At 39.6% G+C, this 57,671-nt stretch carries 53 protein-coding genes (2 of these 53 running past the window's edge); 36 read left to right on the forward strand and 17 right to left on the reverse strand.

The window, feature by feature from the left end; all coding sequences use genetic code 11:
• The 5 genes from IL355_RS03540 to IL355_RS03560 all read right to left on the reverse strand — a co-directional run.
• Nucleotides 1–3,139: the start of a fibronectin type III domain-containing protein gene (locus tag IL355_RS03540; protein WP_192460807.1), read on the reverse strand. Its footprint begins 3,305 nt before the window's first position; the window shows 3,139 of its 6,444 coding nt (coding positions 1–3,139); the start codon lies at nt 3,137–3,139; its stop codon lies beyond the left edge, outside the window.
• Nucleotides 3,136–3,498, reverse strand: a complete 363-nt coding sequence (locus IL355_RS03545) for a four helix bundle protein (protein WP_192460808.1) — start codon at nt 3,496–3,498, stop codon at nt 3,136–3,138. Before IL355_RS03545 ends, IL355_RS03540 begins: the two co-directional genes overlap by 4 nt.
• Before the next feature lie 30 nt (nt 3,499–3,528).
• On the reverse strand, nt 3,529–5,988 hold the full coding sequence (locus IL355_RS03550) for a TonB-dependent receptor (protein ID WP_192460809.1): 2,460 nt from the start codon (nt 5,986–5,988) through the stop codon (nt 3,529–3,531).
• Between the two features lie 262 nt (nt 5,989–6,250).
• Nucleotides 6,251–7,600 carry a GAF domain-containing sensor histidine kinase gene (locus IL355_RS03555; RefSeq protein ID WP_192460810.1) on the reverse strand — a complete coding sequence of 450 codons (1,350 nt, stop codon included), beginning with the start codon at nt 7,598–7,600 and terminating at the stop codon, nt 6,251–6,253.
• A 229-nt stretch (nt 7,601–7,829) separates the two neighbouring features.
• Nucleotides 7,830–8,261: a GNAT family N-acetyltransferase gene (locus IL355_RS03560; protein WP_225621099.1), complete on the reverse strand. Its 432-nt coding sequence runs from the start codon at nt 8,259–8,261 to the stop codon at nt 7,830–7,832.
• Between the two features lie 348 nt (nt 8,262–8,609).
• Between IL355_RS03560 and IL355_RS03565 the strand changes: the two genes are divergently transcribed.
• The 10 genes from IL355_RS03565 to IL355_RS03610 all read left to right on the forward strand — a co-directional run bounded on the left by IL355_RS03565 (nt 8,610) and on the right by IL355_RS03610 (nt 19,750).
• Nucleotides 8,610–11,174, forward strand: coding sequence for a toxin-antitoxin system YwqK family antitoxin (locus IL355_RS03565; RefSeq protein ID WP_192460811.1), 2,565 nt, complete (start codon nt 8,610–8,612; stop codon nt 11,172–11,174).
• Between the two features lie 162 nt (nt 11,175–11,336).
• Entirely contained in the window at nt 11,337–12,434 is a 1,098-nt protein-coding gene (locus tag IL355_RS03570; protein WP_225621100.1) for an aminotransferase class I/II-fold pyridoxal phosphate-dependent enzyme, read from the forward strand.
• Between the two features lie 3 nt (nt 12,435–12,437).
• Nucleotides 12,438–12,815 (forward strand): putative signal transducing protein, encoded by a 378-nt coding sequence (locus IL355_RS03575; protein ID WP_192460813.1) that lies wholly within the window; start codon nt 12,438–12,440, stop codon nt 12,813–12,815.
• Nucleotides 12,816–12,824: 9 nt separating this feature from the next.
• A complete protein-coding gene (gene bioD, locus IL355_RS03580) occupies nt 12,825–13,442 on the forward strand; it encodes a dethiobiotin synthase (RefSeq protein ID WP_192460814.1) in 618 nt (205 codons plus the stop codon).
• A gap of 84 nt (nt 13,443–13,526) precedes the next feature.
• The gene (bioA, locus tag IL355_RS03585; RefSeq protein WP_192460815.1) at nt 13,527–14,810 is read left to right on the forward strand and encodes an adenosylmethionine--8-amino-7-oxononanoate transaminase; all 1,284 of its coding nucleotides are present in this window, start codon (nt 13,527–13,529) and stop codon (nt 14,808–14,810) included.
• Nucleotides 14,811–14,824: 14 nt separating this feature from the next.
• A complete protein-coding gene (locus tag IL355_RS03590) occupies nt 14,825–15,991 on the forward strand; it encodes a beta-ketoacyl synthase N-terminal-like domain-containing protein (RefSeq protein WP_192460816.1) in 1,167 nt (388 codons plus the stop codon).
• A gap of 40 nt (nt 15,992–16,031) precedes the next feature.
• Nucleotides 16,032–17,117, forward strand: a complete 1,086-nt coding sequence (locus IL355_RS03595) for an AbiH family protein (RefSeq protein ID WP_192460817.1) — start codon at nt 16,032–16,034, stop codon at nt 17,115–17,117.
• A gap of 80 nt (nt 17,118–17,197) precedes the next feature.
• On the forward strand, nt 17,198–18,289 hold the full coding sequence (bioB, locus tag IL355_RS03600; protein ID WP_192460818.1) for a biotin synthase BioB: 1,092 nt from the start codon (nt 17,198–17,200) through the stop codon (nt 18,287–18,289).
• An 81-nt stretch (nt 18,290–18,370) separates the two neighbouring features.
• Nucleotides 18,371–19,231, forward strand: coding sequence for a cupin-like domain-containing protein (locus IL355_RS03605; RefSeq protein ID WP_225621101.1), 861 nt, complete (start codon nt 18,371–18,373; stop codon nt 19,229–19,231).
• A gap of 18 nt (nt 19,232–19,249) precedes the next feature.
• Nucleotides 19,250–19,750 carry a DUF6646 family protein gene (locus tag IL355_RS03610; protein ID WP_192460819.1) on the forward strand — a complete coding sequence of 167 codons (501 nt, stop codon included), beginning with the start codon at nt 19,250–19,252 and terminating at the stop codon, nt 19,748–19,750.
• A 6-nt stretch (nt 19,751–19,756) separates the two neighbouring features.
• Here IL355_RS03610 and IL355_RS03615 read toward each other — a convergent pair whose 3' ends face one another.
• The 3 genes from IL355_RS03615 to IL355_RS03625 all read right to left on the reverse strand — a co-directional run bounded on the left by IL355_RS03615 (nt 19,757) and on the right by IL355_RS03625 (nt 22,464).
• A complete protein-coding gene (locus tag IL355_RS03615; RefSeq protein WP_192461339.1) occupies nt 19,757–20,224 on the reverse strand; it encodes a regulatory protein RecX in 468 nt (155 codons plus the stop codon).
• A 99-nt stretch (nt 20,225–20,323) separates the two neighbouring features.
• Nucleotides 20,324–21,871: an Rne/Rng family ribonuclease gene (locus tag IL355_RS03620; RefSeq protein WP_187456617.1), complete on the reverse strand. Its 1,548-nt coding sequence runs from the start codon at nt 21,869–21,871 to the stop codon at nt 20,324–20,326.
• A gap of 302 nt (nt 21,872–22,173) precedes the next feature.
• Nucleotides 22,174–22,464, reverse strand: a complete 291-nt coding sequence (locus IL355_RS03625) for an HU family DNA-binding protein (RefSeq protein ID WP_013992739.1) — start codon at nt 22,462–22,464, stop codon at nt 22,174–22,176.
• Nucleotides 22,465–22,638: 174 nt separating this feature from the next.
• Here IL355_RS03625 and mutY point away from each other — a divergent pair, with 174 nt between their 5' ends.
• From mutY to gldD, 4 genes are all read left to right on the forward strand, one after another.
• Nucleotides 22,639–23,685, forward strand: coding sequence for an A/G-specific adenine glycosylase (mutY, locus tag IL355_RS03630; RefSeq protein WP_192460820.1), 1,047 nt, complete (start codon nt 22,639–22,641; stop codon nt 23,683–23,685).
• A 20-nt stretch (nt 23,686–23,705) separates the two neighbouring features.
• The gene (locus IL355_RS03635; RefSeq protein ID WP_192460821.1) at nt 23,706–24,176 is read left to right on the forward strand and encodes a single-stranded DNA-binding protein; all 471 of its coding nucleotides are present in this window, start codon (nt 23,706–23,708) and stop codon (nt 24,174–24,176) included.
• Nucleotides 24,177–24,300: 124 nt separating this feature from the next.
• On the forward strand, nt 24,301–25,623 hold the full coding sequence (locus IL355_RS03640; RefSeq protein WP_192460822.1) for a gliding motility-associated protein GldE: 1,323 nt from the start codon (nt 24,301–24,303) through the stop codon (nt 25,621–25,623).
• 86 nt (nt 25,624–25,709) lie between these two features.
• Nucleotides 25,710–26,231, forward strand: a complete 522-nt coding sequence (gene gldD, locus IL355_RS03645; protein ID WP_192461340.1) for a gliding motility lipoprotein GldD — start codon at nt 25,710–25,712, stop codon at nt 26,229–26,231.
• A 4-nt stretch (nt 26,232–26,235) separates the two neighbouring features.
• Here gldD and IL355_RS03650 read toward each other — a convergent pair whose 3' ends face one another.
• From IL355_RS03650 to IL355_RS03665, 4 genes are all read right to left on the reverse strand, one after another.
• Nucleotides 26,236–26,664 (reverse strand): hypothetical protein, encoded by a 429-nt coding sequence (locus IL355_RS03650; protein ID WP_192460823.1) that lies wholly within the window; start codon nt 26,662–26,664, stop codon nt 26,236–26,238.
• Between the two features lie 98 nt (nt 26,665–26,762).
• Nucleotides 26,763–27,179, reverse strand: a complete 417-nt coding sequence (locus IL355_RS03655) for a hypothetical protein (RefSeq protein ID WP_192460824.1) — start codon at nt 27,177–27,179, stop codon at nt 26,763–26,765.
• A 114-nt stretch (nt 27,180–27,293) separates the two neighbouring features.
• Nucleotides 27,294–29,366 carry a M16 family metallopeptidase gene (locus IL355_RS03660; RefSeq protein ID WP_192460825.1) on the reverse strand — a complete coding sequence of 691 codons (2,073 nt, stop codon included), beginning with the start codon at nt 29,364–29,366 and terminating at the stop codon, nt 27,294–27,296.
• 29 nt (nt 29,367–29,395) lie between these two features.
• Nucleotides 29,396–30,712 (reverse strand): M16 family metallopeptidase, encoded by a 1,317-nt coding sequence (locus IL355_RS03665; protein WP_192460826.1) that lies wholly within the window; start codon nt 30,710–30,712, stop codon nt 29,396–29,398.
• Nucleotides 30,713–30,882: 170 nt separating this feature from the next.
• On the opposite strand from IL355_RS03665, the gene IL355_RS03670 reads away from it, so the two are divergent.
• From IL355_RS03670 to IL355_RS03705, 8 genes are all read left to right on the forward strand, one after another.
• On the forward strand, nt 30,883–31,353 hold the full coding sequence (locus IL355_RS03670; RefSeq protein WP_192460827.1) for a DUF4199 domain-containing protein: 471 nt from the start codon (nt 30,883–30,885) through the stop codon (nt 31,351–31,353).
• 186 nt (nt 31,354–31,539) lie between these two features.
• The gene (rplU, locus tag IL355_RS03675) at nt 31,540–32,226 is read left to right on the forward strand and encodes a 50S ribosomal protein L21 (RefSeq protein WP_192460828.1); all 687 of its coding nucleotides are present in this window, start codon (nt 31,540–31,542) and stop codon (nt 32,224–32,226) included.
• Nucleotides 32,227–32,293: 67 nt separating this feature from the next.
• Complete coding sequence (gene rpmA, locus IL355_RS03680) at nt 32,294–32,554, forward strand: 50S ribosomal protein L27 (RefSeq protein ID WP_192460829.1); 261 nt, start codon at nt 32,294–32,296, stop codon at nt 32,552–32,554.
• Nucleotides 32,555–32,721: 167 nt separating this feature from the next.
• The gene (locus tag IL355_RS03685) at nt 32,722–34,260 is read left to right on the forward strand and encodes a tetratricopeptide repeat protein (RefSeq protein WP_192460830.1); all 1,539 of its coding nucleotides are present in this window, start codon (nt 32,722–32,724) and stop codon (nt 34,258–34,260) included.
• Between the two features lie 156 nt (nt 34,261–34,416).
• Nucleotides 34,417–37,314, forward strand: coding sequence for a TonB-dependent receptor (locus IL355_RS03690; RefSeq protein ID WP_192460831.1), 2,898 nt, complete (start codon nt 34,417–34,419; stop codon nt 37,312–37,314).
• Between the two features lie 64 nt (nt 37,315–37,378).
• On the forward strand, nt 37,379–38,404 hold the full coding sequence (locus tag IL355_RS03695) for a phytase (protein ID WP_192460832.1): 1,026 nt from the start codon (nt 37,379–37,381) through the stop codon (nt 38,402–38,404).
• A gap of 194 nt (nt 38,405–38,598) precedes the next feature.
• Nucleotides 38,599–38,766 carry a hypothetical protein gene (locus tag IL355_RS03700; protein ID WP_192460833.1) on the forward strand — a complete coding sequence of 56 codons (168 nt, stop codon included), beginning with the start codon at nt 38,599–38,601 and terminating at the stop codon, nt 38,764–38,766.
• Nucleotides 38,767–38,858: 92 nt separating this feature from the next.
• Nucleotides 38,859–39,335, forward strand: a complete 477-nt coding sequence (locus IL355_RS03705; RefSeq protein WP_192460834.1) for a GAF domain-containing protein — start codon at nt 38,859–38,861, stop codon at nt 39,333–39,335.
• Between the two features lie 75 nt (nt 39,336–39,410).
• Here IL355_RS03705 and ahcY read toward each other — a convergent pair whose 3' ends face one another.
• A complete protein-coding gene (gene ahcY, locus IL355_RS03710; protein ID WP_192460835.1) occupies nt 39,411–40,727 on the reverse strand; it encodes an adenosylhomocysteinase in 1,317 nt (438 codons plus the stop codon).
• A gap of 84 nt (nt 40,728–40,811) precedes the next feature.
• Here ahcY and IL355_RS03715 point away from each other — a divergent pair, with 84 nt between their 5' ends.
• The 9 genes from IL355_RS03715 to IL355_RS03755 all read left to right on the forward strand — a co-directional run bounded on the left by IL355_RS03715 (nt 40,812) and on the right by IL355_RS03755 (nt 47,882).
• Nucleotides 40,812–41,444, forward strand: coding sequence for a 4'-phosphopantetheinyl transferase family protein (locus IL355_RS03715; RefSeq protein ID WP_192460836.1), 633 nt, complete (start codon nt 40,812–40,814; stop codon nt 41,442–41,444).
• Between the two features lie 37 nt (nt 41,445–41,481).
• The gene (locus IL355_RS03720) at nt 41,482–41,742 is read left to right on the forward strand and encodes a thiamine-binding protein (protein WP_192460837.1); all 261 of its coding nucleotides are present in this window, start codon (nt 41,482–41,484) and stop codon (nt 41,740–41,742) included.
• The gene (gene pnuC / locus IL355_RS03725; protein WP_192460838.1) at nt 41,726–42,364 is read left to right on the forward strand and encodes a nicotinamide riboside transporter PnuC; all 639 of its coding nucleotides are present in this window, start codon (nt 41,726–41,728) and stop codon (nt 42,362–42,364) included. The genes IL355_RS03720 and pnuC overlap by 17 nt, the downstream gene beginning before the upstream one ends.
• Nucleotides 42,319–42,882, forward strand: a complete 564-nt coding sequence (locus tag IL355_RS03730) for an AAA family ATPase (RefSeq protein ID WP_192460839.1) — start codon at nt 42,319–42,321, stop codon at nt 42,880–42,882. Before pnuC ends, IL355_RS03730 begins: the two co-directional genes overlap by 46 nt.
• Nucleotides 42,882–44,423, forward strand: coding sequence for a DUF4301 family protein (locus tag IL355_RS03735; RefSeq protein ID WP_192460840.1), 1,542 nt, complete (start codon nt 42,882–42,884; stop codon nt 44,421–44,423). Before IL355_RS03730 ends, IL355_RS03735 begins: the two co-directional genes overlap by 1 nt.
• A gap of 222 nt (nt 44,424–44,645) precedes the next feature.
• Nucleotides 44,646–44,954, forward strand: coding sequence for a hypothetical protein (locus IL355_RS03740; RefSeq protein WP_192460841.1), 309 nt, complete (start codon nt 44,646–44,648; stop codon nt 44,952–44,954).
• A gap of 288 nt (nt 44,955–45,242) precedes the next feature.
• Nucleotides 45,243–45,545, forward strand: coding sequence for an RPC34 RNA polymerase subunit family protein (locus IL355_RS03745; protein WP_192460842.1), 303 nt, complete (start codon nt 45,243–45,245; stop codon nt 45,543–45,545).
• A 470-nt stretch (nt 45,546–46,015) separates the two neighbouring features.
• A complete protein-coding gene (locus IL355_RS03750; RefSeq protein WP_192460843.1) occupies nt 46,016–46,321 on the forward strand; it encodes a hypothetical protein in 306 nt (101 codons plus the stop codon).
• A 178-nt stretch (nt 46,322–46,499) separates the two neighbouring features.
• Nucleotides 46,500–47,882: a sigma-54-dependent transcriptional regulator gene (locus IL355_RS03755; RefSeq protein ID WP_192460844.1), complete on the forward strand. Its 1,383-nt coding sequence runs from the start codon at nt 46,500–46,502 to the stop codon at nt 47,880–47,882.
• On the opposite strand, the gene IL355_RS03760 is transcribed toward IL355_RS03755, so the two are convergent.
• Nucleotides 47,857–50,358, reverse strand: coding sequence for a hybrid sensor histidine kinase/response regulator (locus IL355_RS03760; RefSeq protein ID WP_192460845.1), 2,502 nt, complete (start codon nt 50,356–50,358; stop codon nt 47,857–47,859). The two genes, IL355_RS03755 and IL355_RS03760, sit on opposite strands and share 26 nt — an antisense overlap.
• Nucleotides 50,359–50,742: 384 nt before the next feature.
• On the opposite strand from IL355_RS03760, the gene IL355_RS03765 reads away from it, so the two are divergent.
• Together IL355_RS03765 and IL355_RS03770 are read left to right on the forward strand one after the other, a co-directional pair.
• On the forward strand, nt 50,743–52,998 hold the full coding sequence (locus IL355_RS03765) for a TonB-dependent receptor (protein WP_192460846.1): 2,256 nt from the start codon (nt 50,743–50,745) through the stop codon (nt 52,996–52,998).
• A 159-nt stretch (nt 52,999–53,157) separates the two neighbouring features.
• Nucleotides 53,158–54,144: a Gfo/Idh/MocA family protein gene (locus tag IL355_RS03770; protein ID WP_192460847.1), complete on the forward strand. Its 987-nt coding sequence runs from the start codon at nt 53,158–53,160 to the stop codon at nt 54,142–54,144.
• Here the strand turns inward: IL355_RS03770 and IL355_RS03775 are convergent.
• The gene (locus tag IL355_RS03775; protein ID WP_225621103.1) at nt 54,141–54,551 is read right to left on the reverse strand and encodes a Rieske (2Fe-2S) protein; all 411 of its coding nucleotides are present in this window, start codon (nt 54,549–54,551) and stop codon (nt 54,141–54,143) included. The two genes, IL355_RS03770 and IL355_RS03775, sit on opposite strands and share 4 nt — an antisense overlap.
• A 352-nt stretch (nt 54,552–54,903) precedes the next feature.
• Between IL355_RS03775 and greA the strand changes: the two genes are divergently transcribed.
• Nucleotides 54,904–55,380 carry a transcription elongation factor GreA gene (gene greA / locus IL355_RS03780; protein WP_192460849.1) on the forward strand — a complete coding sequence of 159 codons (477 nt, stop codon included), beginning with the start codon at nt 54,904–54,906 and terminating at the stop codon, nt 55,378–55,380.
• Nucleotides 55,381–55,400: 20 nt separating this feature from the next.
• Nucleotides 55,401–55,802 (forward strand): HIT family protein, encoded by a 402-nt coding sequence (locus IL355_RS03785; protein ID WP_192460850.1) that lies wholly within the window; start codon nt 55,401–55,403, stop codon nt 55,800–55,802.
• On the opposite strand, the gene IL355_RS03790 is transcribed toward IL355_RS03785, so the two are convergent.
• Both IL355_RS03790 and IL355_RS03795 read right to left on the reverse strand, forming a co-directional pair.
• A complete protein-coding gene (locus IL355_RS03790; RefSeq protein WP_187456584.1) occupies nt 55,795–56,148 on the reverse strand; it encodes a hypothetical protein in 354 nt (117 codons plus the stop codon). The genes IL355_RS03785 and IL355_RS03790 overlap by 8 nt on opposite strands.
• 34 nt (nt 56,149–56,182) lie before the next feature.
• On the reverse strand, nt 56,183–57,334 hold the full coding sequence (locus IL355_RS03795) for a sensor histidine kinase (RefSeq protein WP_192460851.1): 1,152 nt from the start codon (nt 57,332–57,334) through the stop codon (nt 56,183–56,185).
• 150 nt (nt 57,335–57,484) lie between these two features.
• On the opposite strand from IL355_RS03795, the gene IL355_RS03800 reads away from it, so the two are divergent.
• On the forward strand, nt 57,485–57,671 hold the beginning of the coding sequence (locus tag IL355_RS03800) for a flavin reductase family protein (protein ID WP_192461341.1). The gene runs 692 nt beyond the window's last position; 187 of the gene's 879 nt are visible here — the first part of the coding sequence; its start codon is at nt 57,485–57,487; its stop codon lies beyond the right edge, outside the window.

Raw genomic sequence — 57,671 nt, forward strand, 5'->3', positions numbered from 1 at the left:
CTAAATCTTTGTATTCAACCGAATAATAAGGGTCATTGCATTCTGGAGAGTTATCAAAAAGGAAAACCCTTTTCTCTTTTTTAATATCTTGAATACTAACATATGGCAGAGGAACTTTTTGTCCATTGGGGGTTTGAGATGATACATACCCCACAAACTTACCATTGTCATAAGTGGCGTAGTAGGTTATATCTCCTAATTTAAAACCAGGAATTGTACCTTTTGGCTCTTTCATAGAGCCATTAGAGGCTATAGTTCTGCTAATCTCTTTAGAATATGAAAAAGGCTTCCAATCTGGGGTAAACCAAATTTTTCCGGCAATTTCTCCCTCTTCTTCCTCTTGGAACAAATAAAACTTTAAAGAGGGATCATGAATCTGGGCCCAATGGGTATGGGGCAGTTGGTCTCCGCTACCATAGTCCATGAGCCAATCGGTTTGTTGATTCGTTCCAAATTCGGAAAAAGGATGCTGTAGGGCAAAAATACCGTGCCCTATTTCATGGGCCAGTGTTTTACTTTTGTCACCACCTTTATCTTCTTCCTCAGGTTTACCTCCAAATACAAAGCCCATTTGGCGCTGTAAGGGCATAAAACCACCAATAGGGCGTGAAGGTTCAATGTCATTAAAGACCAAAATGTAATAGGTGTTGGCATTATAACCTTCTAACTGCTTTACCCTATTGACGAGCATTTTTTGCTCCTCATTATAGGCGGCGGCCCAGGCGCTTTCGCCAAAATCCAAAGTTTGGTTACTACCTAGTTCAGACTTTTTAACAGAAAGACTTAAGCTTTTGCCAAACTGTATATTCGCTACCGCTTTTTCAAAAATTTTGGAGACATTACTTTCTATATTCCCCAGCGAAGCACCATTTACCGAGACCAAGGCAACATTTATACTTCTCTCCGTAAGGTGCCATAGGGTGAAAGCCCCTGCGGTGAGCTGTTTGCTATTGTCCTCTTTGCTGGGGACAGTGGCATATATCACCTCATTTTCAAAGGAATATCTTCCAGTGAGGGTCAAGGTCGCTGTAGAACCGTTAAAAGTTGTGGGAATGGAATCCCCTTGTTTGGTCTTAAAGCTTACATCGTCTGCTTTGTAGTCGCCATTTTTTAGGTCAATAGTTGCCTTAATTTTGGTGGTAGCCCCTTTTTTAACGGCATGATGGGTCAACGGATAGTCCTTGCCATCGGCATCTTTAATGACCGTATATTCTTGGGCGAGTGTGCCTATGTTCCCTGTGGGCATGATATCCATTCCGTAGGTGCCCTCCTCATTAAAGGTTACTTGTATTCCTCGGGCAGTAAGGGATTCCAGTCGGCCGTTATTGGAAACCCCTTCTACGTTATTGCCGGTAATGGCTCCGTTTTGGTCTATGGTACCACCTTCGGTAATTTCGCCTTCGGCATCCACATAATATGTTTTTCCCTCGCTATCGGTAATGACCATGTCATCTCCCAAGGGTTCTGATTTGGTCACTCCATTTTGTGGGTTGGTAATGACCACCTTTCCGTCCTCAATTTTTATATCGTCTTTATCAATGGCCCAATTGACCTTGATTTCATCCAAATCATTATCGCCCTCAACAAATTCCCCTACCGCATCCACCGCATCGGTAACGGTATCGATTGCCTCATCTATGTCCAGAATATTCCGCATGCTAGGGTCGTACACTGTCACTACCGATCCTTCTACCAACTGATTATCCGTATTTACTAACACATTGGTAAATGCTACCCCCACGCGTATGCTGTTGAGATAGGGAATGGTTACATAGCCCTTACCGGTAAAACGACCATTACTGCCGCTGGTTTCCAAAACCTTAATGGGGAAATCGCCCGCCTTAAAGGCATCCCCGGCATAGAGATTGGGAAGGGGCTCCTTATTGCTTAGGTTAAAATTGGGGGTGATGTTGCAATCGTAAACGGCCGCCTCTTCATCAGCAATAAAAGTGGTAAACTGCTTGGTAACACTCCAATCACTGCCCGTTACCGTACATTGTTTTTGAACCTGATATTCATAGACCGTACCTGGCTTAAGGTCCCACAGGGTGGTTTGGTTGCCACTAGTCTTATTGGGGAACCACTCGGCCCCCTCCACGTTTTTTTGCCGGTAACGTACCGTGTATTCAGGTACTTCGGTAGAGAAATCGTCCCAAAAAATATTGGCATTGGTACTCCCCTTAACCTCATGGTTAATGCCCAAAGGCAAATCGCAACTGCCGGCATAACTAAAGGAGTAAATCTCGCTATAGCCTTGGTTTTCAAAAAGGCCCACTTCTTCCAACCCTTGTTTTGCCTTTGCCTGCACCCGCCAAGCATAATTTTTTCCGGATAGGAAGAGCGGATCGGCCGGTCCGTATACATAGGTAGTAGCATTGGTAACGGTTTGAAAAACGGGAGGCGAGCTTAAAAAGGCCTGTTGCGGGTCCACTTGGGTGTCCCAAATTTCTACAATGCTAAGCTCGTATTCTACATTGCTAACATTTACGTGTCTTGGTGTCCACTGAAATACAATGTTCTGCGGATTGATTTCTTCTACATTGGTCTTGTTTCTGGGGGATACCAAGAAAGGTGGTTCGTTCTGAAAGACCACACTAATGGCACACGATTTTTGTGACAGGCGACTGCCGGTAAGCACATCGAACACCTCAAAACAGAAGTTATAGGCCCCTTCGGGGATGGCATTGCCATACACGTTACCCGAAATACCGTTGAGGTTTTCATACCTAAAATAGGATGCCAGCTCTACGTTGGTAAGTACCAGGGGAACACCTCCTTCTAAAAATAGGGGCGAAGCGCCGGTAACTAGGTCTTTACTTTGAAAACTGATACCGCTACCCTCAAAGGAAACTCTTAGGCGGACTTCCCGATTGACAATCTCAAAATCGTTTAAAATCAATTGAACGCGCAACGGACTGTTTACGGTATTCTCGTTGGCGTATTCTGAAAAATAAATGGGCGGCGGCGGCGTCACTTGCGGAATTACCTGTACAGGAAAGGATTGTGCGGTGGCGGTGGTTAGGTTGAAGGTTAAAAAGAGTAGGCAGAGTGCGGTATGCAGTAGGCAGTAGGCAGTAGGCAGTATGCAGTATGCAGTATGCAGTTTTTGGATGATATGTTTTAGGGTTTTGAATATCATTTACTGCTGAATTTTTTAGGGTTGTTGATCATATAGCCAAGCAATTTTCCTACTTCAACGGTTTTATTGTACAGTTCTATTTTGGTCTCTTCTTGAATGTACTGGCAAGCTAATGAAAACTCTAACCAAACTTGGGTTTCGGTGTTTTCCATATCGGCATCCGTAAGTTTGGCAACAAAATGTTTTACATACCTCCTTTTTCGGTAACCTTCAGCAATATTGGCACAAACCGAACGGGAACTTCTCCTAATCTGATCCGTAAGGGAATAGCGCTCTTCCTTAGGAAATTTTTTGGTCATTTCAAAAACGTCCATAGCTAGGGAAAATGCTGTTTTATATGCTGTCAGCTGCTTATACATTCTTTTCTCGATTTGCCTATTGCCTACTGTTTAATTCTTATTAATATACTTTAGCTCAAAAAACTCCGGATTCACCAAGTTCAACGATTTTTTATAATAGAAATCAATGATCTCATTTTCCAGATAGGTTTCCAGTTGGTTTACGTTTTCTGTTTTTTCAAACATTTCAAAGGACTTTAATGCATAGTCTTTTTTAAATTCTTTTAAAAATCCAGTTCCCTTTTCAATGTCCGCCATACTGGTAAATTCTGCGAATTGGGTTTCCATCCAACGGTGGCCCACCAGTTTTTCCAGTCGGGTTTGTTGTTCTGCCACTAAGGCCTGATATCGAGGAGCCAAAGCCTTATCCCTTTGGGAATAGTCCTCCTCCTTTTTATTGTGCAACGGGTGCTCGTCTACTTCCAGTTTCTTGGCTACGAACAGGTTCTCCAAGGCCATATCAATTTTTTTCATATCGTCCTGAATACTTGAAATAACGCTGTGCAAAGCTTCTTCATACACTTTCTCAAAGTCGCCAAAGGCATAAAGTTCCGCTAAGAACGTAAGTGCGCTTTCTTTGTACCTGTCTTCTCTTTTTTGCTCTTTAACGGTCGCCAATAGAATTTTAAGTTCGTCCTTTTTAAATTGCGGAATATTGCTAAACGGAGCACTTGTATATACATTGGTGAGCTGCTCATTTAAGCTAGGAATGGTGCCGCTGTAGGTTGCGTTTCTATAGCGAAAGCTTAAAGTATTTTCCTTATTTCTTGGGTCCCGTTCGTTAGGTGATCTGCTACCCGGGTCAATGTCCAACTTAAAATTATCAAAGGCGTAGCTGTACCCAAAGGTGATGGTTAGGTCACGACCGGTATTGAGCTCCGAGTTTCTGAACAACATTAAAAAGTTGAGGTTCAGATTGTGTTTTTTGTATAGGGTATAATTGCTTCCCAACCTAAAGTTGAGCACGTTGTTCTGCTGTTCGCCATTGGCAAAAGAACTGTTGTAGGAACTCGAAAAATTACTCCGCAGTTTTTTATCAAAAAACTGTTTTCCAATGGCCAGTGTGGGGCCTAAAATAAGATTGTTGTCTTCGGCTACTGTATTGTAAGAAACGTTTCCGGCCAAGGAAACATTTAGTGCCTGTTGTGGAAACCCCAATGTATAGGAAGCCACCCCGTTATAAAAAGAATTTTCACCGCCTTCAATGGTCTCGCCCTCTTGTTGATTGGTACTATTTTGATATACCAGGTTGAGGTTGGTACTGTGCTGTTTTGTTTCGGTCTTTTTAAGAATGTAGTTGATTCCCAAATTGGCATTCTGGGAAATCTGCCGGTAATTAAGGGTGTCTACATTATCATAGGCCCCCACTTGGTTGATGTAATCAAACTGGTCCCTGATATTGGTGTACGACTGAAAATTGGAGTAGCTAGCGTTGATGCCCAAACGTTCAGAGGCCGTATAATTGGCGTTGATGGCACTTACTACGCGTTGCTGGTCTGAAGACTTGGCATTGTTAAGGTTGTCGCGCTGCAAACCGGCATTCACGTTAAGATTCAATTTGTTCTCAAAAATGGACTGGCTAGCGTTTACCGTAATGTTCTCCAGGTCATTATTGAAATAATAGGCACCGAGAGTTTTGTAATCGGGGTCGATTCGTTCGTAGCCTACCCCCAAACTTCCGTTTCCGGCCGGGTAGTCAAAAGAAGCGTTCAGCGCATTGTAGTATTGGGTGCTGATATTCTCCTTTAACAAAAAGGAAAGCATACCGGCAGTAGGTCTGTTTTCGGTAAGGCGGGTATCTTCTGTTACCCCAGAAATGGCGTACTCGAAATGAATTCGGGCCTTGTCGAATAGCCTGAATTCGGATTCAAACGATACCACGGCGTTGTCCTTGGGAGAAAGCCCCAACTCAATTGGGAAGGGATTTATCAGAGAATTCTCTTCATCGTTCGCTTTAAAAAGAATAACGCCCAATTTCATAAAATCGAAATCGTAGGCCGTTTTTAGTCCGTAGCCCATTCTCTTAAAAGCCGTAAGGGCTTCTGGATGTTCTTCATCGTACTCCGTTGCCTTTAAAAATCGCCCGTACATGGCACTTATCTGAAATTTTCCTTCGGGATTAAGGTCAAAACCACCACCGGTAAATTGATGCCCTGCTAGCGTGTATGGAGAAAAGGTCATGCTCACATCGCCAATATGCGCAGTGGCCCATTTGTATGAAGGATGCAGGCTCAGTCTATTGAAATTAAATGGATTCGGAAAATCGAACTCTTGGTTGGAATAAGTAAATGATAAGGGAATGCTGTACAGCCCGGCAATATTAAAATTAAGGCTACCTGTTAAATAATAGGTAAATGCCTGTCTGTTGGCGGTGCCATCATAGTACACGGAATTGGCAGCGATGCCTCCATTATAGCGGAGCCATTTCTCCTTGCCCAACTGGTCAAAGTTGATGTTTTGAGAAAATCCTAGCGTACAGCACATCATAAGGGGAACTAAAAACCGGCTCAAATGTGGGTTGTTATGAACGTTAAATATAAGTTAATGCCGACGGGAAAATATAATTTTTTCGATGAAGAACCACCTTGATTTTCAATTTAATGTACCACAACTTGATACCGAAATTTCCTGAGACAGGAAGTTTGTTGGGCTGAAAGGGATTTCTTTAATTGAAAATAAATGCAAAAAAAAATGTGGGTAAAATCCGTCTAAAATGACCAAAACTATTAAAATTGGTATTGAGCCTACTATCCAAAAAAGTTTCTTAAGGTATTTATGGGGTAGGTAGGGAACGTTGTGTTTTCTGATATCTAGGAATCACGATTTTAAAAGTAACCCCTTCGCCTAACTGACCCTTGGCCGTTATATAGCCTTGGTGGTTTTGCACAATTTTTTTTACGATGGCCAGACCAATGCCCGTGCCTTCATATTCTTTACGGTTATGTAGCCTATGAAATATCTTGAAGATTTGCTCTGCATATTTCTGGTCAAAACCAACACCGTTGTCTTTAAACAGTATTCTACAGTACTCCGTGTCCTTTCTTAGGGGAAATTCTTTGATTTGCGTATGATCAATGGTAGCTATATCAACGGAAATTATTGAAGGGACCTTCTTTTTGGCGAATTTGAGGGAGTTTACGATGAGATTGGCAAAAAGCTGTTTAAACTGTGATGGAATCAGTTCTGCGCTGCAATTGCCCTTAATGGTTAAAGTTGCTTTTTTATGTTCAAGCTCTTCAAGAAGGTTGTCCTTTATCTCTTCGGTGATTTCCTGAAAAGAGGTTTCTTCGAATATTTGATTGGATTTCTCCGCTTTGGAATACGAAAGTAAATCTTGGATCAAGGTCTGCATGCGGTTGGCCGCTAACTGCATTCGGTTAAAGCGATAAATTCCTTTTTCGGAAAGATTGGCGCTCTCCGTTGCCAGTATTTGAGAGACGAACGTTTGTATTTTACGCAGGGGTTCCTGCATATCGTGACTGGAAATGTAGGCAAAGGACTGGAGTTCCGAATTCATTTTTTCCAGTTCCCGGTTTTGCAAGGCAAGTTCCTGGGTACGTTGTTCTACCTTAACTTCCAATTCATCGGAAAGGTTTTTTAAATCGCGATTTTTATTCTCAAGCTCCAATTTATTTTTTCGGAGTTCCAATAGGTTCATGACCTGATCGGCCAAAATATTTAAAGCCTCCTTTTGGCTTTGGCTAAGCTCGTGGGGCTGATGGTCTATTACACAGAGAGTGCCAAGAGGTAGTCCGGAAGAATTTTTTAGGGGCACGCCTGCATAAAATACCACTCTGGGCTCTCCCGTCACCAACGGATTGTCAAAAAAGCGGGCATCTTCCCGAGAATCCTTGACCGTAAAAATCTTTTCGTGGGTATGAATGGCATGGGCGCAGAACGCTTGGTCTTTTGGGGTTTCCCTAATATTTAGACCGTGGTGGGATTTGAACCATTGCCTATGGTCGTCCAACAGCGTAATCAGGGAAATGGGGGTTTGGCAGATTTCAGCGGCCAGTTTGGTTAAATTATCATAATCCTCCTCTGGCAACGTATCTAAAATGGAATAGGAGTCTAGAAGCTTGAGCCTTTCCTCTTCCTTTTCATGGTCTTCTGCTGTCTTCATGTTCCCAAAGTTAAGCAAGTGGATTATTTATCAAAATTATCTGTGGAGTTGTTATGCATAATTTTTGCGGAAGTATTGTATTGGCAATACCTTTTTCATGGTAATAGTTCTTATTTTAGTTGGATTATGTTCCAGTGAACATCATCTACAATATAATCTGATAAAACTTCAAAACCAATCTTTTTATGGGCAGCCATAGACCGTTGGTTGGTAGCATCCACTTCGGTGATTATAGAAGAAAATTTGGGATTACATACCTCTTCATGGTTTTATACAGTTCTCTAAATACGCCTTTTTTTCTGTGGGCCTTATCCACACAAATTTGACCCATGGCCATGTAATTCTCGATCTTGGGTTCCAGATTTTCCATTTCGGCAAACATGGGCTTAAGAACTTCAATACGGTCTGCAAATTTAGGGTGCATGCATAGTGCGTAGGCAATCACTTTACCATGGTATTTGGCAATGATATGGGCACAGGTTTCGTTCATCTCCTTTAAAATTTCAAAGGAGTGTACGACGGTTACAAAGCCTTCTTTCAATTTTTCATCTTCAGAAAGCGAAACCGCAAGATTTCTTCGTTGCAAGTCTAGAATTTGCAGAAGTTCACTATCGGTGTTACATCTGGTAAATTCAATTTCGGTCAATGCGTCTATTGCCATAAGGTTTAGAGAAGTTTAATTTAACCTCCAATATAGTATTTAAAAGCAACCTTTTGTAGCTTGCTGAATTCAGATAATGTACAATTCAGCTTTTGGAAAGATAACTAGGGCGATATTACGATCTGCTCAAAAAAATCTAATTTCTTTTTCACTACCAGATATTCAGAATGAATTTTCTAAACAGAGTACAGTTGGTTATTCTAACTTCAGGTAGTATGTAATTTATCTCTCTTCATTTAGGCAATAAAAACAACAGTATTTTGGTTTAAAAAAAACCCCTGAAAAAAGGGAGTAATAAAAAATGAACACCCCCTAAATTTGTTCCCATATTACTTTAAGCTTTTAATCATGTCTTTTACTTTTAAAAATTTCCTTTTTCTTGTAGTCTATATTTTCGGACTTCATGTCCTTAACGCACAAAATGACACTATCTACTATAACAGTAAGTGGAAAGTTGTTCAAGAAAAGGATAGTGCTTTGTTCTATAGGCTGCCCATAACCAAACAGGGAGACCTTTACCAATTTCAGGATTACTACATTTCCCGGGCCAAACAAATGGTTGGATATTCCTTATTGCCCAACAAGGAAAAATGGCAAGGTACGGTCACTTGGTATAAGGAAGATGGTTCCATCTATCAGCAAGGCAACTACGATCAAGGATACCTACATGGTAATTTTATTACCTATTTAAATGGTAAAAAACTTACTGCCAACTACGAGCGGGGTGTTTATATTTCGGGGAAGAGAAATACCGTCTACGGAGACCAAATGATGTATACGGAGAAGGAGGGTGATACCATTAGGGAAGTAATACATCAAAATAATATCAACGGTATTAGATTGGAACGTGTGGGTACACCTGACACCTACGAAGTCTACACCAATTACTATGGTAAGGACGGAAAATTAATAGGCCGAAAAACCAAAAATTCCAGAGGGGATATAAAAGGGGAAGAGGTCTTTTATTATTACAACCCTATGCGGGTACAATCAATTAAATACTACAGTAGGAATCAGGTTTTTGGCCAAACAGACTATTACCCCAATGAACAGGTCAGGGCCTTATTTCAAAAAGAACCCAAATTACAACACACGTATTTTACTCCGGAAGGGAAGCAAATGGGAGTAGTGGAATATAGGGTGGATCGGTATGGGAAACGCCCTGAAAATGGAACAAGCTATTTATTTGGTTATGGGCAGATGAAGAATGACTATGCCGGTGATTATGAAATTCAAAGAAAGACGGTTTACAAGGATGGTAAAATTAATGAGGAAGCCATTTACTACTCCAACGGAAAACTAAAAAGCCTTACGAGCTATAGCGAAGGGTACAAAAACCTTCAAATTAGTTATTACGAGAGCGGGAAAGAGATGGCTCGAATGGAATACAAGAATTATTCACCTTTTAATGGTACAGAATTCTATAATGGTGGAAAACGAACTTTTAAGGAAGGGGTATTGATTAAGGAAATTGTATATCACCCTAAAACTGAAAAAACCCAAATTGAGAAAACTAATGAAAAAGAGGTTTTTTATGATATGGATGGGAATCTTTTGGGGGAGCTCCTTCTAAGTAATACTGGTTCCTATCCAAAACCGGACAGTGGTCAAAGGTTTTCTTTTGATTACTACACTTCAAAAGTCAATGGCATAGAGGAGTATAAAGAAGGTAACTTAATTAGAAAAACCTCATGGAGAAATAGAAAAATTACCGAAGATACTACCCATACCTTTAAAAGAATTGAAGAATATGAAGAAGATGGTTTTAATAAAGTTAGGGAGGTTACTTTTTATAGCAATGGGGAAAAACAAAGTGAAACCGATTTTAAAAAGTACAATCCAGTAAAAGGCGTTTTCTATGATAAAAATGGTAAGATACTAGGAAGCTTCGATTTTGAAAAAAAGGAGGGAACTAGATATAAATTCTTTAATGATTCCGATTGGGTAAACGAGTACGAAGTCATAAAAAACGGACAACAGCTGGCTTATAGAAAGTATGATTACGGTTATAGTTCTGCCTACGGCAATATAGACCCTGTTTTGGTTGAGGATATAGATATTAACTGTTGTGCTTCCTTTTATGATCGCGAAGGTAGTTTAATTGCTAAAGTGGAGTTCAAAGATCAGAAGCCATGGGCAGGTACCTATTATGACACGGCAACTAGGGAGCTTTATGAAATTAAGGAAGGGAAGAAATCCGGAGTGTATCAAAAACTGGACTATAATAAAAATGTACTGGAAGAAGGTACCTATACAAAAGGTTTAAAGGAAGGGGTGTTCAAAAAATTCACCTATAACGGAGTGCTAACTGCCAAAGAAATATATAAGGAGGATCAACTAGATGGAATAGCTACTTATTACAATAATGATGGGGAGAAAATAGCCCAAATGGAGTATATAAACGGTGCACCATTTGATGGTGTTAGGAGCATAAAAACCAATTATAATAAAGAAAATAGCCTGGAAACCTATAGGGATGGTGCTCTGGTGAAAGAAGAAACCATATCAAAACAAGGGCGATTGGTAAAGAATTTTAAGAATGCAAATGAATCAAATTGTGAATGGTATTATCCAAATAGCGAAAAATTAAAATATAGCTTTCAACTTAAGGATGGTTATTTGGACGGTTCGGTTGTTAAATATGGATTAGATGGTGACATAATAGCCAAGGCCAATTTGGATAAGGGCAAGCTGCTAAGTGGTATTATTTTCTTGCAGAAACCTTACAATGCCAAAAACATCAAATACTATTCCCTTAAGATGGAAAAGGACTATCTGTACATGGATCTTTACGGAGAAGAAGATGAGGTTCTTTATGCCGCCAAAGAAAAACTCTATTTGGGTGAGCAGGCTTATTTTGCGCAAAATCTTGGTTTTGATATGTCCTATTTCAAAGAAACCCATTTATATTAAAATTTAGTGTTAGTGAGAAGTCCCTATGGTTGTATCTTTTGACCGGAAGGACTTTTTTTGTTGTTTGTTGGAATCAGGGAACCGGTAAACCCCTAATTTTGCTAAATGGTGTCTTTTCCTTCTAAATTACTGAAAAAGCTAGAGCAAAGAAAAATTGAGAATATGCTCAGGAAACTTCCAGAGAAGAACAATGCTCTTATCGATTTTTCTTCGAACGATTATTTGGGTTTGGCGAGAAATCCAAAAGTTTCAGAGGTCGGCGCTCGTATTCTTGAGAACGAAGATAGTGCTGAAAATGGGGCTACCGGTTCTCGCTTGATTACCGGTAACCATGGGCTCTATACCAAAACCGAGAAAATGTTAGCCGATTTTCATCATTGCGCTTCTGCTTTGGTTTTTAATTCTGGTTACGATGCCAACTTAGGTTTTTTTGCTTCCGTACCACAACGTGGGGATGTGGTTTTCTATGACGAATTGATTCATGCCAGTATCCGGGATGGTATTTCCCTCGGAAATGCCCAAAAGCAGAAATTCCTCCATAATAATCTTAAGAATTTAGAAGAGAAAATTCGAAAAGAGAAAAGCAAGCTGCTGCCTGATGCCGAAATTTATGTGGTTACGGAATCTGTATTTTCCATGGATGGTGATTCCCCCAATTTATTAAAGATGGCTGCTATTTGTAAGGAATACCAATGTAACCTAGTTGTGGATGAAGCGCACAGCGTGGGAGTTCTTGGAAAAACGGGTAAGGGTCTGGTGCCACATTTGGGTATTGAAAAGGAAGTTTTTGCGAGAATCGTCACTTTTGGCAAGGCCATTGGCTGCCATGGGGCCGCCATTCTTGGAAGTGAATATTTAAAGGAATACTTGACAAACTTTGCCCGTAGCTTCATTTATACCACAGGCTTGCCGCCACACTCCTTGGCCAATATTCAGGCGGCACATCAGCAGATGGCAAATTCAGATAGTGTGATAAGACTTCAAGAAAATATCGGTTTTTTTAAGTCGGAAATTAAAAGAATGGGCTTGGGGCATCGGTTTATAGATAGCCAATCTGCCATTCATTGTCTGAAAATGGGAAATGTTGAAGTGGCCAAAAATGCATCCGCAAAATTAAAGGAAGCACATTTTGATGTCAGGGCCATATTATCCCCAACTGTTCCTTTGGGAGAAGAAGGACTGCGGATATGTCTCCACAGTTTTAATACCAAGGCACAAATGGAAGATTTGCTAATTTTATTGAAAGGATTATCTGAATAGTGAATGACAGGCAAATTCTATACGTTGGCTTCTTTTGAATATCCTGCTGATGTTCAAATTGTAAAAAGTAAGTTGGAATCTGAAGGTATTTCGGTCTTTCTTCGAGATGAGAATACGTTGAATTCAGACCCCATTATAAGCAACGCTATTGGTGGTGTAAAACTTCAGGTTTATACTGAAGATAAGGACAAGGCCATATCCATTTATGATGAGATTAGGGCATATGCTTTGGATGAGGAGGGAAATGTACGGGTGTGTCCCAATTGTAGGGCCCAACGCTCCGAGGTTTTCTATAAAAGACAGGGTCTTTTGCATAAACTTTTTCCGTTTTTGGAGAAAAGAAAATACAAATGCCTAAATTGTGGCATGATCACTAATTAAAATTACCCTATGACACAATTTTTCGTAACAGGAATTTCTACGGAAGTAGGAAAAACCATTGCTTCGGCCATAATTGCAGAGGCTATGGAGGCAGACTATTGGAAACCGGTTCAAGCCGGAGAACTTGACCATACAGATAGTGATAAGGTGAAGGCCTTATTGTCTAACACAAAGTCTAAGATCCATGATAGCAGTTACGAATTAAAAGACCCTATGAGTCCCCATGCGGCAGCCGAGAATGAAGGCGTTTATATTGATCGTGAACATATTAAGGAGCCACAAACTAACAATCATTTGGTGATTGAAGGCTGTGGCGGTATCCTCGTTCCTTTTAATGATAGTGATACCGTATTGGATATCATTATGCCTACTCATAAGGTAGTGGTGGTTTCAAGGCATTATTTGGGAAGTATTAACCACAGTCTACTGACCATTAATTGGTTAATGCAAAAAGGCTACGATGTTTCCGTACTTTTCAGTGGAAACGCGAATCCTCAGACCGAAAATATTATTCTTCACAAAACTGGGGTTTCCATGATAGGCCGTATTGAAGAGGAGGATACTTTTGATAAGGCTGTTATTAAAAAATATGCTGATAAATTCAAGCCTATTTTAGAGACTTTATAATAAGCACTCGCTTATTGAACGTTCAAATTCTATAGAAAGAAGTCCATTTTTCCCCATCTTTGCATGATGGAAAATGAACGTGACATGACGGTATTGGAATCCGAAAGTATTTCCAAAAGGGACCAAAAACACATTTGGCACCCCTTGACCCAACACAAATTGCATCCAAAAATGTTGGGTATTAAAAGGGCCAAGGGAGCCCTTTTATATGACGAGAATGGTAAGGATTATATAGACGGAATCTCTTCATGGTATACCAGTGTTTATGGGCATTGCAATGACTATATATTGGAAAAGGTGCAAGCGCAAATGCAGCAATTGGACCAAGTAGTCTTTAGTGGTTTCACCCATGAGCCTGCAGTAAAATTGTCTGAGGCGCTAATTAAGGTTCTGCCTAATAACCATCAAAAGCTTTTCTTTTCCGATAATGGTTCCACGGCTACCGAAATTGGAATTAAAATGGCGTTGCAATACCATTTTAATAAAGGGGAAAAGAGGCCTGTTTTATTAGCATTTGAAGAGGGTTTTCATGGCGATACCTTTGGGGCCATGTCCGTTTCGGGCCTGTCGGTCTACAACGGTCCGTTTGAAGATTTCTTTATCCAGGTAGAGCGGATACCTGTTCCCACCAAAGAAAATATAGGTGAGGTATTAAAGCAGCTGGAAGGTCGGTTGCAGAAAAATGATATTGCCGGCTTTATCTATGAACCCCTCGTACAAGGTGCAGCAGCCATGAAAATGCATGCCCCAGAAGATCTGAACCAGGTTTTAGAGCTGATCAAAAAACATGGGGTTTTGGCCATTGCCGATGAGGTAATGACCGGCTTTGGAAAAACAGGTAAAAATTTTGCTTCGGAATATTTGCAGACCCCGCCTGATATCATTTGCATGAGTAAAGCCCTTACGGCAGGTCTGCTTCCTATGGCGGTAACGAGCTGCACTCAAGAGGTGTACGATGCCTTTTATAGCGATGATATTGCTAAAGGTTTGTTCCATGGCCATACCTACACAGCTAATCCGTTGGCCTGTACGGCTGCCCTTGCCGGATTACAATTGCTACAGTCCGAAGAAATTCAAGAAAACATCCAACGGATTATCCGTAGTCATCAAGAGTTTGACGAAAAGCTGAACAACCATCCAAAAGTGGCCTCCACGCGCCAATGCGGAATTATTTATGCGCTCGACTTAAATGTAAAAATGGAACGCTATGGGAATCTAAGAGACCGTTTGTTCAAGCATTTTATGGATAACGGCGTATTTTTGAGGCCTCTAGGAAATACCATATATATTTCTGCTCCCTACATCATTTCCGAAACACAGTTACAAAAAATTTACGATACCATTATCGAGGTTTTGGATATCGTTTAAGACGACTTTTAGTAGTGAAACAACCCATATCAATTACGTCAGTATCCTCTATTTCCCCATTAGGTAGTGATTTGGAATCTACCTGGGAAGCTTATTTAAACGGCCAACATTATTTGACTAAAAAGCGTTTTGGAGACCAAAAGGAATGGGTTTCGGCCATTCAACAAGAAGACATTCAGAAAATTAATGAAATCAAAAATGCCGATCCAAAATACAGGAGTTTGGATAAAACCGTTCTATATGCACTTTTCGCGGCTAGAAAAGCTGTTTCCATGGCTGGATGGCAATTAGGGGATGATTTTGGAATCAATATCGGCTCTTCAAGAGGGGCAACCGAGCTTTTTGAAACCTACCATGAAGAATTTTTGGCCAACGGAAAAAATTCTACCCTCTCATCGCCTACCACTACTTTGGGAAATATCTCTTCGTGGTTGGCACACGACCTAAAGACCCATGGCCCTGAAATATCCCATTCCATCACCTGTTCAACAGGCCTCCATGCCGTTTTAAATGGGGTTGCTTGGCTGCAAAGTGGTATGGCCCATAAATTTCTGGTAGGTGGTAGCGAGGCACCTTTAACGCCCTTTACCATTTCCCAAATGAAAGCCTTAAAGGTGTACTCAAGACGTGGTTTACACGAAGAGGTGAATTTTCCTTGTTTGGCCTTGGAGATGGAAAAAAAGGAGAATACCATGGTGCTAGGTGAGGGAGCCTCGGTTGCTTGTTTAGAGGTCGGGGAAAAGAAGAATGCCTTGGCTCAAATTGTTGGTGTGGGGTATGCCACAGAACCCTTAAAACACAATATTTCCATTTCAACCGATGCCCTTTGTTTCCAGCGTTCGATGAAGATGGCCTTGGGCGATATTTCACCCAGTGAGGTAGACGTAGTGGTTATGCATGCCCCTGGAACGATAAAAGGCGATTCCTCAGAAATAAAGGCTATCAAGAAGATTTTCGGGGGTAATTTGCCGCTGATGACCACCAATAAGTGGAAATTAGGGCACACCTTTGCCAGCTCTGGTGTTTTAAGTCTTGAATTGGCTGTTCTAATGCTTCAAGAGCAGTGTTTAATTTCGACTCCGTTTCAAACTATTAGCGATGTTAAAAAGCTAAAAAGAATAATGGTGAATGCCGTAGGTTTTGGTGGGAATGCAGTGAGCGTTTTGATTGATAAGCCATAATTATTAAAATTATCTGTTTTTAAAGTTTATTTTAGTAAGCATGAATAGACTTGTTTTAATTGGAAATGGTTTTGATTTGGCTCATGGCTTCAAGACAAGTTATAGTGACTTCATTTTAGACTATTTTCAAAACGCCATAGGTGAATTTTTCAAGGAGGATGTATATTCTGATGATTTGTTTGAGTTGAGTTATGGAGATTCTTTTTATAGATTTGATAAGAGTAAATTAGATACACCAACTACACTTCAGGAGGTTAGAGATATTATCGAAGGTTTTATTTCGTCATCCTCAGGCCATTATGTTAAGGTTAAGGTCAAGTTTGGTTCTAAATTCTTTAAGGAGATTTTCGACAACTTTTGCAATCTACGCTGGGTTGATATCGAAAATTTATATTTTGATCATCTGTGTAAACTAAAGAATGAAGCTGAGATCATTCATTTAAATGAACAGTTTGCTTGTTTAACCGAAATATTGGAGAAGTATTTGGTTAAGCTAAGGTTAGATAAAAAGGATTTTGTTCCTTCGAGTTATTCTAGGATTTTTACTAGTGCAATTAGAAAAGAAGATGTTTTAGTAAAGGGAATAGGTTCAGATTTAGTTCCTGAAAATCTGGTTGTTTTAAATTTTAATTACACTGCCACTGTTTGGAATTACCTTAACCATGTTGGAGGTAAAATTGAAAATGTAGACCATATTTATATTCACGGAGAGTTGGAAGATGATGAAAACCCTATAGTACTCGGATTTGGTGATGAGATGGACGAGGAATACAGAAAGTTTGAGAAATTAAGGAATAATGACCTGTTTAAACATATCAAGTCTTTTAAATATTCTCAGACCTCTAATTATTGGAGTTTAATAAGATTTGTTCAGTCAGATGAATTTCAAGTTGTTGTTGCCGGTCACTCTTGTGGTTTATCGGATAGAACAATGTTAAAAGAAATATTTGAGCATGAAAATTGTCTTTCAATTAAAGTTTATTTTTATAAAAGGGAAGACGGTAGCGATGACTATACCGATAAGAGTTATGAGATTTCAAGACATTTTGAAGATAAGGGTTTGATGAGAAAAAAATTAGTACCTAAAGGGCAGTCCGAACCGTTACCAAAACCTAGATGTAGATAGAAAATATTAAAACAACACTGCTGGTAATAAGAAGAAAGACAAAAGCATTTCCTATTTTTGACCCAGATTTAGATAAGACTATGAGCGAACAAAAGCACGATTGGACCAAAGAGGAAATTCTTGAAATCTACAACAAACCGCTAATGGAACTGCTTTATGAAGCGGCCACGGTACATAGAAAATTTCATGATCCCAATACGGTTCAGGTCTCAACTCTGTTATCTATAAAAACGGGTGGTTGCCCAGAAGACTGTGGTTATTGCCCGCAAGCGGCGCGCTACCACACAGATATTGAGGGCAATGATTTAATGCAGGTTTCCCATGTAAAGGCCCAAGCCTTACGCGCTAAAGCTTCAGGTAGTTCAAGGGTTTGTATGGGGGCTGCTTGGAGAAATGTAAAGGACGGTCCAGAATTCGATCAAGTCTTGGAAATGGTGCGTACCATTAACAAATTGGATATGGAGGTTTGCTGTACCTTGGGTATGTTGACCGAAAACCAGGCAAAAAGATTGGCGGAAGCCGGTCTATATGCCTACAACCATAATTTAGATACTTCCGAAGATTATTATAAAGACGTGATTTCTACCCGTGCTTTTGAAGACCGTTTGGAAACTATAGACAACGTTCGTAAGAGCAATGTTACCGTTTGTAGCGGGGGTATCATTGGTATGGGAGAAGCAATAGAGGATCGTGCCGGCATGTTGGTGGCATTGGCTACTCTAAATCCGCAACCGGAATCTGTACCAATTAATGCCCTTGTGGCCGTGGAAGGCACGCCAATGGAAGATATGGAGCCAGTTTCCATTTGGGAAATGGTGCGTATGGTGGCCACTACGAGAATTGTAATGCCGGAAACGCAAGTGAGGTTGTCCGCAGGGCGTACCCAAATGAGCAGGGAAGGGCAGGCCATGTGTTTCTTCGCTGGAGCCAACTCCATTTTTGCCGGAGATAAATTGTTGACCACTCCTAATCCTGATGTAAACGAGGATATGGAAATGTTCAAGTTGTTGGGCCTCAATCCTCAAAAACCTTTTACGAAGGTAAGTCAGCCACAAAGCGTAGAGGCGGAGGACTCCCAACACCAGCCTTTGGGAGAAAAGCCCAAATGGAGCAGACCGGGTCATACCATTACCAGAAATGAGGAGGCAAAAGCCAAGACCAAATTGGTATAGTAAAATAGCATGAGGTTAATTTTAAGAAAATCTTTACAAAAGGTTAATTAAATTTGTCTCGGAAAACGCAATCGTATACTATTGAAGTTAGAAGCTATTCCACGGGTAAGTTCCATTACTAAGGAAGATTTTATCAAGCACTATTTCAAGCCTCAGAAACCGGTAGTTCTAGAAAATTCTGTAGAACACTGGCCAGCCATAAAAAAATGGAGTTTGGGCTATATGAAAGATGTGGCGGGAGATATAACGGTGCCTCTTTATGATGATAGACCTGTAAATCATGAAGATGGTTTTAACGAGCCGCATGCCCAGATGAAAATGGCAGATTATATAGATTTGCTAAAAAAGGAGCCTACCCGTTACAGGATTTTTCTATGGAACATTTTAAAGGAGGTGCCAGCACTTCAGCAGGACTATGATTTTCCGGATTTTGGATTAAAATTGAAAAGGAAATTGCCCATGCTTTTCTTTGGAGGACGGGACTCCTACACGTTTATGCACTATGATATTGATTTGGCCAATATCTTTCATTTTCATTTTGAGGGAGCCAAGGAATGTATCTTATTCCCGCCTGAGGAAACCAAGTACCTGTACAAGGTTCCACACTCTTTGATTACGCATGAAAGTATAGATTTCTCTAAGCCTGATTTTGAAAAATGGCCGGGATTAAAAAAAGCTTCCGGATATAGAACGGAATTAAAACATGGAGAGGTACTCTACATGCCTGAGGGCTATTGGCATTATATGAAATATAAAACTCCAGGGTTTAGTATGAGCTTAAGGGCATGGCCCAAAAACCCCTTCAATTTTGCCAAAGGGGTCTATAATATTTTCATAATGCGTAGTTTTGATATCGCTATGCGAAAAATAAAAGGTCAGAAATGGATCGATTATAAAAACAGCAGAGCTGTTGAACGTACCAACCGTATTCTATCGGGCTAAAATTTATTAAAGTAGTTTATGAAGAAGTTAGTTATATCATCAATAGTTACATTTTTTACAATTGTTATCGTTTCTGCTCAGGCATACGAAGGCCGTGGGGATCAAAAGTTCCAAGTAGGTGCCAACTTGCAAAATAACGGAACGGGAATTGTTGCCTCTTATGACTATGGTTTGGGCGAGAACATATCTGTGGGCGCCGTATCTTCCTATTTGTTGGGAATAGCAGAAGGAATAGATGATGATACTAGAGAGCGTTTTGATGCTAAAGTGCGCTTTAGTGCGCATTTGGGGCCAATTATTGACGTTACTCCCGCCTTTGATCTGTACCCCGGTTTGGATTTAGGGCTCAAGAATTTTGGGTTTCATACAGGGGCACGCTATTTCTTTTCAGAAGGTCTAGGTGTTTATACGGAATTAGGTTTTCCAATTGCCAAGTATCAAACAGAAGATCTTACCCTATCCGATAAATTTCACAATCAATTTAATGTGAATATTGGGGTTTCTTTCAACTTCCTATAATAGAAACTAAGGGATAAGTTCGTAAATTTTATCGTAGACCAGTTGGTGCTCCCAGCCCCTATATAAAAGGTAGTCGGCTAATTTTTTTCGTTTTTTCTGCGGATTCTTTTCTGAAATCTGAGCAAGCCTTTTTTGGGACAGTTCGTTAAAAGTTTTTAAATAGTCAGTGTCTTCAATTTCTTTTAGGGCCGTTTTAATGTTGTAGGGGGAGATGTGCCTAGCTTTTAGCTCGTGCATAATCCTGTTTTTGCCCCACTTTTTGATGTTGAACTTCCCCCGTGCAAAACTCTGGGCAAACCGCTCTTCATTAAGGTAATTCTGATCGATCAAGTGCACGATTATTTGGTCAATGGCTTGGGGTATCATACGCATTCCCCTTAATTTTTCTTCCACCTCTTTGTGGCAACGTTCCTGGTAGGCACAGAATTGTTCCAACTTATGTGTAGCTTCTTGTACGGTGTAGCCTTTTATCATTTCTATGGTACTTCTAGGGCTAAGTTCTACCAAAGGTAGTTCACTATTGGGTACAAAAAAAGCGGCTTCCATCATATGGAAGCCGCTTGCAATAATTCTTTAATATATGGTTTTACCGTCTTTATCCTTAAAACGGTATTCTAGATACGTATACGCATCCCTAGGTTGTATTTTGATCCATTTTTTATGTTCCAAGAACCATTTGGAACGTATGGACGGAAAACCTTTGGTAATATAGGCTGCAATGAAAGGGTGGATATTTAATGTAATACCATTGTCCTTTTTGGGTCCCTTTAAAAGCTTTTCCAAATCGGCATTGATCTTATCGATCAAAACAATAGGAGCTTCTATCTCCTTGCCGCTGCCGTTAGGGTTTTCCTCGGTTGTTTTTATATTCATTTCGGGTCTTACCCGCTGTCTGGTAATCTGTACAAGTCCAAATTTACTGGGCGGAAGTATTTTATGCTTTGCCCTATCGTCTTTCATTTCATCTCTAAGATGGTCATATAGCTTTCTGCGGTTGGGGGCCTTTACCATGTCTATAAAATCTACCACGATAATACCGCCCATATCCCTAAGCCTTAACTGTCTTGCAATTTCGGACGCCGCCAAAAGGTTCACCTCCAATGCAGTTTCCTCTTGGTTTTTAGCTTTATTGGATCGGTTACCACTGTTCACGTCTATTACGTGAAGGGCTTCCGTATGCTCTATGATTAGGTATGCGCCCTTGCTCATGCTCGCAGTACGGCCAAAAGAAGTCTTAATTTGGCGCTCTATACCATACTTTTCGAATATAGGAACGTTGGAATTGTAAAGTTTAACGATTGATTCTTTTCCAGGAGCTATTTCTTGAACGTAGTCCTGAATTTTGTCATAAAGCCCTTCGTCATCTACGTGAATACCCGTAAAGGTATCGTTAAAGATGTCCCTAAGAATGGAAGAAGCTCTATTAAGCTCTACCAATACTTTGGAAGGTGTAGGTGCTTTATACATTTTTTTACACATTGTTGACCATTTGGCCAACAGGTTTTCTAGATCTTTGTCAAGTTCCGCTACTTTTTTACCTTCTGCAACTGTTCTTATAATTACCCCGAATCCCTTTGGTTTAATGCTTTTTACTAATCTTTTTAACCGGTCTTTCTCTTCGTTACTCGCAATTTTTTGCGACACGGAAACACGGTCTGAAAAAGGCACCATAACCAAATAGCGCCCAGCAATGGAAAGTTCTGAACTTATTCTTGGTCCTTTGGTGGAAATGGGTTCTTTTACGATTTGAACCAAAATGGATTGGTTGGCTTTAACAACATCTGTTATTACGCCATTTTTGTCTATATCCTTTTCAAATTTAAAATTGCCAAGGTTATAGTCTTTCAGTTTGCCGGTACTCACCAATTTAATGAACTTGAGCAAGGAGGATAATTGGGGCCCTAGGTCGTGATAGTGCAAAAAAGCATCCTTTTCATACCCTACGTTGACAAATGCGGCATTTAAGCCGGTTACGGGCTTCCTGATCTTGGCGAGAAATATATCGCCAACGGAAAAATTATTATTGTCTTCCTCTTTGTGCAGTTCAGTGAGCTTACCGTCCTTTAATAAGGCAAAATCAACGGCATCGGAACTAGATCTTACGATTAATTCTCTATTCACCTGAATGTATTTGTATTCCGAAAAATATATCCGGAATCGATTAAACAATGATTGAAACGGATTTTTTTGAAGTATGTATCCGCCGAAATTCTTTTTGAATCTCTATGTCAAAGAACGTGGGAAGAAAAATAATGGATTTAGCATAAAAAGGGCTGAAATTATCAGCCCTTTTTACCAACCCTTACGGTTTATTTCTTCTTGTGTCGGTTGGCTCTCCTACGCTTCTTGCGCTTGTGGGTAGCCACCTTATGTCTCTTTCTTTTCTTACCGCTCGGCATAAATTTTTATTTAAATGATTACTATTATTTAACCTGTACGTTACTTTTAACACCTTCTACAAAAACCTTAGCTGGTTTAAATGCCGGAATATTATGTGCCGGAATTTTGATAGTGGTATTTTTACTGATGTTCCTTCCGGTTTTTTCAGCTCTTGTTTTAATGATAAAACTACCAAAGCCACGCAAGTAAACATTATCACCGCCCTCAAGAGAAGACTTTACCTCTTCCATAAAACTCTCTACAGTCGCCTGAACATCTCCTTTTTCAATTCCCAGTTTGTCTGAGATTTTTGATACAATTTCTGCTTTCGTCATTTGTCGTGTTAAATTTTCAGTATAAATTTTTTGGGATGCAAATATATAAATTAAATTCATTTCCAACTGCTAACGAACTAATTTTAAGTCGTTCAACCTTACATTTACCAATTATCCCGTTCTGTTTATAGCTTTGGCATATAAACCCTTACTTTTGGCTCCGATTTTTTTGAAATGAATTTTGCTGAAGAAATACTCAATTGGTACCATATAAATAAACGAGACCTACCTTGGAGGACAACCACGGATCCTTATAAAATATGGCTGTCCGAAATTATGTTGCAACAGACCCGGGTAGCGCAGGGAATGCCTTATTACCATGCATTTGTAGAAAGCTTTCCTACCGTTGCGGATTTGGCAGATGCACCTGAGGAGAAAGTTATGAAACTTTGGCAAGGTCTGGGGTATTATTCTCGGGCTAGAAACCTCCACGCTACCGCCAAAAAAGTGGCCTATAAGTTAAATGGTCAGTTTCCGGATACCTACAAAGGGCTTTTGGGCTTAAAGGGGGTAGGGGATTACACCGCTAGTGCCATTGCATCCATAAGTTTTGGTAGGCCAGAACCTGTGGTAGACGGGAATGTTTATAGAGTATTGTCAAGGTTCTTTGGTGTTGATACACCTATTAATAGCACTCAAGGAGTCAAGTATTTTAAAGAATTGGCAAGGGAGGTTATGCATTCTTCTGAAATTAGGGACTATAACCAAGGTATCATGGAGTTTGGGGCAGTGCAATGCACGCCGCAGAATCCCAATTGTATGTTCTGTCCCCTAAGTGAAAGTTGTCAAGCTTTAAAGACGAATAGGGTTAAGGAACTTCCGGTTAAAATCAAAAAGACAAAAATAAAGCATCTTCATTTTAATTACTTGGTTCCTGTTTCACCTTCAGGCGCAACCCATCTTAGACAACGAACATCCAAAGGTATATGGCGCAATTTATGGGAATTTCCATTGTTGGAATCGGAAAAGGAGCCGACTCTATCAGAAATTGAAGCACAGTTAGATAAGTTCCCTGTTATTACTAAAGTGCGTACTGTTTTTCGTTTTAATGAAACACCTATTGTGCATAAACTATCGCATAGGCATCTGCACACCGTTTTTTGGATTGTTAAGTTAAAAGATGAATTAAAAGATGGGATTTCCTTTTCAAAAGCCGAAGAATTTGCCGTTCCGGTTTTGATCGCGGAGTTCTTGAAAACGTTTAAAAATTCGTACTTTTGACCATTAAACTTTAAGAGAATATGAGTGGTACATTGAATAAAGTAATGTTGATAGGGCATTTGGGAGATGAAGTTAAAATGCACTATTTTGAAGGAGGCGGATGCATAGGAAGGTTCCCCATTGCTACCAATGAAACCTACACTAATAAACAAACCGGGGAGCGTGTTACCAATACAGATTGGCATAACGTGGTGGTAAGGAACAAGGCTGCAGAAATCTGTGAGAAATACCTAAGCAAAGGCGACAAGGTCTATGTTGAGGGTAGATTAAAGAATCGCCAATGGCAAGGTGAGGATGGCAATACCAGATACTCCACGGAGATTCAAGTACAGGATTTTACTTTTTTGACTACCAAAAAGGAAAGTATGGCCAATAACCAGCAGAATGGTGGTGGAAACTCACAAGCTGCTGCCCAATCAAGTCAAAAACCTGCACAGGCCAGTCAGCCAAGCCATTCGGTAAGTGAACCTGAGGACGATCTGCCTTTCTAAACGGGAAAAATTTTTCCTGATAAACAAGGCTTTTGGTTTCTAAGGGATTTTAAATAATTTAGTTTTTAGTACAACCAAAATAATTATTGGGATTATACCTCGTTTTATCATAAAACTCTAGCTGTTGGACCCTGACCCTTTTAGTGCGCTTTCCATATTTTTAGTCTCTGGTGGTGCGTTTGCTTTCCAAATTGCCATATTGGTACTATTGCTGATTTGTTCGGCTCTTATCTCTGGTGCGGAGGTGGCATTCTTTGGACTTTCCGCTACGGATGTTAAGGATATTGCGGATAAAAAATCTGTTAAAGGAGATATTATTGTAAGGCTGTTGGATAGGCCAAAAAAGCTTTTGGCCACCATACTTATTGCCAACAATGCCATAAACATTGGGGTTGTATTATTGTTTAGCGATATTGGAGAAACTCTTTTTTCAAATATAGAGCTGGAGTGGCTACGCTTTGTACTGGAGGTGGTCGTAGCTACCTTCTTAATATTGATGTTCGGTGAAATTTTACCTAAGGTATACGCCAACAGAAACAGGGTGGCTTTTGCCCATTTTATGTCCTACCCCTTAAAAGTGCTGGATGTTTTGTTTTCCCCTTTGAGTTTGCCCATGCGTTCCGGTACCCTCTTTCTTTATAATAGACTGGGAAAGCAACGTTCCAATTTAAGCGTGGACCATTTATCACAGGCATTGGAACTAACGGATGAGGGAGATACCACCAAAGAGGAACAGAAGATACTGGAAGGAATAGTTTCCTTCGGAAATACAGATACCAAACAAGTAATGTGTCCTCGAATTGACATTTTTGCTCTTAGTGAGGATATGAAGTTTCCTGAGGTCATGGCAGAGATTAAAAAGCATGGCTATTCCAGGATTCCCGTATTTTCTGAGAATATGGATAATGTAAGTGGTGTTCTTTATGTAAAAGACCTATTGCCATATATCGATAGGAAAACATTTAATTGGGCAAGTCTGATTAGGGAGCCGTTTTTTGTTCCCGAAAACAAGAAACTTGACGATTTGCTTTTGGAATTTCAGGAGAAGAAAAACCATTTGGCCATTGTAGTCGATGAATACGGGGGGACCTCTGGTATCGTAACCTTAGAAGATATTATTGAAGAAATAGTAGGCGATATAACCGATGAGTTTGACGATGAAGACCTTGTGTTTTCCAAATTGGATGATTACAATTTTGTATTTGATGGTAAAACAGCCTTAAGGGATTTCTATAGGGTAACCAAACTTATGGATGAAGATGAATTTGAGGAAAAAAAGGGCGAAGCGGAAACTGTTGCAGGTTTTGTATTGGAAATAGCCGGAAGCTTTCCTAAAAGAGGAGAGAAAATTCATTTTAATGACCATGTCTTTGTGGTAGAGAGTATGGACAAAAAAAGGCTAAAACAAATTAAGGTGACCCTGCCACAGCCTGAAATATCTAACTAAATTTTAGTGCCTTGAACAATTTAAACAGATATAAGAAGTCATTGATAGGAAAAATTGGAGGTTTTTCGGCTCTCATTTTATTGGTAATGGTTTGCCTTCTAGGCTGTAAAGAAGATGTGTTGCCAAAACCAAAAGCTGAACTGCGCCTGGAATACTCAAAACCGGTGGTAGCGGGTGTGGAGACGGAAAAATTCACTTTTCAATATAATGATTTAGCTCAATTAAAGCGGGACAAAAACAATTCCTTGATTTTGAGATACCCAGAGATGAAAGGGGAAATTTTTATCAATTATAAGGAAGTGGGGGGTAATTTGGAGAAATTACTTTCCGATGCCCAAAAGTTTAGTTATGAGCATTCTGTTAAGGCAGATGGAATTTTAGAGCAACCCTTCATAAACGAAGATGCCAAAGTGTATGGTATGTTTTATGAAGTGAGTGGTGATGCCGCCTCACAGGCACAGTTTTATGTAACCGATAGTACCCGGCATTTTGTAACGGGATCGCTTTATTTTTATACCAAGCCCAATTATGACTCCATTTATCCTGCAGCTGTGTATTTAAGAAAGGATATTAGGGCTATTATGGAAACGCTTAAATGGAAGGAATAAATAGTTAATTGCCCAATACTCTTTCCGCTTGGGAAATGCTAAGTTCAATTTCCTCTTTTAATAAGGCCACTTTTTTCTCTTCCTCCAAGAGCCATCTTTTCTTTTTCTCCGTTAGTTCTTTGCCTTTCATCATTTCATCGGCTTCAAACCTTTTTCCAAAGTTTGCCATCCAGCTCATCATGGACTTGTTTGCCAACTTTAAATCACTAATGGCATTTTCATACTTTTCTTTTTTATAGGAAGCATTAGCCTTGGTCTGTAATTGGTTGATCAGTTTGGAAAGTTTGGGCATTTCATCCATAACTTCATCATGCTGCGCCATGACCTGCTGCATTTTGGTCACTTCTTTTTCTTGTCCCCTAGAAATCGTTCCGGAAAGGATAAGAAAACATACTGCCAAGCATCTAGTAATAAACTTAGTATTGAATTCCATAGGTATAGATTAAAAACCAAGTCTAAATTAGATAGACTTCTGTAAGTTTGGGCTTAAACTTCTTTGAAAGACGGATAAACTCGATTAAGAATGTTTGTTTATTCAGATTTTCCCAGTAATTGTTGGGCGTTTGAAATGCTGGAATTGATTTGTTCCTTTAAATCCTTCACCTTTTTCTCCTCTTCATTGAGCCATTCCTGTTTTTGATCCGTAAGCTCCTTTCCTTTTAAAATTTCATCGGGATCAAATCTGTTACCAAAGTTTTGCATCCAATCCATCATTGATTTATGTGCCGCTTGTAAGTCTTTTCGAGCTTCTCTATATTGTAAGCCTATCTCCGTACTATCGTTTTCTTTGGAATTTAATTCACCAACAAGTGTACCCAATTTGCTCATCTTTGGCATAACTTCATCATGAATCGCCATTACTTCTTGCATTTGGGTTTGTTCTTTTTCTTCTTTGCATGAGGAAAAGAGTAGAATAGGAGCAATAAGTACGAAAAGCAGTTTTCTCATGTTTCTTTAAGTTTAATGCAAATATACGGCAAAGGTGTTTTCCTAAAGTTTGTAATATGAAAAAACGGACCCGACAATCATCAAGTCCGTTTTTGTAAATAGTTGGAATGTGCCTTATTCAAAGTCCGCATCAGTAACGCCTTCGTTCACTTTTATCTCAGTTATCTTGAAATCAAAACTTTGAGGACCAACAGTCTGGGACAATGAGTGTGGATATTGAATGCCTGAAACTTCTTTGTAGTCTTGGTAAGTAATGGTGCTGACAATAGTTTGCCCGCCCATTTTGGCAGTATTAACTTCTTGAAGTTTTAAACCGCTCTCTTGGTCATAAAAAATGGTCTTTTCTTCACTTATTTTAAGTTTGTAGGCCTTTTTCCCTTCAATGGTTTCCAGACCTTCCAAAGTAATGTTTTCGGAACTTAAATAACCAAGTTCTGGAAAAGGAGTTGCCTCTTCTTTTACTTTGGCAATTTCCTCTGCGGACATGTCCTTTCTCTGCCCCTGCATAACAACGAATCCTGTTTCGCCATTGAATTTTTGAAGACTCATGGAATTTCCCGCCACTTGTAAATCTTGCATGAACTGATTTTTATCGGTCTTTTTCATGTGCAAGTTCAATTTCATACCCTGCATTTCGGCCTCGGCCAACAATGCAATAGAATGAATGTCTTCTAATTTGTCCTTTCCACCAATAGCTTCTAAATAGGAGTTAAGAATATCATTAACGCTAACATCTGTAGGAACTTGGGTACTATAATCTGGCTTAGGCACGTTATTGGCCTCTTTGTCAAAATAGCTTACAGGTAGTGGTTTGCCTTTGTAGGTGGCTCTCTCCAAGTTTTCCAACACTTCGCTACCTTTTCCTGTAATTACAATTCTAAGGTTAGAGGGCTTAAAATATTTTTGGGCTGCTTTTTGTACATCTTCCACCGTTATGGCACTTATTTTTTCCAAATACGTTTGATAAAAGTCCTTAGGAAGGTTTTCCGTTTTTATATCAAGGGCGTATTCGGCTATTGTTGCTGGGTCTTCCAATGCCATTACAAATCTTCCTATGTATTTGGCTTTGGTGTTTTTTAGTTCTTCTTCGGATACCGGCTCGGTTCGTATTCTATCTATTTCCTTAAGTATTTCTACCATAGCACTGTCTGTTACGGCATTTCTAACACTTGCCGTTGCCCTAAATCTAGATGGTACATGTTTATCATATCCAATACCGGAATAAGAACCGTAGGTATAGGCCTTGTCTTCCCTCAGGTTTAGAAAAAGCCTTCCTTCCCCACCTCCGCCGAGTATTTCATTAGCCAAAAGGGCTGCCAAATAGTCTGGGTCATTCTTTTTTAGGTTAACTAGATTTTCAACCGTAATTTCCGATTGCACGGCATTTGGCATATCAATGAAATTGATTTGTGTGTAAAGCGCATCAGAGGGTCTTGAAAACTGAAAAGACAACGGGGAGGATTTTGTCCAAGGTGTAAATTTTTCTTCCACCAATTGTTGTACCTGTTCAAACTCAACATCGCCCACAACTACCAAATAAGCATTGGCGGGAACAAAATTGTTATTGTAGAATTTAATGACATCTGCCAGTTTAATGTTCTCTACGCTTTCTGGAGTTACAAATTCCCCATAGGGGTGTTTTTTAGTATAGGCCAGGGCCATCGAGACTCTTCTGGCTATCGCAGGAACATTTTTATCTTCGGCTTTAAGTCCGGTAAGTAATTTTTGTTTTTCCTTATCAAATTCCTCTTGTGTAAAGTTAGGATTGATGGCTGCGTCTGCCATTAGTTCTAGAATCCGGTCAAAATACTTTGAAAGAGAAGAAGCAAAGGCACTTTGGGAACCAAAGTTGATGCGCGCTCCCAGGAAATCTACCTCCTCATTAAATTCATCCTTGGGAATGTTTTTGGATCCTTTACCCAAAAGGGATGCCATTAAAGAGGACACTCCGGCTTTGTCGCCTTCCAGAACTGGTGGGTTGTCAATTCGCAATTGAATGGATACTCGGGGAAGTTTGTGATTTTCAACCACCAGAACTTCCAATCCATTCTTGAGTTCGAAACCTTTGGGTTCTTCCAGGTTTATTTCTGGAGCAGGGCCCGGTTTTGGCATTATACTACGATCTATCTGGGCGTGAAGGCACACCGTAAAAAGAATGAAGGTGAGTGTTATATATTTTTTCAACATGGGAATAATTATTAAGTTTTACCGTGTGATTAGTTTGCCTGTGCGTCCTTGGGGAGATAATCTATGATTACACGTTGGTTGGGCCGCAAATATTTGTTGGCCACCTCTTTGATTTCTTCCCGTGTAATGGAACGGTAAATTTCTATTTCTTTATTGATCAGTTCTGTGTCCCCATAGAGCAGATGGTATCTTGCAAGTGAATTGGCAATCCCTGCTACACTGGAATTGGAGTTCACAAATTGATTTTCAAACTTGTTCAATAATTTCTGGTGATCTCTCTCGCTAATCAGTTCATTACGGACTTTTGCCACTTCTTCTTCCATCTCCTCCAATAATACTTCTCCAGAGGTTTCACCAACAGGTAAGGCAAATACCAGATACATACCATAATCTTCCTGAGAAATATTGAAAGCCCCTACTTGCAGTGCTTGCTTTTGGTCATCAACAATTTTTTTGTAGAGTTTAGAACTTTGTCCGTCACTCAAGTACGTAGAGATCATTTCCAATACATAGGCATCTCTTTCCTTGAATCCGGGAGTTCTGTAGGAAAGGACATAAGCCGGAATTTGGATGTTGGGATCGTAGGCCTGAATTCTTCTTTCTGTAGTTATTGGGTCTTCTTTAGGATAGTTCCTTGTTACCGGTGCCCCTTTTGGGATAGGGCCAAAATAGGAAGATACCCATTTCTTTGTTTGTGTCACATCTATATTTCCGGCAATGACCAGTACTGCATTGTTAGGCACATAATACTTTTCGTTATAGGCTTTTACATCCTCAAGAGTGGCGGCGTCCAAGTCTTCCATGTATCCAATGTTAGGGTCTTTGTAGGGATGTTTACTAAAGAGCTCTTTTCCAACGACTGTTAAAAGTTGGCCATAGGGCCGGTTATTATACCTAAGTCGCTTCTCTTCTTTAACGACCTCTTGCTGGGTATCTACCCCAGTTTGATCGATTACTGGATGCAACATTCGTTCAGACTCCAGCCACAATCCAAGTTCTAGATTGTTGGATGGGAAAACCTCGTAATAATAGGTTCTGTCTTGGGTAGTGTTGGCATTATTTTGTCCCCCATTGGATGAAACGATTTCAAACCACTTGCCGCGCTCAATATTCTTGGTGCCTTCAAAAAGTAAGTGTTCAAAAAAGTGGGCAAAGCCTGTGCGGCCTTCCGTACGGTCTTTGCCCCCTACATGATACATTACCGAAGTTGTAACTACAGGGGCAGATTCATCGTTATGGAGTATGACGTGAAGCCCGTTATCAAGGTCGTATTCTTCATACATAACTTCTTGGGCTCCCAAATGAACTCCAAATAAGAACAAAAGGGGAAAAAGAGAATTTTTCATGGTCATATAATGTGTTTAGATGTTTATTGGTTGCATCCTGCTAGATAAAGTTACAACATGAAGTTTTTTTGTGGGAATTTTACTGTACAATTTTGAATTTAACAGGAATTAGTAAAATTATATGGCTGATATTCATTAATTTAAAAGAATGAATCTTAAAACTAAAGAATATGAAACAGTTTACTTTGCCTATTCGATTTGGAGTTGCCACTAGTGGCTGTCTTATTGCCTACTTCTTGATTCTATCCCTATTTAACCTGCATACCAATGTCTTTTTTAGTTTGTTCAATGGCGTAATTACCGGTTTTGGTATTTATGAAGCCATAAAATATTACAAGATGGAGGTGCGCAATGGTTTTGATTACGGTAAAGGTTTCACTGCGGGGTTGGTTACCGGTTTTGTTGCTACCTTAATTTTCACCTTGTTTTTTGCCCTGTACGCTACGGAAATCAATGCATTGTTTTTACAAGAATTGACTACGGTATGGTTCAATGATTTTAAAAACTTTGAAGGAATTGTCTTTTTTACTGTCGCAATTATGGGCTTTGCTACCAGTTTGGTATTGACCTTATCTTTTATGCAGTTATTCAAGACTAGCAACAACATAAGTAAAAAGCCAATTTCTACGGGTGTCAATTAATTGAAAATTAATAAAATGGGGGGCTTTTGCCCCTTTTTTAGTTTTAGAACGTTTGGTTTACGGTTTAAAGGAATTATTCGTCCTTCAAAAACTTGAGGATTGTGTTGTACATTAAGGATTTAGACGTATATTTGCATCCGCTTATTGAAAAATGAGCATAATTTAAAAACTAATATATACACAATTATGTACGCAATCGTAGAGATGGCAGGGCAGCAATTTAAAGTTGCAAAAGACCAAAAAGTGTATGTGCACCGTTTACAGGAAGAAGAAGGCAAAAAAGTTGTTTTTGACAATGTACTTCTTTTGGCAGACGGATCGGACATTACTGTAGGCGCCCCGGCTATAGACGGCGCAGCTGTTGAGGCTAAAGTCGTTAAGCACTTAAAAGGTGACAAAGTAATCGTTTTTAAGAAAAAGAGACGTAAAGGTTACAAAAAGAAAAATGGTCATAGACAATCTTTGACCGAGATTGTAATTGAGAGTATTGTATCCAAAGGTGCTAAGAAAGCAGCCAAGAAGGAAGAGCCTAAAAAGGCGGCTAAGCCAGAAGCAGCTGGTAAAGATGCCAGTGTTGATGTTTCTGTAGCCTCAAAACCTAAGAAGGCAGCTCCAAAAAAATCTGCAAAGGCAGATGATTTGAAGAAGATTGAAGGAATTGGTCCTAAGATTGCTGAGACATTGGCAGCGGCAGGTATTGATACTTTTGCGGAATTGGCAAAGACCGATGCTGCTAAAGTAGCGGAAATCATTGCAGATGTACGTGGTAACCACGTGACCGATACTTGGCCTGCCCAAGCTAAACTTGCTGCCGAAGGTAAGTGGGATGAGCTTAAGAAATGGCAAGATGAATTGGACGGAGGTAAGGCCTAAGTCCATTTTTATAAAATTTAATTAATCCAGTGCAGGACGTGTCTTGCACGACTAAAAGTTTCATATCATGGCACACAAAAAAGGTGTAGGTAGTTCTAAGAACGGTAGGGAATCAGAATCGAAACGCTTGGGCGTTAAGATTTTTGGTGGCCAGGCCGCTATTGCCGGAAATATCATCGTTAGACAACGTGGTACAAAACATAATCCAGGTGAGAATGTGTACCTAGGCAAAGACCACACTTTACATGCCCAAAAAGATGGTATTGTAAAGTTTGAAAAGAAAGCGGGAGGAAAGTCTTTTGTTTCTATAGAGCCTTTCGAAGCGTAATCAAAATTTCAAAAAATTCTAAGCCCTGTCCTTATTAAAGGATGGGGCTTTTTGTTTTTGGTACGTGCGTTAATATAATATTTAGTTAATGTAAGGAAATGGTATAAGGAATATCTTGTACTCTTTTTACAGCGATTATGAGATTCTTTTTTTCGGTTTGCTTAGTTATGGCTTTTGCTCTCGGAGTAGAAGGTTGGTCCCAAGAACAAAACAATTTAGATCGCACATTTAACCAGCTCAATCAAAGCCTAAAGCAAGCTCAGAACGGTGGAGATAAACGAATCATAATTAAGGCCCGTCTACAATTGGGCTATTTTTGTGAGGACAATGGCGTTTATACGGAAGCTCTTGATCAATACAATAAAGCCCTTCTTCTAATCAGTACAAATGAGACGGATTCTATCTATTTAGGTACTCTTGATAGAATTGGGGGCGTACACATGCTTCTTAAAAACTATGACACGGCTATTGGCTATTTTGAAAAGTCCAAAAACATTGCTGAAAATACAGGGCATGATTATTTGTTAGGCGTTTCCTATAGCGGTTTAGGGGATTGCTATGAAAAGAAAGGTAATTACATCATGGCATTGGAGTATCAAAACAAATGTTTGGAGGTTTTTGAGAGGTTACAAAACACCAAGGGTCTCACCTTGGTATATGAGAGCTTGGGAAGTATTTATGAGGATTTACAGGATTATGAAAAGGCAAAATTTTTCTTTGAGAAAGCATACCACTTAAATGGAGCACTCAAGAATAACAAATCAGCCAATATTTTAAATAATCTGGGGGATGTATTTAGAAAAACAGGTGATTACTCCCAAGGAATAAAGTATACGAAAGAATCACTTTCCATTGCCCAATTGCTGGGAGACAGGGAGGAAGAGGCAAGTGCCTATAAGGATTTGGCAAAGGCCTATGACTTAGCCAATAAGCCTAAGATGGCTTTTGCTTCCCTAGCTTCTTTTGTTGCTATTGATGAAGAGAATGAAAAGCTCTACAGGGCAAATCAAGCTAGTGCCCTGCAAAATATTTATGATACCCGAGAAAAAGAATTGCGTATAAAACAGCTACTACATGATGGCGAAATAAATAGATTTCAAAAGTGGTTATTAGCGGCCTGTGTAATCATCTGTTTGGTATTGACTACTTTTTGGTTTCTATATATGAGGCGAAAAAGACGTGAGATTTTAAGGTTACAAACCTATGAGAAACGCCTATTAAAATCAGAATTGGAACGTAAGCAAATCGAGGAAGAGAACCTGCAGAGAGAAGTACAGATAAAAAACTCTGCCTTATCTAGATATAGTTTGCAGTTGGCGCAAAAAAACAAGATGCTTTCCAATCTATCCTTAAGTCTTAAAAACAGTCTAGATCGTACTAATTTGGATCTAAAAAGAAAGTTGAAAAATGTGGTAAAGGATATAGAAACAAATCTTACGCAAGAACAGGAGTGGGATGAGTTTTTAGCTTTTTTTAAGGAAATTCATCCCCAGTTTATTAAAAAATTGAACGATGAAGCTTTATCTGTATTATCCCCTGCGGAACTTAGACTGGGAATGTTATTAAAATTGAATCTCTCCTCCAAAGAAATTGCATCTATCCTACATCTTACCCCAGACAGTGTTAGGGTAGCCAGGTATAGATTAAGAAAAAAATTACTCATAGATTCCAAAGAAGAATTAAGCACTTACTTAACACGTTTATAGGTCATTTGTATGCTTATTGTTATTACAATGTAAATTTATCTTAATTGTTGCCTTGATGTTTCCTATAAAAATTGCATTGTTTCCTTTTTGTTTCCATTTAAAAAACATCGTATCTATTTGATATACATAATTTTGGATTCGTAAAACCAATCAAATATGAATTCTAGAATTACAATTAAAATGATACTGCAATTGGTATTTGTTGCCTTTTGTAGCCTTCCTATTTTGGCTCAAAACGGGAACCTTACGGGTACAATTACAGATGAAAGTGGAATATCCGTTCCCGGCGCCAATGTGGTTATTTCAGAACTAAAAAAGGGCGCTATTTCTGATTTTGATGGAAACTTTTCATTGGTAGACATTCCTGCGGGAAGTTATACCGTCAACATAAGTTATCTGGGATATTCCGATGTGGACAGGCAAGTTACCATAGAGGAAAATAAGACAGTTTCGGTTTCCATTTTTATAACCCCAAAAACTATGGAGTTGGATGGGGTTGAGGTGTTGGGATATGGCCTAGGCAGTCAATCTAGGGCTTTGAATACCCAAAAGAACAACATGAACATTACCAATGTGGTTTCAACGGACCAAATTGGTAAATTTCCCGATGCCAATATTGGGGATGCCGTAAAACGAATCCCCGGTATAACCATGCAAGTAGATCAGGGAGAGGCAAGAAATATCATAGTTCGTGGACTATCGCCCCAATTGAATTCGGTAACCCTTAACGGTAGCAGAATCCCATCCGCCGAAGGCGATAATAGAAATGTACAGATGGATTTGATTCCTTCTGATATGATCCAGACGATTGAAGTAAATAAAGCGGTAACCCCGGATATGGATGCTGATGCCATGGGTGGGTCCGTAAACCTTATTACCAGAACGGCACCAAGGGGCTTTAGGGTTTCCGCAACGGCCGGTTCAGGAATCAATTTTATAACGGATAAACCTATTTGGAACGGTTCCGTGTTGGTTGGGGACCGCACTGAGAATGGTAAGTTTGGATGGATGGTTTCGGCTACCATGAATGATAATGATTTTGGCTCCGATAATATTGAAGCCGAGTGGACTGATGAGTTTGAGTATAATACTGGAGTACAAGATGAAGAGGGTGAAGATATATTGGAAGAGGTTGATGTAAATCCTTATCCAAATGTTTTTGAGAATAGGACGTATTTAGTGCAGCGTGTGCGTAGGAGTTTTGCAGCTAATATGGATTACCGTATCAATGCTAATCATAATATTTACCTAAAATCAATGTACAATTGGCGTGACGATAGGGAAAATCGTTTTAGATTAGAGCATGAAATATTGGATGGGGAAGATATTTCGGTAGATGATTTTACTATTACCAATGGGTATCCTAGCCGTTTTCCGGTAGAGGTTAAAAGACAATCCAAGGGAGGCGTTAATAGCAGCCGTAACCAAAACCGAAGACTGGAAGATCAACGGATGCAAAATTACAGCTTGGGCGGTGATCATCTTTTTGGTAAGCTTAAGTTCAATTGGATGGGTTCTTATGCCAAGGCTTCAGAGGAGCGTTTAGATGAACGTTATGCAGAATTTGAATCGGAATATAGTATCAATAACGGTACGGATGCAGAGTTCCCAATTTTTACTCCGGTAAACGCGGAAGATACCGCCCCGGCAAATTTTGAGTACAGTGATATCAGTAATGAAAATCAATATACAGAGGAGGAGGATATTAATTTCTTTGCCAATTTTGAATTGCCTGCAGATTTCTTTGGCAAAGGAGAAGGAAGTGTCAAATTTGGTGCGAGAGGCAGATTCAAGTCCAAAATAAGAAACAATGATTATTTTGAGTTTGATTTTGAAGATGAATTTTCTACCATGGATTTGGTTCCGGTAACGGATATTACGGATAAAAACTTCTTGGCAGGGAGTCAATATCAGGCCGGTTTATTCGCTAGTGAAGACTGGTTAGGAAACTTGAATTTAAGTCCATCCTTGGGCGAAGATAAGCCAGAGGAATATGCCTCAGGAAACTTTGATGTGCAAGAAGATGTGTTGGCAGCCTACGCAATGTTCAATCAAAATTTATCGGATAAGCTTAGTTTACTTGCTGGTGTTAGAATTGAAAATACCTCTTTATCCTCTAAGGGCAAGCGAGTGAATTTTATTGAGGAAGATGAGGATGCCGGTATTGAAGAAGGTATTGAAATCGAAGACGTTGAAGCCAATAACTCATATACCAATCTGTTACCGGGCGTTCATTTTAAATTTGACGCTACGGACAATACGGTCCTTAGGTTTGCTTGGACCAACACATTGGCTAGGCCTAATTACGTAGACTTGATCCCACGTGAGGAATTTGTTAATGAAGATGACGAAATATACCTAGGTAATCCAGACCTTGAGCCCACTACCTCAATGAATTTTGACCTAATGGCGGAGCATTATTTTAGTAATGTGGGAATACTTTCAGGAGGTTTGTTTTACAAGAATATCAATGATTTTATATATACCTACCAATTTGAAACTACATCCAATGAATTTGGATCAGGTACCGAAGGCTATGAGGTTTACCAGCCCTTAAACGGTGATAATGCTTCGGTTTTTGGAGCAGAAGTATCTTTGCAAAGACAGTTGGATTTTCTTCCGGGCTTTTTAAGAAATATGAGTGTTTATCTCAACTATACTTATTTGACGTCTAGTGCAGATGGCATTAGAAATGAGGATGGTGATGAAAGGGATGATTTAGATTTGCCCAACACTGCGCCCAATATGTTCAATGGTTCCATTGGTTATGCCGATAAGAAATTTAGCGCAAGATTGTCCGCCAATTTTTCCGATGCTTACATAGATGAAATAGGAGGTAACGCCTTTGAAGATAGATATTACGATCAACAATTCTTCCTTGATTTCAATGCCAGTTATGCTATTACCGATAACCTAAGGATTTATGCCGATCTTAATAATATTACCAACCAACCGCTCCGCTATTACCAAGGAGTAAGTGGGCGTACCATGCAGGCAGAATATTACAGTCTTAGAGGAACCTTAGGTATTAAATATGATTTGTTCAAGAAATAAGATGAAAGTGATAGATAGAATAAATAGGGTAAAAATGCTTGTTAGAATAGTTATAAAATATCAAATGGATAAAATTTTAAATAAAGCGCTTTTTGGTTGCCTATTACTGGCCTTCGCCTGTAAAACGGGAAGTAAATTGCCCCCTATAGCGCCGGATGTAATTACGGAAAAAACTATTAATGATACGGATGATCCTGCTATTTGGGTAAACCCTAAGGACGCTAGTAAAAGTATTGTCTTTGGTACCGATAAAGAGACCAACGGAGGTGTCTATGCTTTTGACCTTGAAGGGAAAATCATAACGGACAAATCTATTACCGGCATTAAAAGGCCCAATAATGTAGATTTGGTTTACGGTTTGCAACTAAATGATTCCGTGAAAACGGATATCATCGCATTTACAGAAAGGGAAAGAAACCAGATACGCTTGTTTTCTGTACCCGATATGAAACCCTTGGATAATGGCGGTTACCCCGTTTTTTCTGATGAAACTGATACGGAATTGAAGTTGCCTATGGGCATAGCTTTGTACAAATCGCCTCAAGATGGAACCGTATATGCAATTGTTGGTCGTAAATCCGGGCCTTCCGAAGGTTATTTGTACCAATATAAATTAAATCCAGATTCTTCAGGGTCCGTTAATGCAGAGTTGGTGAGGAAGTTTGGCAATTTTAGCGAAAAAAAGGAGATAGAGGCAATCGCCGTAGACCATGAAATGGGTTATATCTATTATTCAGATGAGCAACACTGCATTAGAAAATATTATGCAGAACCATCCAAAGGTGATCAAGAGCTTTCTTGCTTTGGGGGGGGATATTTTAAAAGTGATATTGAAGGTATTGCTATTGCCACCTATGAAAACGGTGAGGGGTATTTAATCGTTTCTAACCAACAGCAGGGAGAATTCAATATCTTTTCCAGACAAGATAATTCGTTCGTGAAGGCAGTAAACTTAAGCACCTTGGAAACGGATGGATGCGATGTAGTAACCGTACCATTGAACAGTACTTTTTCGAGCGGACTTTTCGTTGCCATGAACGACGAAAAGAACTTTTTCTTCTATAATTTGGAAAAGTTGGGCTTGAAGTAAGTTTCATATTTTTTTTAGTACACACCTGTAAAAGGCTCTTTTAAATGTTAAAAGAGCCTTTTTTTGATGTTAAAAACACTCGTTGTGTACACTCATTTTATGTAAATTTGTAGTCCGCTTCTTTTTCTTTTTAAAAAGAAAGCTTCCCCCATGTAACTCATTATCAAGGAAGTTAGATTAAACATTAATAAGTTATGGCCAAGATTGAGATAAAAGGTACTCCTGAAAAACTAGAGAGAGTATCCATTTTTTTAAAGACAAATAGTATTGAGCATACCATTATTGATGACTACGGAAATCACTCTAAAGAAGACTCTGAGAAGTATAAGGCCCTAATGAGAAAATACAATCATGTAGGGTAATTTGAATCCTATTATTTGAATAGTAACTATCGGAGTTAGATTGCTTTCAATCTTATAGAGCAAATTCAATTCATTATTCCAATCATATTTATATGAGTTTAACAAACACCGCCCTACTAGAAGAAATCCATAATGATATAAATGATGATAATCCCAATTGGGATAAAATTCTAAAGGATATCATCTCCTATTTTGATTGCTCAACAGGCACTTTGCATTTTCTGGAAGAAGGAAGTGATTTATTGAAATTGAAATCTCAAGTGGGTATTCCTCCATTCTTGATTCCTAAGTTAGAAACGATTCCTATAGGAAAAGGAATGGCTGGGATTGCAGCGGAAAGGAAACAGCCGGTAGAGATGTGCAATCTACAGACCGATAATTCTGGGGTAGCACGCCCTGCGGCAAAGGAAACAAAAGTAGAAGGTTCCCTTGCGGCTCCTTTACTTTTAAACGGAAATTTATATGGTACGGTGGGAGTAGCGAAACCAACCTCTTATGACTTTACGGAAGATGAAAAAAACGCCATTATGGCTATAGGAGAGGTAATTTGTAAGAAGATTGTTGAATAACGAACTCTAAAATATAGAAAAAGCAAAGTCCTTGCATTCTCAAGGGCTTTGCTTTTATACAAAATTACTTAAATGTTAATATCTGTAATACTCCGGTTTAAACGGACCTTCAACAGTAACACCAATATACTCCGCTTGTTCGGTATTTAGCTCTGTTAGTTCGGCGCCCAAACGAGAAAGGTGAAGTGCGGCCACTTTTTCATCTAAATGCTTCGGTAACATATACACCTCGTTTTCATACTTGTCACTATGGTTCCAAAGTTCTATTTGTGCCAAGGTTTGGTTAGTAAAGGAATTACTCATTACAAAACTTGGGTGACCCGTGGCACAGCCAAGGTTGACCAATCTACCTTCCGCAAGTACAATAACATCCTTATCATTTATCGTATACTTATCAACCTGAGGTTTGATTTCATCCTTAGTGCTTCCGTGGTTGGAATTCAACCAAGCCATGTCAATTTCATTGTCAAAATGCCCAATATTGCAAACAATGGCCTTGTCTTTCATCGCCTCAAAATGCTCACCCCTGATGATATCCTTGTTTCCGGTGGTAGTGATAACCACATCGGCATTACCAACAACGGTTTCCAGTTTTTTCACTTCGTAACCGTCCATACATGCCTGAAGTGCACAGATAGGATCAATTTCCGTAACTGTAACAATGGAACCGGCCCCTCTAAAGGAGGCTGCCGTACCTTTACCAACATCTCCGTAGCCACAAACAACTACTCTTTTACCGGCAAGCATGGTATCTGTAGCCCTTCTAATAGCGTCAACGGCACTTTCACGACAACCGTATTTATTATCGAATTTAGACTTGGTAACTGAATCGTTCACGTTGATAGCAGGCATTGGCAGTGTTCCTTTTTTCATGCGTTCGTACAGACGGTGAACTCCCGTAGTGGTTTCCTCAGAAAGACCTTTTACGTCTTTTGCCAATTCCGGATACTTGTCCAATACCATATTGGTAAGATCGCCCCCATCATCCAAAATCATGTTCAAGGGCTTTCTTTCTTCACCAAAGAAAAGGGTCTGCTCAATACACCAATCAAATTCTTCTTCGTTCATTCCCTTCCAAGCATAAACAGGAATACCGGCAGCGGCAATAGCGGCGGCGGCATGGTCTTGGGTAGAGAAAATGTTACAGGAGCTCCAAGTAACATCGGCACCAAGGGCTACCAAGGTTTCAATAAGAACGGCTGTTTGTATGGTCATGTGAAGGCAGCCGGCAATTCGGGCGCCTTTTAAAGGTTGTTCTTTTCCGTATTCTTCGCGAAGTGACATTAAACCGGGCATTTCGGCCTCGGCCAATTCAATTTCCTTCCGACCCCAATCGGCCAAAGCAATATCTTTTACTTTATAGGGTAGATAGGCAACAGTTTTCGTATCCATAGTCTTTTTTATTTTTTACTTTCGTAATATGCGGGCATGCCACAATTTTGTGGTCGCAAAGTTAAGAAAAAGGTACCTAAAGTTATGCCTATTTATAAGATACTCAAGGTGAACGCCGCTACCAAGGTCTATATTTGGAAGGTAGAGGAAAGCGAAGAAGCTCTTTCAAAAGGAATAGAGCTTACGGACCACTGCCAAAACCGTATGGACGGTATGAAATCTGAAATGCACAGACGGGCTTTTTTGAGTATCAGGCACCTTATGGCAGAAGCTGGTTATGTTGATGCCGACCTGTTTTATGACGAGTTTGGCAAACCCCACTTAAAAGATGGCAATAAAATTTCAATTACCCATTCGCACAATTTTACAGCCATTGTTATCAGTAGCTCTCATGATGTGGGAATCGACATTGAGATGCAGCGGGAAAAAATTCTGCGTATAGCCCATAAATTCACCCCTATTGAAGAGTACAAGACCATTGCCAATACAGATGCCCTTATTCGAAAGTTGACCATTGTTTGGGGCTGCAAGGAATCACTTTATAAAATTTATGCCGAGCCGGGCCTGAGTTTTATCCATCATATAGATGTGAAAGACTTTATTTTTGATAGTTCTGCCACCACGGCCGAAATATTGTACCAAGGCAACACTTCGCACTATGATATTCGATTTTTAGAATTTGAGGGCTTTACCCTCGTTTATGCCTTGAGAAGATAGGTGTTGGAGCTATATTCCCAAAAACAGATAAACCGTCATGAACATTTCCGTAGAACTTACTTTTTCTCCCCTTCAAGATGATTTTGAAGGGCACATCATCAATTTTATCAAAAAATTGAGGTCTTCTGGTCTAACCGTTTTAGAAAATCCCTTAAGTACCCAAGTCTATGGCGAGTATGATGAGGTGATGAATGTTTTGCAGGTAGAAATTAAGGAAGCTTTTGAGTTAATGGAACGTGGACTTATGTACATGAAGATGGTAAAATCTGACCGAAGCGACTATGAACCACATTTTTGAATGGATATTTTCCCAGTATGACGGTATTCCCGTTCATCTAACAGTACTGGAGTTCATTGGGGTATTCTTTGGATTTTTAAGTGTTTACTATTCCAAAAGGGAAAATATTCTTGTATTTCCTACGGGAATTATAAGTACAGCCATTTTTGTATATATCCTTCTTGTTTACAGTCTGTTGGGCGATATGCTAATCAATGCCTACTATTTTACCATGAGTATCGTAGGTTGGCATGTATGGACGAGAAAAGTTGACGAGACTCATTTTGTACCCATTACTTCTACGACATCCAAAGAAAAAAAGTACAGCTTGTTGTTGTTTCTAGGTACCCTTGTCTTTGTTAGCCTTGTTTACTGGTATTTTGACAAGTTCAATAATTGGACCGCCTATGTGGATACTTTCACAACAGGTATCTTCTTTGTTGGAATGTGGCTTATGGCCAAAAAGAAACTTGAGAATTGGGTATATTGGATCATTGGTGACGTTATTTCTGTGCCTTTATACTGGTATAAGGGACTTATTTTTACGAGTTTGCAGTATTTTCTCTTCACCATAATCGCGATATATGGCTATCTAGCATGGAAGAAAAGCTTAAACAAGAGCCCTCAGACATTATTAAGGTAGTAGTTTTTGGTCCTGAATCGACCGGAAAAACTACCTTGAGCAGAGAATTGGCACAGCACTACAACACGCATTGGGTGCCCGAATATGCCCGTGAATATCTACAGAACAAGTGGGATAGGGAAAAGAAGGTTTGTGAACCGCACGACCTATTACCTATTGCCGAAGGGCAAATGAAAATGGAAAATGACCTTACCAAGAAAGTCACGAATCTTCTTGTTTGCGATACCGATTTATTGGAGACCAAAGTATATTCGGAGGCTTATTATGTAGGTTATTGCGACCCTCTTTTGGAAAAATATGCTTTGGAAAATAGCTACGATTTGTATCTGCTTACATATATAGATGTGCCGTGGGTGGCCGATGATTTGCGTGATAAACCCAATGAGAGAGAGCGAATGTATCAATATTTTAAAGATACCTTAAAGAGGTATGATCGTAATTTCACTATATTGAAAGGCGGTAAAAACGAACGTTTGGCCAAGGCCATAGAACACATAGACCAATTATGGAAGAACTAATGAATTTAACAGCAGACGATTTAAAATTACTTTCGGAAAAGGGGATTTCCGAAGAAAAAGTAAACCAGCAAATAGAAACCTTTAAAGAGGGAATTCCCTTTGTACAATTAGAAAAGGCCGTTACAGCAGGGGAGGGTATCTCCAAGTTTACGGAGGAAGAAGAAAAGAGCTTAATTTCTAAGTTCCAGAAGGAGTCTGCCAAAGGTCTTTCCCTTTTAAAATTTGTTCCTGCTTCCGGGGCGGCATCGCGCATGTTCAAGGCTTTGTTCAACTTTTTGGACAATTATAATCCCTCAGAAGAAAGTCTCGATAGCTATTTTGAGCGTACGGGAGACAAGGCACTAAAAGCTTTTTCCGAAGGAATTACGGATTTTGCTTTTTACAATTTGGTAAAGAAGCGAATTGAAGGTAATGCACAGTCAAAAGATGAAGAGGTTTATCTTTTTGTAAAAGAGATGATGTCTGAAGAGGCATTAAACTATGGTTTTTATCCCAAAGGTCTTTTACCTTTTCATAATTATGGCGACCATACTGCCACCCCATTTGAAGAGCATTTAAAGGAAGCTAGTGAGTATGCCAAGTCTGGGGAAACCGCAGAACTTCATTTTACCATTTCTCCGCAACATGGCGATATGTTCAACAAAGAATTTGAAACGGTAAAAGAAAGGGTTTCTTCGGCTACGGGTACTTCCTATAAGGTTAGTTACTCATATCAGAAGCCTTCTACTGACACCATAGCGGTTGATATGGACAATAATCCATTTAGAAATGCCGATGGAAGCGTGCTTTTTAGACCAGGTGGCCACGGTGCCTTGATCGAAAACTTGAACGAGCAGGATGCGGATATCATTTTCATTAAAAATATCGACAACGTTACGGTTCCAAGATTTGCTTCGGAAATGGCGGATAGTAAAAAGGTGCTGGCCGGAGTATTACTTCAGGTTCAGGAAAAAGCATTCGCTTATGCAAAGAGCTCGGCCGAAGGTCAGAAATCAGCCGAAGAACTTCTTGAGATAAAGTCATTTTTGGAAAATGAGCTTAATGTTCGTCTGGGAGCTGATTTTGACAATCTAGGTTCTGAGGAGCAGCAATCCGTATTAAGTGAAAAGCTAAATAGACCTATTCGTGTTTGCGGAATGGTCAAAAATGAAGGAGAACCGGGTGGTGGACCTTTTTACATCAATGATAGAAAAGGTAATATATCTCTTCAGATTATAGAATCTGCCCAAATCGATACCAGTGATGCCGAGCAGAATAGTATTTTACAGAACGCCACTCATTTTAATCCGGTAGATTTGGTCTGCGGCGTTAAAGATTACCAAGGCAAAAAATACGACCTGATGAAATTTGTAGATCCCAAGCAGGGTTTCATTACGGGCAAAACAAAAGATGGAAAAGAACTTAAGGCTTTGGAACTACCGGGACTTTGGAACGGAGCTATGGCCTTTTGGAATACCATATTTGTAGAGGTGCCTTCAACTACTTTTAATCCGGTAAAAACAGTAAATGATTTATTGAGACCGGCGCATCAGGTGAAATAAACCTCAAAACATTTACTCTATCTTGTAAAAAGTGTGTAAGAATTACACACTTTTTTTGTTTAGTATACACTCGTATCCATAATTCAAATTCTGAAGTATAATTTTAATACGCTGATTTTTAATCAATTATATTGATTTTGAGCAGCTAAACCTATTTGGCACTCTTTTGGTTCTCTACTAAGCGATTATCAAAACAAATAAATTAATTTAACACTCTTACAAATGAAAAATTTAATGTTTGCCGCAGTATTGTCTTTAGGTACAATGACTGCATTCGCTCAAGAAGAAGAAACAACTGTTGAAGAAGTAGCTACTGAACAAGTAGAAGCTGTACAAGATGGTTACGCAGAAATCGCTGCTGAGGAAGTTCCTGCTGCTATTTCTGAAGCTCTAGAGGCTGCTCACCCAGGTGCTACTATCTCTAAAGCTTATATGAACGAAGAAGCTGAATACAAACTAGAAGTTGCTAAAGAAGATGGCGAAACAGCTGAATTGTATGCTGACGCTGAAGGTAACTGGATTGAAAAATAATCCCTCGAACACACAACTGTTTAATCAGTAAGAAAGACCCGGTCAATTTTTTGACCGGGTTTTTTCATTGTTACCCTCATCTACCTATTGTAATGATATGGGTGAAACAGTAAGTCGATTTCTCTTTGTACCCAATTACACAAATAATAGGGGGAATTACACACTTTTACACATCCTTAAAATCACTCTATGGATGTAAAACACAGTAAATCAATTAGTTGTAATTTTTAAACATTTTGGTATCATTATTTCAATATCCTAAACAGTAAAATATAAAACACTATAAACATGAAAAAGATATTTATTACCACCGTATTCGCACTAGGAAGTTTAACTGCTTTTGCTCAAGAGGAAGCAACTGCTGTTGAGGAGACGGCTACAGAAGCTGTAGCTCAGGATGATTTTTCTGAAGTTTCAGCTGAAGAATTGCCAGAAGCCGTAACTGCCGCTGTTTCTAAAAACTATCCTACGGCTTCTATTGATAAAGCATATGTGAACGAGTCTAAGCAGTACAAACTAGAGGTCTCTCTAGAAGACGGAACTGCCGGTACTTTGTACGCAGACGAAAATGGTAACTGGATTGAAATGTAATAACTTGAGTTATTTGTTTTGTATCAAGTTGGTTTGGTCGGGAAAGGGTTGCAATTAGCAGCCCTTTTCTATTCAGGTTCAAGCCAATATTATTTTAGCTGCTTTCAAAAATCCCCAATTCATTTCCCATGCTATTCATACCCCACATATTTTCTTCAATTTTATTTACCTACTATTGATTATTCTTTCCTTTCCCCTAATCCATAGTATATATTTTAAATAGTAAGTCTCAAAACTTACCGTGAAACCTAGCATTATCATTAATACCAGATTTTGCTAGGTTTTTTCTTTTTGTAAACTTTTTACTCGATCCTTACCCACTTTCACACTAATACACAGTTTTAGAATCAGACTAAATGTGTAAAAAACTAATAATCAGTTAGTTGTAATCATTGGGAATTTTGGTATCATATTTTCAATGTACTAAGTGAATTTGATTATTAAAATTATAAACCTTAAATCTATAACACATGAAAAAGTTATTTATCACAACCGTATTTGCCTTAGGAAGTTTAACTGCATTCGCTCAAGAAGAGCAAGCTGTCGATCAGCAAGAAACTGCAACTGAGGCGGTAGCTCAAGATAGTTTTTCTGAAATTTCTCTAGAAGAAGTTCCTGAAGCCGTAACTACAATGATTGAGTCAAATTATCCTGGTGCTACTATCAATAAGGCTCACAAAAACGAAGAGAATCATTACAAAATCGAAGTATCCTTAGAAGACGGTACTTCTGGTGCCCTTATCGTAGATGAAGAGGGTAATGCCATTGAGCAGTAAGAATAGTTAATAGTTTTTTGGGAAAACGTTCCCATTGAAAAAGGGGTTCGATATCAATCGAACCCCTTTTTTGCGTTTTTAAGTCATTGCAGTTCTATCTTTTGTGAGAATTTAAGACCGCAAAACAGCTATCTTATCATATTTTTACGTAGATAGCTATAGAACCTATATTTCCTTTATGCCAAACCTTCTTATCATCGAAGATGACGCAGCGTTTTGTCAGATGTTGCAAAAGTTTTTAACGAAACGTGGATACGAGGTGGAGACTAGTTTTAACGCTCCTGATGCCAAACAAAAAATTCAGGATAAAACTTTTGACCTCATACTTACCGATCTTCGTTTGCCAGATTACGACGGTATACAATTACTTACTGATATTAAATCCGTTAATCCTGCAACCCAAGTAATTTTAATGACTGGGTATGCAGAAGTTGGTTCTGCCGTAAATGCGATGAAAAAAGGGGCGTTTGATTATATCTCTAAACCCTTCACGCCTGATGAAATCGTGATGGTTTTGGACAATGCCTTAAAAGTGCAGGTGCCAGCTCCCAAGATCATAGAAGAAGAACCAGAAGAGATTCAAGTAACAACAAAGAAATCCTCTTCTCCGGTCTTGGAAATGCAGCATAAAGGTGCTAAAGTTGTAAAAGGAATCAGTGAAGCCTCAAAAAAATTAGACGACTATGTAAAATTGGTGGCGCCTACTGATATGTCTGTGCTTATTACTGGAGAAAGCGGTACGGGTAAAGAGGTAACTGCCAAAGCTATTCATGACAATAGTAAGCGTAAGGATTTTAACTTCATAGCTGTTGACTGCGGGGCCATTCCCAAAGAATTGGCCACCAGTGAATTTTTTGGTCATATTAAAGGAAGTTTTACCGGTGCCGTTGAAGATAAGGTAGGTAATTTTGAAGCTGCCAATAAAGGAACTTTGTTCTTGGATGAGGTGGGAAATCTTAGTTATGAAAACCAGATTCAGCTTTTAAGAGCGCTACAGGAACGAAAAATAAAAAGGGTAGGTAGTACCAAAGAAATTGATGTAGATGTACGAATCATCACCGCTACCAATGAAGATTTGACCGATGCTGTCGAAAAAGGTAATTTCAGGGAAGACCTTTATCACAGATTGAACGAATTTTCAATTGAAATACCTTCTTTAGAAGACCGTTTTGAAGATTTAATGCTGTTTGCAGAAAATTTTCTGGATAAGGCAAATGCCAGTTTAGACAAAAATGTGAAGGGTTTTTCCAAAGAAGTTTGGGAAGCCTTTCAACAATACCGCTGGCCCGGCAACTTGCGAGAATTGCAGAATGTTATAAAAAGAGCCGTTTTGTTGACCGCAGGCAACGAAGTAGAAGTCACCGCCCTGCCGAAGGAAGTATTACAGCCACAGGAAAAACCCATGCCTACAGAAGGTTTCTCTAAATCTGAATTTGAGAAGGAGCGTATTATCAAGGCCTTGAAAAAGACCAACTTTAATAAATCCAAAGCCGCAAAATTACTTCAGGTTACCAGAAAGACCCTTTATAACAAAATCAACCACTATAATTTGGACTTGTAGCCAACCGCTCTTCCAATTCCCTTAACAGTTGTTTCACCTGTTGCTTTAGGATATCGTAAGACTCGTCCATCTCGCCCCAATCCATCGTATCTGCTTTGGCTAATTCCAGTTTTTCCAAAACTGCAACGCTTTTGGCAACTTTCAATTGCCTAAACATTGGAAGCATACGATGCGCAACTTGATTCACTTGCGGATAATCACGATAGCTCACCGTTTGGTCCAAAAGGGCCATATTGGTTTTGGTGTCGCTAACAAAAGTGGTCAATACTTCAAAAATGGCATCTTCATTTCTTCCAAGAAAGGAATGAATAATGTCAAGATTATACAATGAGGGAGTTGTTTTTTTCTCTTCTGATACTATGGTTTTTGGGGTGTGGGTAACGGGTTCTTTAGTTTCTTCTTCGGCCACAATTCCCATAAGTTTTAAAGTAGCTACCAGTTCTCCCTTTGTAAAAGGTTTTTGCAGTACTTGGGCAAATCCAACTCCCATATATGCCTCTGGACCAAGGTCTCTACGCCCTGTCATCGCAATTATGGGCTGGTTCTTATAATGTTTGTACTTACCTGATTGTAGCTTTTTAAGTACTTCAAAACCGGTAACCTGAGGCATCTGAATATCGGTAAGCACCAGATCGTATGCCAAATGCGAATCTTCTTCAATAGATAAAAAGTTGGTGTAGGTATGAACGGTAATGCCCATACTTTCTGCTAACTCCCTAAGCATATGCAGTAAGGCAGTGTCATCATCAATAATGAGCATTCGTAATTTTGGGGCCATATAAGGCATGTTCTTATCAGCCTCCTTTACCTTGTTGGTAAGCGTTAAGGGAAGTTGTAAAGTAAAGGTGCTTCCTTTGCCCACTTCGCTTTCTAATAGCAGGGTTCCTTTTAACAGTTCTGCCAATTTTTTGGAGATTGTCAGTCCTAAACCATAGCCGCCAAATTTCTTTTCAGTATCCTTTTCCGCTTGGGTAAACTCTTTGAATATTAGATGTTGCTTGCTTTTGGCAATTCCAATTCCAGTGTCTGAAACTGATATATTCGCGCTTAATTCCTTGCCTTTGGCCCTATCTACTTTCGCCTCTACTTTAATATGGCCCTCTTCTGTAAATTTAAAGGCATTTCCTAGAAGATTGGTCAGTATCTGCCGTATTCTAAAAGGATCGCCCAATACGGTTTTTTCAAGCGCTGGGTCAATATTTAAGACTAACCTCAAGCCTTTATTTTTATGAAGCGCCTGTAGGTTTTCAGCAGTTTCTTGAATAAGATTGGCAGGTACAAAGGGTACTTTTTCTATGTTTAATTTTCCGGCTTCCAACTTGGAGAAGTCCAAAAGGTCGTTCACGAGGTTACCTACGTATTCCGATGCTGATTTTACATTCTTTACATAACCTTGCTGTTTGGCCGAAAGCTCCGTACTTTCCAATAGCTCAGAATAGCCTCCAATAGTGTTAAGGGGAGTCCTAAGATCATGGCTAACCGTAGAAATTAGCTGCTCCCTACTTCTTAGTAAGGATTCGGAGTATTTCTTTTCTCGTTCCAATTTGGCCCGGTAGGTTTGTACTTTCCAGTAATCCCTAGTTATGAGGAAGGAGAAAATGGCTACTATAAAAAAGCCCAGTAAGGCAGCAAAACCGGCTATTCGAGTGGTTTTTCGAAGGGTTTGTCTTTTTTTAAGGTTGTTGTTATAACTACTGGTTATTACTTCTTGCTCAAAGGCGTTGATGATATTCTGTAGTTGTTGCGATAATTCGAGGTCATTTCTGCCCATTTCCATTTCTTTCTGTGCCAATGATCGCTGCGATCTCGAGTCGGCCAATTTCGCCTTTCGGATCATGTCTTTTGAAACGTTCAGAATGGAATCTACATACGCTGAATTTTCAGCAGGATTCCCGTTTTTTGGTGTATTGCTACTGATAAGTGCCGCATATTCACGGAGCGATTGCTGAACTTGGGGCGAGTATTTATCAAAATCGGTAAAAAGATTCTCGGCAGAAAACTTGCCGAACGACTCTTCTATTTTCTCAAACTCTTTTAGGGCCTTGTCAAGAGAATTATTATTGATACTTTTTACCTTTAATTTTCGCAATTCAGTGCTATTGGCAACCTTTTGTCTCAATAAAGTTTGAAGACTATCGAGAAGTCCTTTTGGTTCATCACCAGAGATATAATTTTTTAAAGTATCGATCTGTAGTTGAATGGAGTCTATTTTTTGGGTGTAAGCCTTAAAAGAAAGCTGATTGTTATTTTGTAGCGCAAGCTTTGATAAACTTTCGGCCTTGTATAGGTTGGTGACCAAGGCACTGGTACGAAGCAGTTTCTCATCATTGGTATCTTTGGTTTCGGTAGAAATGTAATTCTGAATTTCGGTGTAAATAAAATAACCAACACCAGCTGTCAGTAAGGCGAGTACCAAATAGCTTGTGACTATCTTAAGGGTAAATTTGTTCTTCGATCTTCCAGTTTCCGTTCCCATAGTATTCAAATACGCTTACTAAAAATACGTATAGAACGCCCTTAGGGTTTATAACAAAGCGTTAATTATTGAACTCAGAAGCAGGTTATGAAATTTTAAAAGTTTTGTTATGATATTAATCCATGCCAATCTATATTTGCGGCATCTCAAAGGGGTGCTTTTTCCCGCAAGTGATTTGCAAGTCTAGTTGGTCAAAATCGGACTTGAAGGTCTTAGAAGGAAAGGGCTGAGATTATACCCAAGGAACCTGGGCGGGTAATGCTGCCAAGGGAGGTGAAAGGTTCACCATTTGGAATTTCCATAAGTTTCCATGCAGGAAACTTAAAATCATGTGTAATTTTTAGAATAATGGCCCCTTTTATTCGAAACTAAATTTTAGTTCGAATGAAAATACTTTTTACCATTTTCAATTCTAAGCAATCGGTCCCAAGCGGCCATCCTGCCAAAATTTTAATTTGTAGGAGAGGTAGATTCAAGGGCTCATTCATTTTATTTTTCGCTTTGGGTCAATTTGCCTTCCTTTCAGCTCAGCAGCAACCTACCGATTCTCTTGAGGGTACCAAAGTGGTACTTGACGAGGTCTTGGTACAGGCCGTTAGGGTAACCAAAGAATCGCCGGTTACTTTTACCAATCTCAAGAAAGAGGAAATTGCCCCACGTAATCTAGGGCAAGATATTCCCGTTCTAATGAATTTTTTGCCTGCGGTGGTGACAACCTCCGATGCCGGTGCGGGTGTGGGGTATACCGGAATTAGGGTACGTGGTAGTGATGCTACCCGTGTGAATGTAACCATCAACGGAATTCCGTACAACGATGCGGAGTCTCACGGTACGTTTTGGGTAAATATGCCCGATTTTGCATCGTCTACCGAAAGTCTGCAATTGCAACGTGGGGTGGGTACTTCTACTAATGGGGCAGGTGCTTTTGGCGCTAGTTTGAATTTGTTGACGGATGCATTCTCAGAAGAGGCATACGGTCAAATTTCTTCTTCCATAGGAAGTTTTAATACCCTCAGGAACAATATTAAGTTCAGTACAGGCCTTTTGAACGACCACGTGGAAATTTCAGGTAGACTGTCTCGAATTACTTCCGATGGGTATATTGACAGGGCTTCCTCAGAGTTGGAGTCTTATTACCTACAAGCGGCCTATAAAGATGAAAACACCCTTTTAAAGGCCATTATTTTTGGGGGAAATGAGATTACCTATCAATCGTGGAACGGAATTGATTTGGCCACCATTGAATCCCGAGGTAGAACCTATAACTCCGCAGGTGCCTATACCGATGAAAACGGAAGAGAGCAGTTCTATGACAAGGAGGAAGATAATTACCGCCAAGACCATGCACAATTGTTGTGGAACCAAAAACTTTCGGAAAACTGGAGCACCAATGTGGCATTTCACTTCACGAATGGCCGCGGATACTTTGAGCAATTTAGGGAAGATGATGACTTTTCAACTTACGGATTGGAAACTTTTGTTGTTGACGGGGAATTACAGAATACGACCGATTTGATTAGAAGAAGATGGTTGGATAATGAATTTTACGGTACCGTTTTTTCAGCTAACTACAACAAAAATAAATGGGATGTTATCCTTGGCGGAGGTTGGAATTCCTATCAAGGAGCGCATTTTGGTGAGATTATCTGGGCGCGGTTTGCTTCCCAAAGTGATATAAGAGACCGGTATTACGACAACGATTCAAACAAAAGTGATTTTAATCTGTATGCCAAGGCCAACTATGCGGTAAACAGTCAGTGGAGTTTGTTTGGAGATTTGCAATACCGAAGAGTAGGCTATTCAGCCAATGGCGAAGACACCGGTTTGGTAGATGATACTTTTCGTTTTTTCAACCCAAAAGCAGGTGTGGTTTTTGATCTGAACCGCAACAATAATTTTTATTTCAGTTATGCCTTTGCCAACCGTGAACCCAACCGAAATGATTATGAAAGCGGCAATCCCAAACCTGAACGTTTAAATGATTTTGAACTGGGATGGCGTTATATTTCACCAAAAATTCAATTGAATGCCAACGGGTACTACATGAGGTACAAAGATCAATTGGTGCTTACCGGTGAATTGAACGATGTGGGTGCTCCCCTTCGTGCCAATGTAGGCGATAGCTATCGCGCCGGTATTGAGCTGGATGCTAATTTTATGCTGGGTGATAAATTTCGTTTAAGTCCAAATGTGGCTTTAAGTACCAACAAGAATGTTGATTTTGTGTTTCAAAGAGATGGGGAACTGGAAGATTTGGGCAATACCAACATCGCTTATTCTCCCAATGTGATTGCTGCCAACCGTTTTGCCTATATGCCTACAGACAATTTTCAAGTGTCTTTTTTGACCAAATTTGTGGGCAAGCAATATATGGGAAATATTGATTCCGAAAATTCTACTCTAGATTCCTATACGCAATCAGATTTGAATGTGCAGTACACCATAGATTTTAATAAGATACTCAAGAGTATCACTTTTTCAGGTTTGGTCAACAATATTTTTGATGCGGATATCATTTCTAACGGGTATTTCTATACCTATGATGATGATTCAACCGGTTCCGTAATCACCTATGATGGGGCAGGTTATTATCCGCAGGCAGGTATCAACTTCTTATTAGGGGCCACAGTACGCTTCTAGTTAGTTGACATTTTAATAGGGTGAAACCACTGGCCAAAAGGTTGGTGGTTTTTTTGTTGATGGCTAAATAAAACTTAAGTTATAAGCTTATGCCCTGAATCTCAATAATTAATTTCCTATTTTCAAGAACTCAAAAAAATCAACTAAAACACTTTTAAAATGGCATATACGGATACAAATACCATTCGCTGGGGAATTATTGGCTGCGGAGACGTAACCGAAGTAAAAAGCGGACCTCCCTATCAAATGACCGAAGGTTTTGAATTGGTGGCCGTGATGCGCCGCAATGCCGAAAAAGCAGCTGATTATGCCCATAGACACAATGTGCCCAAGCACTACTCCAATGCCGAAGAGTTGATTGCGGATAATGACGTTGATGCCGTTTATATTGCGACCCCGCCAGATAGCCATAAGGAATATGCCTTAAAGGTGGCCGCAGCGGGCAAACCTTGCTGCATTGAAAAACCTTTGGCACCATCATATGAAGACAGTAAAGTGATTCTTGAAACATTTCAGAAAAAGGAGTTGCCCCTCTTTGTGGCCTACTATCGTAGAACCTTACCAAGGTTTTTGAAAGTGAAGGAATGGCTGGATGACGGAAAAATTGGAGAGGTAAGGCACATCAACTGGATGCTCAGTAAAACGCCAAGTGAAGTGGATAAAAGCGGAAAACACAATTGGAGAACGGATGCTTCCGTAGCACCTGGAGGTTATTTTGATGATTTGGCCAGTCATGGCTTGGATTTGTTTGCCTATTTGTTCGGCAATTTTAAAGAAGTTTACGGCATTTCCCTTAATCAACAAGATTTGTATACGGCCAAGGATGCGATGAGCGGTACTTGGTTGCATGAAAACGGAATAACAGGTACGGGAGCCTGGAACTTTGGTTGTGACCGCCGAGAAGATTTGGTGGAAGTATATGGTAGCAAAGGAAAAATCAGCTTTGCCGTTTTTGAAGATCAAGAGGTGGTTCTAGTGAATGAGTCAGGAACTACGAAAGAGTTTATAGAACACCCTAAGCACGTACAGCAATTTCATGTAGAAGCGCTCAAAAATGATTTGTTTCATAAGCAAATGCACCCATCTACTGGAGAAACGGCAACGTATACCAGTTGGGTGATGGATAAAATCTTGGGCAATCTTTAATTAGTGATCACCACCACATTGCCACTAATGGTCGCTTGGTATTCCAATAAATTATAGTACCGGTTACCATCATCGGGCGTGTCTTTCTGTTGACCGGTAAAAAGATAATATTCATATCCGTCACAAGGGCAGGTAACGATTTGGCCGTCAAGTTCCATAGTAGAACAGTCGTTGGGTACATGGTTGGGACAACTTGCTTCAAAAGCCCGGTATTGATCAAAGTTGGATTTGATAACAAAAATGCCCTTGATACCAACTCCGGGAGTATCTATAAAAACGGCGTTGCCCAGATTGGTCAAGGGGCTGTATAGCGGTAGGTTCAAATTCATATCAAACCTAAAACCAATTTCTTGTAAATACGGGTTACGTGCCCCACGATCATTATCGCAGGAGAGTAAGCAAACCATAAGCAAAACACTAAAAAATCGCAACATATTGTAAGGTCAAAAACCGTTTTATACCGCAAATTTGACTAAAAATTGTTTATATTTGCGTTAAATCCTCTCTAAAAAAGCCGTCTAATTTCGGTCTAAGTAGAGGATTTTTCTTATTTATTACTTTTATGGGTCCTGCCATTAGTGCGGCCATGAAATCGAAGATTACTTTCACGGGCACTTAATAAACCGCTATCGATCAAGGCCTTGAATAAAACCAAGGACATGATGTGGGCCAAGAGTGCGTTTGACCGTGATTAGTTTTGCCTAATTTTCATGGAACTGATACTATTGGTGTTTGCCCTATGTATAAAACGAACATATTATGAGTAAAGTATCTTACTATACACCGGAAGGATTAAAGAAATTAAGAGAGGAACTTAATCAATTAAAGGATGTGGAACGTCCAAAGGCGTCCCAAGCCATTGCTGAGGCAAGGGATAAGGGAGACCTTTCGGAAAATGCCGAATATGATGCGGCCAAAGAGGCGCAAGGTCTTTTGGAGATGAAAATTTCCAAAATGGAAGAGACCTTGGCCAATGCCCGTTTAATTGATGAATCCCAACTGGATACTTCCAAGGTTTTAGTGCTCTCTACAGTAAAGTTAAAGAACCAGACCAACGGTATGGAAATGAAATATACCTTGGTAGCCGAAAGTGAGGCCGATTTAAAATCTGGAAAGATTTCGGTCAATTCACCCATTGGTAAAGGACTTTTAGGTAAAAGTGTAGGGGATGTAGCCGAAATTACAGTTCCCAACGGTACTCTTAAATTTGATATTCTGGAAATTACCAGAAGTTAATCGCCTTAAAATTTTAATAGATGGCATCCATATTCACAAAAATTATCAACGGAGAGATACCTTGCTATAAAATTGCCGAAGATGATCAGTTCTTCGCTTTTTTGGATATCAACCCCAATGCCAAAGGACATACACTTTGCGTACCCAAAAAGGAGGTAGACCGTATTTTGGACTTGGATGAAGAAACATACATGGGCCTAATGGCCTTTTCCAGAAAAGTTGGATTGGCCATTGAGTCCGCTATTGATTGTAAGCGCGTTGGGATGTCCGTAATTGGGATAGAGGTTCCGCATGTGCATGTGCATCTTATTCCACTCAACGGAATGGAGGATGCTACCTTTCAAAAAAAGGAGACATTGAGCAATGAAGCTTTTGAAGCTACGGCCGCGGCCATTAAAGCAAAATTGCAAAGCTCTATATAAGGTTTTGCTGAAACAGAAAGTAAATGCCGGCGGCTACAATAGCTATACCACCGAATAAAAGAATCCAAAATAAGGATGTAAAGGAACGGGAAGCAGGTTGAGGCTGTGCCATTTTCTGATAATAATCGAACGTTCGTTCAATATCCTCCGTCCAACTGACCGGATAAATAGTGCTATTGCACTTGTTGCAAATAAGTTGGTGCGAAATTTCATCACTTACCCTATAAGCAAATTTGCTCGCGTAATGTTTTTGATAGAAAGAAAGTTTGAGGTCTTGGTTAAAGCATTCCGGACAATTATTGGTAAGGTCTGCTTCTTTAATGACCATTAATTTTTCCTTAGACATACATACTGTTTTTAAGTGCCGAAAAATTTCGGACTTAAGTTTCGATTCGTTTTAGGGAAATCTGCATAATCGTACCCGCTTTGCTAGAGGTAAGCACTCTAATTTTTCCCTTGTGGTACTCCTCCACGATTCGTTTTACCAAAGAAAGGCCCAGGCCCCATCCTCTTTTTTTGGAGGTAACCCCAGGATTGAAAATGGACTGGAAATCGCTTTTTGGAATACCATGCCCTGTATCGGACACCTGTATATGTACGTTCTTACCGTCCGAAAGGATTTTTATTCCAATTTCTCCTTTTCCTTTCATGGCATCAATGCCATTTTTGACCAAGTTTTCAATGGTCCAATGATAGAGGCTTTTGTTTAAAAGCACGGGCAAGTGCGCTATTTGGGTTTCAAATGAAAATTTGATAAGATCAGAACTACGAAGCTTTAAATATTCATAGGCCTCCTTGGTCTGCTCTACAATATCCTGTGCATCCAATTTGGGTAAAGATCCAATTTTGGAAAAACGTTCGGTAATGGTTTCCAATCTTGAAATATCCTTTTGGATTTCTTGGGTAATCTCAGGATTGATTTTTTCGGCCTTTAAAAGTTCGTTCCAACCCAATAAAGAAGAAAGGGGAGTGCCAATTTGGTGTGCTGTCTCCTTCGCCATACCCGCCCATAATTTATTCTGTTCAGAAGCTTTGTTTGTCTTGAAAAAGAAAAAAATAACGGCACCAAAAAGAAAAATAATGAGTAACAGGGCAATGGGGTAAAACTTGAGTTTGTTCAAAACTTCTGAGTTTCCATAATACAATGTGGCCAAATGCTCACCTTGTTGATCAATGGATATGGGAACATTCTCGTTTTGGAATTTTTTTATTCGTTGTTGAATATATGCCGTATCATGTACCCGTTCTGGCGGCATGTTGTTGGTTTTGATGGACCCGTCCTTATTAACCAATATCATTGGGGTAGAAGTATTGTTTTGAAAAACCTTGAGGTGTAGGTTACCCAAATCCATATCTTCTGAAGAAGCTTGAAATTCTGATTGGGCCGTTGCCCATATCTCCATTTTTAGACGCTCTTCTTCTTTAAATTTTTTAAAAAAACTGTTGGTATTCCATAAAATAAGACTTACGATAACAAAAGATGCTATCAATAAAAAGATATTGGAGGTCTTATTTTTAGGGTTAAAATTCATTAAGAAATAATCTATGCCAACCCAGAATTTACATCGTGCGTTGTGTTCTCACCAAATATAACGTAAACAAGCGCAAATTGGTATAATTACAGCTTTTGAGCCTCAGTCTCCCTATTAGAAATTTGTATCTTTAGGACTATGGCAAAAGAAATGATTTCAATACTTCCGGGGAGTGTTTCAACGGGGGAATTGCACGGATATCTTTTAGGGGCTGTGGGGCCTAGGCCAATTGCATTCGCGAGTACGGTAGATGAAAAAGGCCGGCCTAATTTATCACCTTTCAGTTTTTTTAATGTCTTTGGAAGCAATCCGCCCATACTCATTTTTTCACCGGCAC

It is taken from the genome of Euzebyella saccharophila, assembly GCF_014855495.1.
Taxonomy (GTDB): Bacteria; Bacteroidota; Bacteroidia; order Flavobacteriales; family Flavobacteriaceae; genus Euzebyella; species Euzebyella saccharophila.

Excerpts from the sequence above, each read along its gene's own strand:
- IL355_RS03690 (WP_192460831.1), top strand. The coding sequence starts at position 34,417 with ATGAATTCTAGAATTACAATTAAAATGATACTGCAATTGGTATTTGTT.
- IL355_RS03795 (WP_192460851.1), bottom strand. The coding sequence starts at position 57,334 with ATGAATTTTAACCCTAAAAATAAGACCTCCAATATCTTTTTATTGATA.
- ahcY (WP_192460835.1), bottom strand. The coding sequence starts at position 40,727 with ATGGATACGAAAACTGTTGCCTATCTACCCTATAAAGTAAAAGATATT.
- IL355_RS03745 (WP_192460842.1), top strand. The coding sequence starts at position 45,243 with ATGAAAAAGATATTTATTACCACCGTATTCGCACTAGGAAGTTTAACT.
- IL355_RS03765 (WP_192460846.1), top strand. The coding sequence starts at position 50,743 with ATGAAAATACTTTTTACCATTTTCAATTCTAAGCAATCGGTCCCAAGC.
- rpmA (WP_192460829.1), top strand. The coding sequence starts at position 32,294 with ATGGCACACAAAAAAGGTGTAGGTAGTTCTAAGAACGGTAGGGAATCA.
- IL355_RS03635 (WP_192460821.1), top strand. The coding sequence starts at position 23,706 with ATGAGTGGTACATTGAATAAAGTAATGTTGATAGGGCATTTGGGAGAT.
- gldD (WP_192461340.1), top strand. The coding sequence starts at position 25,710 with ATGGTTTGCCTTCTAGGCTGTAAAGAAGATGTGTTGCCAAAACCAAAA.
- IL355_RS03575 (WP_192460813.1), top strand. The coding sequence starts at position 12,438 with ATGACAGGCAAATTCTATACGTTGGCTTCTTTTGAATATCCTGCTGAT.
- IL355_RS03790 (WP_187456584.1), bottom strand. The coding sequence starts at position 56,148 with ATGTCTAAGGAAAAATTAATGGTCATTAAAGAAGCAGACCTTACCAAT.
- IL355_RS03670 (WP_192460827.1), top strand. The coding sequence starts at position 30,883 with ATGAAACAGTTTACTTTGCCTATTCGATTTGGAGTTGCCACTAGTGGC.
- IL355_RS03610 (WP_192460819.1), top strand. The coding sequence starts at position 19,250 with ATGAAGAAGTTAGTTATATCATCAATAGTTACATTTTTTACAATTGTT.
- bioD (WP_192460814.1), top strand. The coding sequence starts at position 12,825 with ATGACACAATTTTTCGTAACAGGAATTTCTACGGAAGTAGGAAAAACC.
- IL355_RS03775 (WP_225621103.1), bottom strand. The coding sequence starts at position 54,551 with ATGGTTTGCTTACTCTCCTGCGATAATGATCGTGGGGCACGTAACCCG.
- mutY (WP_192460820.1), top strand. The coding sequence starts at position 22,639 with ATGAATTTTGCTGAAGAAATACTCAATTGGTACCATATAAATAAACGA.
- IL355_RS03735 (WP_192460840.1), top strand. The coding sequence starts at position 42,882 with ATGAATTTAACAGCAGACGATTTAAAATTACTTTCGGAAAAGGGGATT.
- IL355_RS03700 (WP_192460833.1), top strand. The coding sequence starts at position 38,599 with ATGGCCAAGATTGAGATAAAAGGTACTCCTGAAAAACTAGAGAGAGTA.
- IL355_RS03755 (WP_192460844.1), top strand. The coding sequence starts at position 46,500 with ATGCCAAACCTTCTTATCATCGAAGATGACGCAGCGTTTTGTCAGATG.
- pnuC (WP_192460838.1), top strand. The coding sequence starts at position 41,726 with ATGAACCACATTTTTGAATGGATATTTTCCCAGTATGACGGTATTCCC.
- IL355_RS03655 (WP_192460824.1), bottom strand. The coding sequence starts at position 27,179 with ATGAGAAAACTGCTTTTCGTACTTATTGCTCCTATTCTACTCTTTTCC.
- IL355_RS03715 (WP_192460836.1), top strand. The coding sequence starts at position 40,812 with ATGCCTATTTATAAGATACTCAAGGTGAACGCCGCTACCAAGGTCTAT.
- IL355_RS03565 (WP_192460811.1), top strand. The coding sequence starts at position 8,610 with ATGTCTTTTACTTTTAAAAATTTCCTTTTTCTTGTAGTCTATATTTTC.
- IL355_RS03740 (WP_192460841.1), top strand. The coding sequence starts at position 44,646 with ATGAAAAATTTAATGTTTGCCGCAGTATTGTCTTTAGGTACAATGACT.
- IL355_RS03785 (WP_192460850.1), top strand. The coding sequence starts at position 55,401 with ATGGCATCCATATTCACAAAAATTATCAACGGAGAGATACCTTGCTAT.
- IL355_RS03615 (WP_192461339.1), bottom strand. The coding sequence starts at position 20,224 with ATGATAAAAGGCTACACCGTACAAGAAGCTACACATAAGTTGGAACAA.
- IL355_RS03555 (WP_192460810.1), bottom strand. The coding sequence starts at position 7,600 with ATGAAGACAGCAGAAGACCATGAAAAGGAAGAGGAAAGGCTCAAGCTT.
- IL355_RS03760 (WP_192460845.1), bottom strand. The coding sequence starts at position 50,358 with ATGGGAACGGAAACTGGAAGATCGAAGAACAAATTTACCCTTAAGATA.
- IL355_RS03685 (WP_192460830.1), top strand. The coding sequence starts at position 32,722 with ATGGCTTTTGCTCTCGGAGTAGAAGGTTGGTCCCAAGAACAAAACAAT.
- IL355_RS03695 (WP_192460832.1), top strand. The coding sequence starts at position 37,379 with ATGGATAAAATTTTAAATAAAGCGCTTTTTGGTTGCCTATTACTGGCC.
- IL355_RS03650 (WP_192460823.1), bottom strand. The coding sequence starts at position 26,664 with ATGGAATTCAATACTAAGTTTATTACTAGATGCTTGGCAGTATGTTTT.
- IL355_RS03730 (WP_192460839.1), top strand. The coding sequence starts at position 42,319 with ATGGAAGAAAAGCTTAAACAAGAGCCCTCAGACATTATTAAGGTAGTA.
- IL355_RS03560 (WP_225621099.1), bottom strand. The coding sequence starts at position 8,261 with ATGGCAATAGACGCATTGACCGAAATTGAATTTACCAGATGTAACACC.
- IL355_RS03545 (WP_192460808.1), bottom strand. The coding sequence starts at position 3,498 with ATGTATAAGCAGCTGACAGCATATAAAACAGCATTTTCCCTAGCTATG.
- rplU (WP_192460828.1), top strand. The coding sequence starts at position 31,540 with ATGTACGCAATCGTAGAGATGGCAGGGCAGCAATTTAAAGTTGCAAAA.
- IL355_RS03595 (WP_192460817.1), top strand. The coding sequence starts at position 16,032 with ATGAATAGACTTGTTTTAATTGGAAATGGTTTTGATTTGGCTCATGGC.
- IL355_RS03720 (WP_192460837.1), top strand. The coding sequence starts at position 41,482 with ATGAACATTTCCGTAGAACTTACTTTTTCTCCCCTTCAAGATGATTTT.
- IL355_RS03660 (WP_192460825.1), bottom strand. The coding sequence starts at position 29,366 with ATGTTGAAAAAATATATAACACTCACCTTCATTCTTTTTACGGTGTGC.
- IL355_RS03770 (WP_192460847.1), top strand. The coding sequence starts at position 53,158 with ATGGCATATACGGATACAAATACCATTCGCTGGGGAATTATTGGCTGC.
- IL355_RS03570 (WP_225621100.1), top strand. The coding sequence starts at position 11,337 with ATGCTCAGGAAACTTCCAGAGAAGAACAATGCTCTTATCGATTTTTCT.
- greA (WP_192460849.1), top strand. The coding sequence starts at position 54,904 with ATGAGTAAAGTATCTTACTATACACCGGAAGGATTAAAGAAATTAAGA.
- IL355_RS03750 (WP_192460843.1), top strand. The coding sequence starts at position 46,016 with ATGAAAAAGTTATTTATCACAACCGTATTTGCCTTAGGAAGTTTAACT.
- IL355_RS03665 (WP_192460826.1), bottom strand. The coding sequence starts at position 30,712 with ATGAAAAATTCTCTTTTTCCCCTTTTGTTCTTATTTGGAGTTCATTTG.
- IL355_RS03705 (WP_192460834.1), top strand. The coding sequence starts at position 38,859 with ATGAGTTTAACAAACACCGCCCTACTAGAAGAAATCCATAATGATATA.
- IL355_RS03625 (WP_013992739.1), bottom strand. The coding sequence starts at position 22,464 with ATGACGAAAGCAGAAATTGTATCAAAAATCTCAGACAAACTGGGAATT.
- bioB (WP_192460818.1), top strand. The coding sequence starts at position 17,198 with ATGAGCGAACAAAAGCACGATTGGACCAAAGAGGAAATTCTTGAAATC.
- bioA (WP_192460815.1), top strand. The coding sequence starts at position 13,527 with ATGACGGTATTGGAATCCGAAAGTATTTCCAAAAGGGACCAAAAACAC.